Genomic DNA, 55995 nt, shown 5'->3' with positions numbered 1-55995 from the left:
GAGATACGTAAAAAAAGCGGGTTATATTGACCTCTAGGGGCCAACCGGTTCTGAGATGTATTTCGACGCGCTCATGTGCATGACTGTCTTACATTCTTCTGTTACCTCATCTGTTGCAGACATCAATCGCTCAAGTAACCGTCATCCTTCCTCTTTTGTCTTCATGGGCTTATAGTCACCGGACTACCTGTCCTTTGAAAAAGCCCTTCTTACTTTCCCGAAGGTCAGTGAGCAGCTTATCCTGTTGTTTTACATTGAAAACCAGCTAATCCCGCATCACTACACATTACATAAAACATAATTTTCACTACACTTTTTATTACGCAGATATCGACGCAGAAAGCAACGTATTTGACTACGTATTACACACGCATTAACCTACGTAATGATACCCACTTTAAAATTAATGAAAATGTAATTATGAAAGAACAGCTGACGGACAGAACAGAAAGAGCGTGCCGGTTTTATATCGAATACATGAAGAAAAACATCGAAGGATACCGGGAGCGCACTCCGCTAATCCTCATAACTGATTATAAAAATCAGGAGGTTATGGATATGATCCTGAGAGACCTTAATAATGAACTGAAAAACACTCATGAGTACAATAAGTTCGTACGGGAAATGAAAAATGGATTATTTTCCAGCATCATCCCTGAGACAAATTTTGAATGGATAAAGGACTATAGCTCCGCTTATTTTGCATGGAATATACTTTCAACCATGGGCCCTAAGGAAATTAATCCACTAGAGGTTGATTTTTACCGTGAACGGCCTCCGGTCATTCAGCATAACTTATTGCCTGTTATTCCGGAAACGTATAAGGATGCCCTTTCAGTACTCTACACCTGTTTTGATAGCTGGGATGTCGATTTATTCTTTAAGATCAAAACACTCTCATCATTAAAAAATATCTGGATTCAGCGAAATCGAGAGTTACCAGAACCATTTAAATGGATTGACCTTAAAAACCATAAACAATGTGCATGGGCTTTTAAATATGTTATGGAGCATATCAAACCCGATTACATGCCTTCATTTATGACTGAAATCAGACAACAACAAGTGATTACTTTTCTCACGGCAGTATTGTATTCCTGGCCTGCTCACCCTGACACTCGGCGTCTGATGATTCAACGGATGAAAAAAACATACAACCAGAATTTGTTCCGGGAAAACATTGCTGACAAAAAAGTAATTAACACTTATGTCCAGAAGGATATTAAAGAAAAGCTCGATATGCTGGCAAAGAAAAATGGTCGAAAAATTAACGAAGAACTGGAAGTTATCATTATGAATGCTTGGCACGATGCCAGATATGCAGAAGATAAATAGCATTCACTCCAAATAATTTCAGATAGATATTATCCTCGTGAATCCCCCGCATCCTTTACCGGATCGCGGGTCTTTTTATTTTTCGCGCTGAGATCTCCTTATGCAAAAATCTGACGGCCTTCTGGCCATTGAGAAGCCTCTGGCTTCACTGCCCCATACTCTTCGCAGTCTAATTCTTAAACGCCTTCGTAGTCTCACACAGTACGAGCCGGTTATTGGCATTATGGGCAAAAGTGGGGCAGGCAAATCGTCTCTCTGCAATGCCCTGTTCCAGGGAGAAGTCACGTCGGTCAGCGATGTGGAGGCCTGCACCCGCGATGTGCTGCGCTTCAGGCTCCGCAATGGCAATCACAGCCTAATGATTGTTGATTTACCTGGTGTGGGTGAAAGCGAGCAACGCGATGAAGAATACACTGCACTGTATCGCCGCATCCTACCCGAACTGGATTTAGTGTTATGGGTCATCAAGGCTGATGATCGGGCACTGTCAGTGGATGAACACTTCTATCGCAAGGTGATGCTGGCGTATCAGTACCGGGTTTTGTTCGTGGTTAATCAGGTAGACAAGGCCGAACCCTGTCATGAATGGTGTACCACCGATAGCACGCCTTCACCTGCTCAGCAGTTAACGATTGAGACTAAGAGAATCGCTATGCAGCAGTTGTTCCTGCCGCACCATCCTGTCTGTGTGGTGTCAGCCCGCACAGGGTGGGGCGTGGAAACCCTTGTCGATACTATGATGCATAGCCTGCCTGACCGGGCCACCAGTCCACTGACAACACAACTGCATGGAAGGCTCTGCACCGAGCCGGTAAAAAAGCAGGCACGTGAGCGCTTTGGTCATGCAGTTGATGAAATGATTGGCAATGTGGAGTCATCATCTTTTCTGCCAGCGCCTGTAAGGGCTGTGATTCGAACCGTGCGGGAAGCCGTGGTGACCGTTGCCCGTGCCGTCTGGGACTGGATTTTCTTCTGAAAAACCGCGTATAGCGGACACTTCCTGTCCTTTCTGCGCTCAATTAATGAGCGATTGATGCACCTTCAACGCGTAAAGGCGCATTACAGCTGTAATCCTCGCACTGAAAAAATACGCCTTCCCATGTCCATACCCTGTCCGACCCCTTCGTTACACTAATCACTTAATTTTCAGCCTGTTAACGGGATGGAGAAAATCTAATGTCCCAGACTGAGCGTCGCCATGAGCGGCTGGCGGTTCGGCTGTCCCTCATTATCAGCCGCCTTGTTGCTGGCGAAACACTGGATATGGGCCTTCTTGCCGCAGAGTTTGGTGTATCGCTCCGTACCCTCCGCCGGGATTTTCGTGAGCGACTGATGTACCTGGACCTGGAATATCGCGACGGCACCTGTCGTCTGCTTTCAGGTAGCCATCAGCGCGAACTGGCGGTGCTGACTTTTGCTCGTCAGTCAGGTGTGGAGGCCTTGTTTCCTGACATGGATAACCACATGGTCAGCTCACTGCTGAGTGGGCCCGGTGAGTCTCCGTGCCTCATATGGGCAGAATCGGAGTCATTGTCGCCGCCCAGGCCAGGCATATTTACACGCCTTGTCAGGGCTATATCAGAGCATCGTCGCGTGACGCTGCTGGCTGAAGGTTGTCGTTGCTCAGGGCTCGCACCATACCGCCTCGTACTCTGCGGAGGGCACTGGTATCTGACTGGCGAACATCATCATCGCGTGTCAGTGTTTCCGCTGAACGATATCCATGCGGTTACCTTGCACCCGGAACTGTTCGTGCCTGACCTTCAGATTCGCAACGTTCTCACCGAACCGGAATTCCTCAGAGCTCTTCCCCATTTTCACGTTTTTCACTCACTGCTCGCCAGAACCGGCGACGGTCTTTTACCTCATAAGGAATCATGATGAAGAAATTACTGACCACAACGGCGCTGGCCGTCAGTCTGTATGCTGGCGCTGTCTTTCCGGCGTCTGCCGAAACTGTCGTGGGTATCGTCAAATTCTGGCAGTACATGCAGGCGGATGGCTGGAAATCGGCCGATGGCATGGACGACGACACGCTGAACAATACGCTCTACCAGGCCAGTGTCATTGGCAATTACCCCTGGACTAAACAATTCCTGCTGCGTCAGCGTGGTGGTGGTGCTTATTTTCTCGCCGACAAGAAAACACATACCGTGCGCAAGCTAAATCTGAAACCTGCCAGCGGTTATTATTCCGACATGACATCGGTCTATCAGGGTGAAGACCAGGGGAAAGGGTGTTACTTCACTATAATCGACACCCAGTATCAGCTGGAGCTGGCTGACGAACCTCACTGCAACCAAGTACTTGCCGCATTCCCGGAAAACTGTGTCAACAAACAGCAGCAGGCTGCCCTGGCGGCGAAGCGTTCTGCCTCAGAGCAGAAACTGCAGCAGTGGGTAGCCCAACAGAGTCTGGCAGAGTTGTGCCGACGCACCGGCAATTGCTAAAGCAAAGGAACGGACGATTAATAAGGAATCTGCACCATGAAGAAATTGTATCGACCTGTTCTCACCGCTTTGTTGGTTATCGGTGCTATGGGGGTTTCTGGCTGCGACCGCAAGGAAGATGCGGGTGTGAAAACGATAGCCAGTTTTAAGGACCTGACTCCGCCACCGTTCAGCAAGGTTGTCTCACATAAATCCGATATTGCCCAGGAGTGGGTAAAAAAGGATGCCTTCGGTACACCGCAATATACGGTGATGAAAACCCGTCAGTCGCCGGAGGGCTGTGAGTCAGGTAATTATTACTATATTGCTGACATGCAGCAGAAAACGGTGCAGCCACTGATGGCAGCCCTGTGCCTTGCGGACAATATCACTCTGAGTTTCAGAATTGAAACCGACAGCTATACGGGTGAAAAATCGGTGGTGTATTCGCATGATGGCAAGGAAATGGGGAAACTCTATCTGCCGGAGAATCAGGAGAAAAATCCATGAAGAAGCTGAAAGGCGTTATCTCAGTTTTCGCTCTGAGCCTTTGTCTGCTGTCACCGGCTCAGGCCGAAGAACAGCGTTACATCAGTATCCGCAACACAGACATGGTCTGGGTGCCGGGTAATGTCTGCGTCTGGCAGTTTCGCCTGGACAACGGCGGAAGTGGCGAAGGGTTCGGGTCTTTGACACTCTCCCTGCGTCTGAAAGATAAAGGAGGGAACACGCTGGCGATGGGGAATATGGCGGTGGCTGCATTTGGCGACAGCGATGCCACTCGCTCCCAGGAAGCATCGCTGGAGCACGAATGCGTGGAAAACGTCAGCTCTGTCGAAATCATGAAGGCAACGGAAGAGCGTAATGGTTACCAGATTGACCTGCCACTGTCTGTTTTCGACCCGCAGTATTACCAACCGCTGCAAGTCACGGTTGTCGGAGGTAAGGCGTCTTAGCCAATTCTTTACCCGTTTGATTCAGCCTCTGTCGCTTATGCCACAGGGGCTTTTTGTTTTAAGGAGCCTATATGCCTGAACTCACTGAACTACCTGAGGGACCGTTTACACGCCAGCAGGCAGAGGCGGTTGCGTCTCAATATTCCAACGTTGCGATAGAGGATGACCAGGGGTCGCATTTCCGTCTGGTTATTCGTCATGAGCGTTGCATGGTCTGGCGAGCCTGGAACTTTGAGCAGGATGCCGGTTACTGGCTAAACAGGTATATCGCTCGTTATGGCATCCGCAAATTTTCTGCATAACCACCACCAGCACATCACCGATATAAACAAAGTCAGGCCACATCTCCTTCGGGAAGTGTGGCCTTTTGTCTTTTTACCCACTGCATAAGGAGTTACCCATGCGATTAGTCAGCCGCTTTGGCCGTATAAACCAGATACGCCGTGACCGTCCTCTGACCCATGAAGAGCTGATGAGTCATGTTCCCAGTGTATTCGGGAGTGACAAACATGAATCGCGTTCAGACCGTTACACCTACATTCCGACCATCACCATCCTCGAAAGCCTGCAGCGCGAGGGTTTTCAGCCGTTCTTTGCCTGCCAGACAAAGGTTCGGGACCAGAGCAAGCGGGAGCACACCAAACACATGCTTCGCCTGCGTCGCGCCGGGCAGCTAAACGGTCATCAGGTACCGGAAATCATTTTACTCAACAGCCATGATGGCTCATCAAGCTACCAGATGCTGCCGGGGCTGTTTCGTGGCGTCTGTACTAACGGTCTGGTCTGCGGTCAGTCATTCGGAGAGGTGCGGGTGCCACATAAAGGTAATGTCGTTGAGAAGGTGATTGAAGGGGCTTACGAAGTGCTCGGGGTATTTGACCGGGTGGATGAAAAGCGTGATGCCATGGCGTCACTTTTACTTCCGCTACCAGCACAGCACGCGCTGGCGAATGCCGCGCTGAAATATCGCTTTGGTGAAGACCATCAGCCGGTCACGGTATCGCAGTTGCTGACCCCACGTCGCCGGGAGGACTACAGCGATGACCTGTGGACCGTCTATCAGCGGGTACAGGAGAACCTGATGAAAGGGGGATTGTCAGGGCGAACCGCACAGGGGAAAAGCAACCGCACCCGTGCCGTTACAGGTATTAATGGCGATGTGAAGCTTAATCGCGCCCTGTGGGTTATGGCAGAAAACATGCTCGATTTTTTCGGGCGTTAAACAACAGTTCCGGCATAAGGAGATAGTTTAATGAATACACAAAATCATCAGTTTGCGGAGCATACCGCAATTACTGCCTCAGTGGTCCCGGACGAGTTACGCATCGGCTTCTGGCCGCAGCACTTTGGCTCCATCCCACAATGGATAACCCTTGAACCTCGCATTTTCGCCTGGATGGATCGGCTGTGTGCCGATTACCACGGTGGTATCTGGCGCTTTTCGACGCTCAGCAACGGCGGCGCTTTTATGGCTCCCGAGTCAGATCACGATGAGAAGTAGACATTGTTCAACAGCATGAACGGCAATGGCGCAGAGCTTACCAGTGAAGCTGCAGGGATGGTCGCCTGTCTGATGGCTTACAACCACCACGCCTGTCGCACCGAGTGTGACGCGATGACTGAGCACTATTATCACTTACGCGACTACGCGCTGAACCATCCAGAGTGCAGCGCCATTATGCATCTCATCGACTGAGGGATACCGAACATGAATACCGCATTATCCCCGCTGTCATCTCAGCCTGAACTCTTTCCACTGGCGATTATGGCCCAGCATGGTTGTTTGCTCCCCGCGACCTCCGGATTAACCCCCTATGCCCAACGCACCATTCGTCGTGCCATCAACCTGCTGGATAAATATCTGCGCCAGCCCGGTATATCCTTTACCTCCAGTACTGCTGCCCGTGACTGGCTTCGGTTACATCTGGCAGGACAAGAACGGGAAATGTTTATGGTGCTCTATCTCGATAACCAGCACCGTTTACTGGAGAGTGAAATGCTATTTGCCGGTTCGATTAACCATGTCCAGGTCCATCCTCGAGAGGTAGTGAAGTCAGCGCTTCGCTTCAATGCTGCAGCTGTCGTGCTAGCGCATAACCATCCGTCCGGCAATCCGGAGCCCAGCCAATGCGATCGCAACATTACGGGCAGGCTTAAAGAAGCGTTAGCACTGGTTGATGTGAAAACACTCGATCATCTGGTTATCGGCTCAGATGGCATTGTGTCATTCGCAGAGCGTGGCTGGATATGAGGGTACTTCAATGAAATCTACTGATTCAGAGAACGATTCATTTCTCCAGTGGGGGCTGAATCGTAATGTGACGCCTTGCTTTGGCGCTCGTCTGGTACAGGAGGGAAACCGGCTGCACTATCTGGTTGACCGGGCCAGCATTACCGGTGAATTCAGTAACGCAGAATCTTTGAAGTTGGATGAAGTATTCCCACATTTTATCAGCCAGATGGAGTCGATGTTGACTACTTGTGAAATGAATTCTCGCCAGGCCCACTGCCTCACCCTGTACCACAACGGTTTCACCCGCGAAGCCGATATACTTGGTTCACACGGTTACGTCTATATCGTCATTTATCCTGCACAACGTTAACTAACTCCACAAGAGCAAATATGAAAACTCTACTTGGAATAATCCTGAGGGGGCTCCTAGGTAATAAGAAACTGGAAAGTAAGCTTCAATATCTTGGCATTGAAGTCAATGGTTCGTTAGAGATCCCTGAGTTGATTGAAATCTAAGCTCGGCAGGGCTGCTGCTGCAGCCCTGCCGTAAATGGTCATTGCTGACTTGTCTGGAAACCAGAGATAATAGTGGTATTGGTAGACTCAGGCTTGTGTCAATGTGGAAAAAAGGGACTAGGTTAGTTTCAGAGTATTAGCAACAGTTCTGACTATAGCATTACTCTGTTAACCACCAGATGTATCATGAAAATGATTGTGCTGATATCTAGTAATTTCATTATGAGATGCTTAAAATCAAAAAGGATGAAGATATGAATTAATTCAGTTAAATGGTATATCATGAAATGAATTTCAAGTTGGTCTAAAATACAGTGCTTGTGGGATAAATTAGAGCTAAACAGGGTGTGAGATGATAAACAAAACTACCGTTAATAAACTTGTAACCTTTAACTCCATACTTGATACGTCTCAAAAAATAATAAGGAATCTTATTGTTGCAGTCGTCATTTGTTTTCTTCTAAATTTCCTAGGGTTAGACAGTTTGTGGAAGGGGTTCTTTATACTAACTTTGATTTACTGGAGCTTTTCGGTATTCCATAGTCTAATTATTATTTATAAAAAAGCATATGAAACAATATTGGGTAAATGGATCCTAATATTAGGAGGCACGCTATGTGTGAATTTTGCTCTATGTCTTTCAGGTGTGGTGATCAATGATATAACTTCAGTTTCACCAACAAACTTCCCTCACTCCTTGATATTTATTGCGGCTTCGATGATTCCTTTGATCGTGCCTCTTTGTATGATCTTGCTGTTCGCGGTTATTTTGGTGTCAGTACCTATATGGGGCTGGTTTTTTGTGTATGATGATAAGCTTAAGAAATTTTTAATGCCAGGATATGAACCTAATCAGCAGAGGTTTTTGCATAAAAGCACTTTAATAATCCAAGTTATATCTTTAATAATTTATTGTGCTTTTATTTTTCAATTTTCACGACTCATAGGTAATGATTATATATCCTATATCAATAATAAATCTCAAGGGATGATTTACACACTCGAGATGTTTGATAAAAGTCCATGTGCCAACATTAATAATGCTAAGGTTTCATTTTTAGGTGATGGCAATGTTCTGGTTGCGACTAGGAATAATGATAAATACTCATTCAAAGTCATGAAGTGTGAGATAAAATAGTAAAGGATGCTTTGTTATAGTTATAGCATGTTATTTTAATAGGGAGCTTTGCCATTGTCTTAGCTTCCTTTGTACCGTATATTTTATATTTTGGGATGTGATAGTATTAATTAAAGTATACCTATCATTATTAAACGCTTGTTTTTTTGCCAAAATAAAAAACTAAACTTCTCGCGACCCAAGGCTTACAGACAGCTGCCAGTTCTTAGAATTGGCCCTATTTATAATTTCTGGTATTGTTGCTACCAGCTTATCTCCCGTTATTTTGTTGTGTAGTACAACTATATGCCTATCGCCGAGAAGTTCTGATGCTATTATTTCGTTCTCAGTAATGGCAAAGAAGAAATTCCTGAAGTCAGGAGTGGTAACCCTTTTTTGATTGCAGGTTTTAAGTTCAATAAATGTTAATGATTTTAATATTCCAGCCAAGGAGCTAACGTCACTAAAGTCAACGCTTACATTTTCCGGGATAGAAATAAAATCAAAGCTTGATGCCTTTATTTCAATATCTTCAAACTGCTTCAGCGCAGCTAGCAGATTTTTCATGTCTTTCCCTTTAGGTCTTTTTATCCATAAAGCTTGCGAGTCAAGTAGGCTTCGTTCCCCTAATATTCCATTTTCTGAAGAATTTCTGGCGATATGTGCCCTCTTTGATTCAATCAATTCAAGTAGACTCACCGTAATTTCCTTTTAGCTTAATATTGCATACAGAAATTTATCACATTTCATTTTTAAGGCAATGTTAAACTGCTATTACTCTTCCGATTGCGGGAGCAAATGGAACTCATGAGGGGCCGATCCTCGCTCATTGAGACAACAAGTTCTTCGATACAGCCCGTCTTGTGCCAAAGGATGTCGATGTTAATATTTGGATGTATCGATGAATGGGCGAAAGTTATGAGGTAAGATGGTAACTAGGGAAAGTATGAAAAAATGGATCATCGAGTGTCTTCAGGAACGGGGTGGTAGCGCTTGGCCACGTGAAGTCTCAAAGTATGTATGGGACAGCTACGAGGCTGAGCTTAGGGATTCCGGCGATATGTTGTATACGTGGCAATATGACATTCGTTGGGCCGCTCAACAATTGAGAAACGAAGGTGCTCTTAAACCAGTAAATAGACGCAGAGATTTACCATGGGAGCTAGCATAGCAAAGCGAGGGTTAGCGTTCATTTCGCAGCCAAATCTGACTTTGTTCTGAGTGGATGAGAATTGACATCTCTGAAGAAAACTTTCCTGCCTGTCTGAATCTTGCTTTGATAGCCATATCGGTGTTCTACTGGTATGGCTTTATACCCACTTGCAATGTCTGTTTTGTGTACGGATTTTAACTTGTGGGTACAAGTACGGGTATAACTATTTATTCCTGTTTATAAATAATATTGATATCAGTCCATTAGGTGTTAAATTCGAGTCCGGCCTTCGCAACCAAAGGTACCTACATGGTAAAACTCCCCAATAGCCTCCCCCGCGAGACCATACTCGCCGCAGCCCAAGCCTACGATTCGAACCACCCCCACGCCTTCGCTGACTCCCGAGACTACGACGTCATCATCAATAACCGCCGTTATCCACCAAAGGCCATTGTCGGCATCGCTGCCGCTTCAACACTCACTGGCCTAACTTTCACACCAGCCGACTTCAGCGGCGGGATAAAATCAAAGTGCGTCAGGCTCCTCACCGATCAAGGCTTTCAGATCGTCCATAAAAGCGAACCCATCACACCAAACCTTTTCCCGGACGAGATCCAGCAGGAAGCCACCTACATCGAAGGAGCCGCCGTTCAGGTAACCGTCAACCGCTACGAACGCGACCGAAAGGCTCGCCAGGCCGCGCTAGATTGGCATGGTTATCAGTGCAAAGTATGCGGTCTCGACATGACAAAGGTGTACGGCGAAATCGCGAAAGGCTTTATTCATGTCCATCACCTTATCCCTTTGTCAGAGATAAAAGAGAACTACCAGGTTGACCCAAAAACCGATCTCATTCCTGTATGCCCCAACTGCCATGCAATGCTGCATCGGCAGGATCCGCCGCTTAAGCCAGAGGCACTAAAAAATCTAATAAGAAAATAAGAATATACGCATCAAGAAATATTGCTTTTTATGGTCTTTCTTGTAATTTATGCCACACAACGATTGTTCCAGCTATCCTTAAAGACAATATTCCCATCCACATACTTCCACTGAATTGACTCATATCTAATCTCGACATTCTCCAGATGAGTTCCCGTCATTGAGCCAGGATGAAGGTTAGGAGTAATGCCTGTTATCTTCACGTTCTCCATAAATATATTGAAGTATTCAGTTTCTAAGCCTGCATCAAGGATACGATACATCTTTAACTCTGCCGATTTTAGCGTGACTCCTAAGCTGATTGCACGGTAAAGGAAAGGGGTTATACGATCAAATTCTTTCTGAAAAATTATAGGTGTATGAACGCGGGTTGCTGTGAGCCTGCCTGTGTTGCTGTCCGCTGGAATACTCATGTGATGAGTAAGCGATTTAACCTCTATAGAGCCTTCTCTACCAAGTACAGAGCAGCTTCCGATAATGGGCGAGCCGTTTTCATCTGTTAACCATAAATATGCTGGATTTGACATATAATTTCCTTTAGTTAAGTGTCTTTTTTCTATAACTATCTAGTTTTCGTATGAATTTAGAAATGAAGTAAAAAGCTATAATCCATATTCCTGTGTAAACAAATTTCATGGGCCAGGGTTCAATAAGCATGATGCAAAGTATTATCCCTGAAACGAATAACGGTGACTCTATAACATCCCATATGTTCGTTAAGGTGTATATAAAGATGCTTGCGGCACCTTTGACCAAAGCCATCAAGTTTTTAATGCGAAACATGAAGTTTCTTTCCTACCGCAGATATTATCTCGTCGAAGCCAGGTTTACCCCGAGTTACGCCAACATGAATAGCATCAACAAATGGCTTTATCGCTGGCTCAAAAAGGAAATAGGTAAGATCGTAATCATGCGGACGTAGTAGTGAGTAAATTTCTGGATCTTCAGATAGAAGGGTTTCAGACCTCCTGATTGAGCGTTCACTCATCCCGCCGATAAGAAGAGTAAAAGCTACTTTTCCTATTATAGTTTTACTCTCTGCTGCGGCTATAAATGAAGTTCGTTCAATTATAGCTGCTGCGGTTGTTATAGCAATTTGCGTTGCTAATATTCTTCCGGTAATTGCAGAGATAACACCTCGATACGTATCATCTTGTTTTTCTTTAGATAAGTATTTATTGAATTATTTGAATATTATCTCAATAGCATCAACGATATGATCGTAGTTTAAGATGTCATGACGTATCGCTGTAAGCATGCGAATACGTTGGGTTTGGTGATCGTATCTTGAATCTGTATCAAAATAGCCTGGCGCCAGATATCCAAAATCGAGAGGAACCGTAAGTGCGCCGTTAATCATTCCTTTAATTGTATTAGGTGAGTCAATAATGTTAACTATCCTGTCTGCTATATCTTCTGCATTGCTTATGTCTGCCATGACCATTTCTCCGCTGAACTATGTCATGACTCTAAATCATTAAAAAGAGTATGGGTTAAGCGATTCGTTGCATTTTTAGCAGCCCTTGCCCCATAAACCTCCCCCAACCCCTTGCACATACCTCCCTAACGTGGACAATGTTTATCCATCGGCTGTTTTTATAACAGCGAAACCAACAATTTGCATGAAGCTACAGGACAGGCGATGGACAGTAACACTTCAGGGTTCGCTGCATACTGGCGTAACTCGCTGGCGGATGCGGAGTTCGGCAAGGGGACGTTTGAGCGTAAGGACGTTAGCGGTTTTACTCAGTGGATCGACAGGGATTCAGGACGTCTGAGCGAGGAGATGGTCACCGCACTCTTCGCGGGCGAGCGGGATGATGTCAAAACGGTAGAGGTCGTGCTGCGGCCTCATGTCTACTTCCGACTGCTACAGCATGGCAAGGAACGCACCGCAGGCGCGCCGGAGGTGATCACTCCGCTAGTGACCTCGGCGGTCGTGAACCGCGAAGGCTTTTTGTTCCCCACACCTGCAACCTCCATTCCCCGCGATCTGCTTGAGCCGCTGCCCAAAGGGTCGTTCTCTATCGGCGAAATCTCCCGCTACGACCGATACAAAACTACCCATCCCTCGGTCTCCGCCAGCGTCGATGAGTTCGACGCAGAATCTGAAACCGATGAAGAACGGGCGAAGCGTCACGAAGGCTACTATCAGACATGGCAGCACTACCGGAAAGATGCAGACAGGCTGTTGGAGGCCGTTGCCGGCTCCTCACTGGATGACCAAAAGCAGTACGAACTCGCCGACTATGGCTATCTGGTTAAGAAGACCCAGCCCGGCGGGGCCAGCTTCCATATCCTCGGCCTCTACGATCACCTGCTGGTCAGTAAAAAGGACGTGCCGCTCTTTAAGCGCTTCGCCTCGCTGGAGAACGTTCCGACCGAGCCGCTGCTGGCTCCAGGCGCGAAGTTCAGCGAGCGGCTGGGCCACTCGGGGGACAGGTTCCCGCTGGCGGAGGCCCAGCGCGATGCGATGAGTCATTTTCTGGATAGCAGGGATGGCGACATCCTGGCGGTTAACGGGCCTCCGGGCACGGGCAAAACCACGCTGCTGCTCTCCATCATCGCTACCCAGTGGGCGAGAGCCGCCCTGGAGCAGGGCGAGCCGCCGGTGATAGTGGCGACATCCACCAACAACCAGGCGGTCACCAATATCATCGAAGCCTTCGGGAAGGATTTTGCCACCGGAACCGGGCCGATGGCGGGGCGGTGGCTGCCGGAGATTAACAGCTTCGGGGCCTATTTCCCGTCACGCAGCAGAAGCGCCGAGGCCGCCAAAAAGTATCAAACTGAAGACTTCTTCAACCGCGTAGAGTCCAAAGAGTACGTTGAGGATGCGCAGGCGTTCTATCTCAGCAAAGCGCAGGCCGCCTTCCCCGATGAAGCGTGCACCTCTCCGGAAGCCGCTGTCGAGCTGCTCCATGGCCAGCTTCAGGCGCAGCTAAATAAACTTGAGGCGCTAAAGGCTGCGTGGCAGACGTTGAGCCTTGCCCGGGAGCAGAGAGCGGCAATTGCCGATGACATCGAACAGTATCTTGCTGATAAAACGCAGCAGCTCACCGGACAGGCGCGTGAAATTGAAACGTTCACCAGTGCCAGAGCGGCATGGCATGACTATCGCGCTAAAGAGTCGCTGATCTACTCCCTGTTCTCATGGATCCCGGCCATCCGCAGCAAGCGGTTCTATATGATCAAGCAGCATCTTGAACCTAAGCTTGAACGGTCGATGGAGGGGAGCGAGTGGGCCAGCCCGGAAGTAATCGATAGCACGATTAAGGCGCTGCTCGATGCGGCGGAAAGCGCGCATAGCCAGTATCAGCAGCAGATAGATACGGCTCAGGATGCTGTGCTTAAGGAGAGCAGGGCAGCGCAGGCGTGGCGGGATCGCATCCGCGAGCTGGGCTATACCGGTGATGCAGAGCTGAGTTTGGCCCAGACCGATGAGCTGGCGGATACGCAGATCCGCTTCCCGGTGTTCCTGCTGACGACCCATTACTGGGAAGGTCGCTGGCTGATGGATATGGCTAAAATTAGCGATCCGGTAGCGGAGAAGCGCAAGACCGGGGCGGGCACCGTTAAACCGCGCTGGCAGCGCAGGATGAAGTTAACCCCCTGCGTGGTGATGACCTGCTATATGCTGCCTGGCCATATGAAGGTATCGGAGCACAAAGGGCAGAAGGGATGGGAGGCGAACTATCTCTACAACTTCGTGGATCTGCTGATCGTCGATGAGGCGGGGCAGGTACTGCCGGAAGTGGCCGCCGCGTCATTTGCTTTAGCGAAGAAGGCGCTGGTGATCGGTGATACCAAACAGATCCCGCCTATCTGGAGTATTTTGCCGGCGATCGACGTGGGCAACATGCTGGCGGAGAAGCTTCTGCCGGGCGATACCCAGGAAGAGATAGCTGGCTCCTACGCCGCTATTGCTGAAGCAGGTAAGAGCGCCGCGTCTGGCAGCGTGATGAGGATCGCCCAGCTGGCCTCGCGCTATCAGTACGATCCTGAGCTGGAGCGCGGGATGTATCTGTATGAGCATCGGCGCTGCTTCGACGACATCATCGGCTACTGCAACGCGCTCTGCTATCACGGCAAGCTCCAGCCTAAAAGGGAAGACAAAAGCTCCCCGCTGCTTCCTGCCATGGGATATCTGCACATCGATGGCAAAGGCGAGCAGGCCAGCAGCGGCAGCCGCTACAACGTGCTGGAGGCCGATACTCTCGCCGCCTGGCTGATGGATAACCAGGAGCGCATTGAGAGCCACTACGGGAAGCCCATCCAGCAGGTGGTGGGGATCGTGACGCCGTTCAGCGCCCAGGTATCAACCATCAGGCAGGCTCTGGGTAACCATGGACTCTCCACCGGCAGCGGTGAAAATACCCTGACCGTCGGGACGGTGCACTCCCTGCAGGGGGCTGAACGGGCTATCGTGATCTTCTCCCCGGTCTACTCCAAGCATGAGGACGGCGGGTTTATCGATAGCGACAGCAGCATGCTGAACGTGGCGGTCTCCCGGGCAAAGGATAGCTTCCTGGTGTTTGGCGATATGGATCTGTTTGAGATACAGCCTGCTTCATCCCCGCGTGGGCTGCTGAAGAAGTATCTGTTTGCCGATGAGAACAACGCCCTCTATTTTGCTTACAAGAAGCGCAAAGATTTAGAGACCAGGGAGACGCGAGTCTACACCCTGCACGGCGTTGAGCAGCACGATAGCTTCCTCAACCAGACGCTGGATAAGACCGAGAAGCAGATCACCATTGTCTCGCCGTGGCTCACCTGGAAGAAACTGGAGGAGACGGGCTTTTTAGCGTCGATGCTCGAGGCTCGCGAGCGAGGCATTGAGGTTACCGTCGTCACGGATAAGAGCTATAACACCTCTGACAAAGACTATGCGAAACGCCAGGAGAAGAAGCAGAACCTGACTGCGGCGTTAGAGCAGTTAAACGCCGTTGGCATCGCTACCCGGCTGGTGGACCGCGTGCACAGCAAGATCGTTATTGGTGATGATGGCTTGTTGTGCGTCGGATCGTTCAACTGGTTTAGTGCGACGCGCGAGGCAAAATATGAAAAATATGATACCTCGATGGTCTACGACGGCGGTAATCTGAAGCGAGAGATAGAGGCGATTCAGAACAGCCTTGATAAACGTCAGGTGTAATTTTTAATTGAACAGGGAAGTTCGATCTCATGCTGAAAGTGACCGTGTTGCTGGAAAACCGAAAAGCAAAACATGCCGATGGATTGATCTGTCGGCCAGGGTTAAGCCTGTTAATTGACGATGGTGAAACAAGGATACTCTTCGATACCGGGCCAGATGCCTCGTTTATGCACAACGCTAAAAAAATGGGCGTGTCGTTTGATGATGTCGACTGGGTTGTTTTATCTCACGGGCACTACGATCACTGCGGTGGGCTGAAGCATCTTCATAAGCTACCTAAGGTGCTGTGTCACCCTGGCGTGTATGACCATAAATACGCAGGTTTCAAAATATTAAATCGTTTTATAGAAATCAAGAAGATATCTACTCAGCTACCCTCAGTAGAAAATAAGTTGTTTTTGACAAAAAAGCCTTACGCAATAAGTGACAGGTTTATATGGTCAGGTGAAATCGAATCAGTTAAATCTTATGGTTATATAAAAATGGCGAAAGTAGAGCCTGATACACTTAACGATGAAGGTGCTCTGATATATAAGTCTGAAAAAGGGTTGGTGATATTCAGCGGCTGCGGCCATAAAGGCCTGACAAATATTATCGAGCACTGTAAAAAGATTACTGGAGTAGGTACTATCTATGCAGTCGTAGGCGGGATGCATCTACGACACGCTATGCCGTGGAGTTTGATATCCCTACGGAATTATATCAAAGCCGTTAACCCGGAGCGGCTCCTTACCTGTCACTGTACTGGAAAATGGGGGAAGTTATGGATGCCAAAAGCGGAAGAGATCAATACTGGCGATGTTAAATATCTGCTATAACACGCTCAGGAGTATGTTTTTGTAGAATAGGGTGGTGATTATTTTTGTAAGTTTTTATTTCCTGATTTTTATTTATGCCTGTCTTGTTACTTAAGACAAATCTTAAAATCTTAATGATGCCTCAATACCGCAGCTGAATTTCAATCATGGGCTATCCTTATAACCTGCACGACGACTTTATATGAAAACTTAAGGGTTTCATATTTAAGCATTTATTTATTATCCATTCAGCGGTGGTGAAGCACGCTGAAAAATAAATAATCACTGGAGTGAGCCTATGTTCAGACATGTAAAGCAATTACAGTACACAGTACGCGTTGCCGAGCCAAATCCGGGGCTGGCAAACCTCCTGCTTGAGCAGTTTGGTGGACCACAGGGTGAACTGGCCGCAGCCTGCCGCTACTTTACTCAGGGGCTAGGGGATGACGATCCGGGCCGTAAAGATATGCTGATGGACATCGCTACTGAAGAGCTAAGCCACCTTGAAATTATCGGCTCTCTGGTAGGGATGCTCAACAAGGGCGCGAAAGGCGACCTGGCGGAAGGCACAGATCAGGAAGCTGAGCTTTATCGCAAAATCACCGGGAACGGCAATGACAGCCACCTGACCGCGCTGCTGTATGGCGGTGGCCCGTCGCTGACCAACTCTGCAGGCGTGCCGTGGACCGCAGCCTATATTGATACCATTGGTGAGGTTACCGCTGACCTGCGCTCTAACATTGCCGCTGAAGCACGTGCAAAAATCATTTACGAGCGTCTGATCAACATGACTGACGATCCGGGCGTAAAAGATGCGTTGGGCTTCCTGATGACCCGAGAAGTAGCGCACCAGATCTCTTTCGAGAAAGCGCTCTATTCGATCCGCAATAACTTCCCGGCAGGTAAGCTGCCGCCGATCGAACAGTACGCTAATACCTACTTCAACATGTCTGAAGGGGGTGAAGTGCGCGGTAGCTGGAACTCGGACGAGAACTTCCAGTATGTGGCCGATCCGTCTCCGGCCGTTGATGGTGGCGATGGCTTAGCCAGCGTCGTACTGCCGGGGCCGCAGCAGGCGAACCTGGACGCTATGAAGCTGCGTACCGCATCTGACCCGTCGGTTAACCCAGTAACCGGTACCGACCTCGGTTCGGTTCCGCCGATTGAAAATGATGCCGCTAAAAAAGCGCCGTAATCATCGGTAAGAGACAAAAAACCCGGAAGATATCTTCCGGGTTTTTTTATGGCGTTACGCGCCCGTCCCGCGTCGGCTGACGCTGTTTTTTACCTTCTCAGCGGCATTTTTCCCGGCAATAAACGCATGATCGGAGTTGTAGTACTCCCACTCGCTGTAGCGACCCGCGAGTACGATGTCCTGGGTCAGCAACCACTGGCGCACCGTCTCGACGTTTTTCGACCGCTCGTGATCGTAAACCACGTAGGCATAGGGAATATCCAGCTGGTTGGCCACCAGCACCTCGTCTTCTGCCGTAAAGATGCCGATCTCAATGCACTCGGCAATACAGCGATCGATCAGCGCCTGGCCATCAACTGGCAGCGGCTTATGCTCGGAGTAGGTGATCTCACAAGTCAGGCCGCAGCCGCCCGGCGGATTACACTCCGGGCTGGTGTTACCCTGCACAAAGATACGGTGAAAAACGGTGTCGCCAGCAAAGTAGATCCAGTGTTTATCGGTGAGGTCTGCCCGGCCAATGCCAAGATTTACGCAGCGCACCGAGACATGGTGCAGCCCATTCGCCGCCGCGATCACCTCGTCCGGGGCCTCATCGCCAATGATGCGAATCAACTCCGGCAGGGGCATGGTGCTAATCAGCTGCTCATAGTGGAACTGCCTGCCGTCAGCGAGAACCGCGATATGCTGATTCGCCAGAATATGAGTAATCTCGCTGTTGGTCTCCACCACCCCTTTAATATGCGGTAAAAAGGCTGACATCAGCGCCTGGAAGCCACCCTTCAACGGATAGCCAAAGCGGGCGTTTGGTCCCATCGGCTTACCGACCGGCTCTACTGCGCCTTCAACAATCTGGGCCAGATCCGGCAGCGGCACGCGGCCGCCAAGCCATGATGTCTCCATCTCTGAGAGCGGCACGGTCCACAGCTTCTGGTTATAGGGGATAGCAAAATGCCTGGCGATACCGGCGCCCCAGACCTGGTAGATAAAGCGTTCGAAATTCTCCGGTGGCTCCTGGGCCGTATTGCTGTACTTGGCCTCAATCGCGCCGAGAATGCACTCTTTGATGGTCTCGGTCGGCAGGCCATACAGCGCCCCCTGGAACGGATAGCGGGTGTATACGCCGTCGGTGTAGATCCAGGCTTCACGCATCTGCCAGTGCAGGTTGTCACCCAGCAGCATGTCATACAACTCCAGCACATAGGGATCGTTCGAGAACATGATGTGCCCGGCGTAGTCAAAGGTAAAGCCGCCGTCCTCAATCGATCGGCACCAGCCGCCGACGCTCTCGTTGCGCTCGAGCAGTACCGCCTGCGAGCCGTAGTGATACGCCGCGCTCAGGCCAGTGGGGCCGCCGCCGAGGATCAGGCAGCGGGCAGGGATGGCGTTTTCGCTGCGTGAGGGTTTTAGCTTCAGCGCCGTGCTTTTGCGTGCCGTGTCGTTTGCCGCCTGTACAGCAGGCGTTGCGACCCGTTGCAGGGCCGATTTTGCCAGCTCTTTCTCAATCAGGCCGTGCATGGCCTGCGCTGTGACGTCCCAGGAGGTGCTGTCAACGATCCGCTTCATCTCACGCTGCATTGTCTGCCTGGCTTCAGGCGTCAGGGCGAGCATCTTTTCGCAGGCGCGTACAAAGCCCGCACGATCGTAGCCGATGGCCACCACGTGCTTATAAGGCTCGACGACGTCGGTAATCGCCGTGCTGACCACCGGCAGCAGCGCGGCCATGTATTCGAGTACCTTGGTCGGGCTGATAAAACGCGTGGAGGCGTTGAGGGCAAAGGGCATCAGACAGACATCCCACCCGGCGAGAAAATGGGGCAGGGCCTGGTAAGGCTGCATGCCGAGATAGTGAATATTGGGCCGCTGGGGCAGGCTTGCCGGATCGATTTTGACCACCGGGCCGACCATAATGACCTGCCACTCCGGGTGCGCATCGGCAATGGCCGCCAGCAGATCGAGGTCCATTCGCTCATCGATGACGCCGCAATACCCGAGACGCGGGTGCGGCAGATCTTCAATCAGCGGATGATAGTTATTGCGGTCAAGGGCCTGCTCAAAGTGGATGGCGTCTACGCTGCTGGTGAAGCAGTGGATATTTTCATGCCGCCCTGATTTTGCTTTATAGAGGCTGGGACCGCCGGTAAAGACCAGATCGGCCCGGTTAAGCAGGGCGGATTCGCGTTGCAGAAGCTGCCTGGGCGCATTTTCAAACGCGGCCAGCTCATCCATGCAGTCGTAGATCACCAGCGAAGGGTTAAAGACCGCCAGCAGCGGCAGCGCCATCGGCGTGTAGAACCAGACCAGCGGCGTCTCATTTTCATCGACAATCTCTGCCAGCAGCGGCTGAAGATACGCTATCTGGCTATCGTGAAAACCATGAACCTGTAAGGGCGTATGCGGCCTGATTACTGTCACATTAGGCGCAGGGTGCGACAGACTTAAGCTGGCGGGTGGAGGCGCGAACGTTGGCTCTTCAATAAAGTAGATCTGGTAGTGTTTCGCCAGCCGGGTCAGGAGGTGCTGCGGGCGCTGAAAGACAAAGTCCCAGCGCAGATGACTAAAGATATACAGTTTTTTCATAGGGTCGCTACTATTCTTAGCGTCATTCAGATCGCATAATCGGGATTGGAACAGACCCAGTGTGTGCTGCGCCTTTTGCAAAGCGGCGGCATAAACAGGATCAAGTATGCGTGCCAGTGGGTCCGTGCCCTGATGGTCAAGTTCCCATAGTCCGCTGCGATGCCAACGGCTCAAATCCTCCCAGTCGGGCCGATCGATGGCGGGATAAAGACATACCCCATGTAGCTCGACGCCTGCTAGCTGCGCCCTGGCTACCTCTGCCGCTATCTGGCTTATCCATGCCCCGCGTCCGCTACCAACGTGGCTGGTCTCAGCCAGCAGGATTGGGCGCTCATAGCGACGGTAAAGCGTTGTTAACATGTAGCTAAGCGGAACCCGCCGGGGATCGCCAAGATGCCACCACAGGCGTGCGTTGCTGCCGCTCTCCCACTGGTTGTCGTGGTAATAGTTCGCACCAATGAGATCGAGGTAACGGGGCGCCCCGCCCAGCTCCGGTTCTATTCTCCCCGAGAGCATGTCCCAGGTCTGATACTGTGAATTGTAATGGCCCGCCGTAGCGGCCAGCGATTCCGGACTCTCGTCCGGGGCGGCCAGATGAATAATCGGGTCGCAGTGTAAAATGCGTGCACGGGGATCGGCAGCCCAGATAGCGTCACAGGCTGCAATCGTTGCGCGTACTAACTGGCGCTTGCTCTCTTCACCGGTCGCAATGCCCGGCAGCGCAGAGCAGCGGAAAAACCCTACCGAGAGGCCCCAGCTGGTAAACGAGATCTCATTGACCGGCGAGTAGACAGGCGAAGAGACGTACCAGGGGGCTAAAAAGCGGGCCAGCGCTCCGCAGAGCCGCGCAAAGCGAGGCACAAAATCGGGTGAAAAAACATCGGTATCGTCCGGCCAGCCGTAGTGACAGATCGTCCAACAGATTTGTACTCCGGCTTCGTTTGCGGCCTGCATCTTTTCGGCAACGGATGAAAAATCATACCCGTCAGGCTGCTCAACGAGACGCCACCCTACGCTCTCGCGTACCGTTGAAATATTTAGCTTCTTTAATGAAATATAATCGCTTAGCACTCTGGCATTGTGCCCGGTAATGTCGTTCATTGAGAGCGGCATACCTTGACCGTTACGGTGATCGGCCCCCTCGTACCCCCCCTGCCAGAAGCTGTCAAATATAGGCATCCCGCTCTCTCCTGCGTTTTTATTTTTTTGTGATCCGTAACAAAACAATATTCATTTTTATAACGGATAGCGCTATTTACCGAAGCGGCAGAGGTTAAAACTTTAAGAAATTTAAGCGTATATCCAAGGGGTTGTATTTTCCCTCATGCTTTTGCATGAGCAATTTTTAATAGAAACAGAGATATAGATATATTTTGTTAATTTGGGTTAAGTATAGTGCTGGCAATCCCTTTTTCCAGTTGAGTATTGCTAAAGAGTGATAAAAAATCATTAGAATTGTTTATATATGTGGCGCGCCATCAATAAAAGGTATGGTTTTTATAGTGAGTAAATACTCAATTAAAAAAAATAATTATAGATTTCAACGTCGCTGCCGTTAATGATTACGTCTTTAATGTCTTTTGAGACGCGATCTTCCGGGATGTGGAACAATGAAGGATAACGGCAGTACAAAATACGACCTGCTTATTGAACGTCTGTGCGAAACCTTTGGTGCGCTCTATCAGGGCGTCACTATCGATAAAAACTGGCTTTGCGAGCGGTTTGGCATTGCGGAGCGAACGGCTTACCGGGATCTTGCCAGGCTTGCGCATGTGCTGGATGAAGTGTCGAACGGACGGTTTAAGCTGACGGCGAACCTGCTGCCTTCTCTCCATATGGGCCATCTGGCCGAGTTCGCGAACTTTGCTGGCGTTGCGCACCTTTTCCCACATCATGATGGACAGTCTCTACGTAAGCGTATGAACAACGCCGACAATATTGCTATTCACGGCGCCAGCAGCCGGGAAAATCAGCAGTACGGGGATCTGATGAATAGCCTCGATAAGGCGATGACCGATCGTACCGAAGTCACCTGCTTTTATCGTGGCAAATCCCGCCGCCTGCAGCCGTATAGGCTGATTAACCACTACGGCCTCTGGTATCTGGCGGCGGTAGAGCAGGGCCGCCTGAAGTCGTTCGAGCTGGCACGTATTGCACAGTTTGCCGCCACGCAGATCGCTTTCGAGCCTGATGCCAGCATCATCGAAGAGCTGGATACTACTTCCGGCATCCGCTTTGGTAAGAGAACCGACGTAACGCTGCACGTCTCTGCTCATGCGGCCACGTTCGTGACGCGCCGACCGCTCTTTCCCGCGCAGCGCCTGCTGAAGGAGCATGAGGATGGTAGCATTACCATTGCCACGGCGATTAGCGACCAGAACACCCTGTTTCGCTGGCTACGCTACTGGTTGCCCGACATCCGTATTGTGGCCCCGGCGACGCTGAGCACCGCTTTCATGAAGGATCTGCAGGCGCGCTGTGAACCCACTACCAGCGAACAGCCGCAAGACGCCTAATTTACCCGTTTCTTCGCTGCGACCAGGTCGATGTAGTCCTGCACCTGGCGCTGTTTCCGGGCAGAAAGCTTGCTGATTTTCCGCACCGAGCGAACCAGCTCCTCTTCAACGGGCTTAGCGATCAGCACAATACAGCCGTTCAGCACCCGCACGTCCATCTCTGTTCCCGTTGTGAAACCGGCCTCCTCCAGCCACTGGCCCTTTATGGCAATGGCTGGCACATGAGCATGGTCGTGAAAGCGTGTCGCATAGCTGACGGTTAAACGGCGCTGCGTGATGGGATCTACCAAACAATTTTCATCTGCCATGATAACGGCTCCTTAGCGAGACAGAGGCGGTACGTCGAGAGAGAATGCCTGTTATTATATACAGTGCTCTTCTGCTGACTATTTAGAAAAACTCAAAGAATTATTTAGAGAGAGTGGGTTCGCCAGACTCTTGACCCATGACAAGGCGGCAAGGGTAACGACCTCCTTATAATCAGGGCCGTTTGTCCTCTCACTGGTGTGAACCTATGGCTTACCAACTCGATCTGAACTGGCCGAAATTTCTCGAGAAATACTGGCAAAAACAACCGGTTGTTTTAAAAAATGCGCTGCACAACTTCGTTGATCCCATTACTCCCGACGAGCTGGCAGGGCTGGCGATGGAGCCGGAGGTGGACAGCCGCCTGGTCAGCTATCACAACGGGCAATGGCAGGCCAGCAACGGGCCGTTTGAGCACTTTGATAACCTGGGTGAAACGGGCTGGTCGCTGCTGGCCCAGGCCGTTAACCACTGGCACATGCCCGCCGCCGAGCTTGTGCGCCCGTTTCGCGTGCTGCCGGACTGGCGTCTGGACGATCTGATGATCTCCTTCTCCGTTCCCGGTGGCGGCGTGGGTCCGCATATCGATCAGTACGATGTCTTTATTATCCAGGGGATGGGCAGCCGTCGCTGGCGGGTGGGTGACAAGCTGCCAATGCGCCAGTTCTGTCCGCATCCGGCGCTGCTGCACGTCGATCCCTTTACGCCGATTATCGATGAAGATCTTGAGCCGGGCGATATTCTCTACATTCCGCCGGGCTTCCCGCACGATGGCATTACCCATGTTACGGCGCTGAACTACTCCGTCGGCTTCCGGGGACCCAACGGCAGGGATCTGCTCAGCAGTTTTGCTGATTACGCCCTGGAAAACGATCTCGGCAGCGAGCACTACAGCGATCCCGATTTGACCTGCCGCGATCATCCGGGCCGGGTGGAAGGGTACGAACTTGATCGTCTGCGTACGATGATGATCGAGATGATCCAGCAGCCAGAGACTTTTAAGCAGTGGTTCGGCAGCTTTGTGACGACACCGCGCCACGAGCTGGATATTGCGCCCGCCGAACCGCCCTATGAGCAGGATGAAGTGCGTGATGCCCTGATGGGGGGCGAGCGTCTGACCCGCCTGAGCGGCCTGCGGGTGCTGAACGTCGACGACAGCGTGTTTATCAACAGCGAACCGCTGGAGATGTCCGACCCCACAGCGGCAGATGCGCTCTGTCGCTACACCACTCTCGGTAAGGACGAGCTGGGTGCAGCCCTGGATAACCCGACATGCGTAGCAGAGCTGACCGCGCTGATTAACCAGGGCTACTGGTACTTCGACGAGTAGAGGTGTGCGAAGATAGCTCAATATGCCCGGCGGCTCAGGCTTGCCGGGCTGACAGTAGCCGCAGCCTTTCGCATTCCATGCTCTTTACCTGTTCATTTCTTGATAGTTCCCCTGAGAAGCATTAGCTTACCCCGCTTTTGTTAACAGACGCCGCTGGCACGCCTGCCTGCGACGCTGCATCGCCTGCACTAACACCGTAAGACATAATAATCATGATGACGCCTGAACAAAAATTCGCCCGCTGGGTAAGGGTCAGTATTGCCTCTTTCCTGCTGATGTTTATCTATTTTATCGTTGCGGATATCTGGATCCCGCTAACGCCGGACTCCACCGTGATGCGCGTGGTCTCACCCGTTTCCGCCCGCGTTTCGGGCTATGTTGCCCAGGTCTATGTGCACAATAATAGCCAGGTGAAGAAGGGCGATCTGCTGTTTGAGCTGGATCGTACGCCGTTTATCAACCGCGTCGAGGCGGCGCAGATCGCGCTGCGGCAGGCGCATCTGACCAACCAGCAGCTGGATGCGCAGATCGCCGCCTCGCAGGCGAGCCTGACCAGCGCCCAGCTTACCGCCCACAACGACAAAGCCACCTTCGATCGCTATCAGCGCCTGAGCACCACCCAAAACGTCTCCCAGCAGGATCTCGATAAGGTCCGCACCGCGTGGCAGTCCAGCGAGCAGTCGGTCAGCAACCTACAGGCAAACATCCGTGCACTGAACATTCAGCGCGGGGACCGGGACGATAGCCGAAACGTCACCCTGCAGAAGTATCAGAACGCGCTGGAAGAGGCGCAGCTTAATCTCGGCTGGACGCAAATCCGTGCCGAAGCCGACGGCACCATCAGTAACCTGCAGCTTAGCCCCGGCTGGTACGCCTCTGCTGGATCGGCAGCGCTGGCGCTGGTGAGTAACAACACCGATATCGTGGCCGACTTCCGTGAGAAGAGCCTGCGCCACACGAAACCGGGAACGGATGCGGCGGTGGTCTTTGACGCGCTGCCGGGCCAGGTGTTCCACGCCCGGGTTACCTCCCGCGATGCCGGGATCCTGGCGGGCCAGGAGGCGGTAAACGGCGAGCTATCCCAGCCGGAGACCTCTAACCGCTGGGTGCGCGATGCCCAGCGAATGCGCATTCACGTGGTGCTGGACGAACCGCTGGCGCAGCCGCTGCCAACCGGGGCGCGCGCCACCGTTCAGCTCTATAACAGCGAAGGCCCGTTTGCTCATTTCTTCTCGGGCCTGCAAATCCATCTGGTTAGCCTGCTGCATTATGTCTATTAGTACGCTGGCTCGCGTTTTCTCGCCTCACGACAAGGTCGTCTACTCGGCTAACGATTTCCGCCAGACGCTGCGCATTGCCCTGGCGGGGACGCTGGCCTTGAGTATTTCGAGCTTCTATAACGTCCAGTACGGCGTCTTTTTTGTGGTCTACCCGCTGATGCTCATGTCGCTGGTGCCGGTCTTTAACGGCCACGTGGCGAGGCAGTTTATCTTCAGTTCGGTCATCAACTGCATTGAAATGGTGCTGATCATCGGCTTTCTGTCGCAATGGCCGGTGATCATGACGCTGGTGGTTTTTGCTCTGTATGTGGTGCGCTTTCGCTTTATGAGCCAGGGGCCGCTGTTTCTCTTTGGCTCGATGGGCGTGGTATGCCAGAGCACGATGCTCAACTTTATGAGCTATCCCACCAACGACTGGCACGTGCTGTTCTTCTCGAATATTGAGGCCTGCGTGATGGCGGTCTGCCTGAGCGCCCTGCTGCACTACCTGATCCCGGACGTCGAGCCGCGTATGCGCCCGCCGGTTATCGAGAAAGACGCGGCCCGCGTTCGCCATGAGTCGCTGCTCTCCGGCACCGTGGCAACGGTGATCTTTATCGTTTTTCAGGTGTGTAACCTCAGCGACTCGCTGTCAGCGCTGATGGCGGGCGTGCTCAGCCTCTTCCCGATGAGCTACCGTGGCGCGGTGCTCAGCTCAATATGGCGAATCGCGGGCGTGGTGCTGGGCTGCTTCTATATTCTTCTGATCCAGCTGGTGCTCTACGATCACAGCAGCCATATGCTGCTGATGATGCCGCTGATCTGTCTCGGGCTAGGGATTGGTGCGCGGCTGCATACCATGGAGAAGGTAGGGGCGGGCGTGGGCTTCGCCAGCATCACCACCCTTGGGATCATGTTCGGCCAGAATATGCACCCTAATCAGGATCTGGTATTCAGCGATCTCTACCGTATCGTCTCGGTTACCGTGTCGCTGTTCATCACCCTGACGCTGGTGTTCCTGGTACATCTGCTGCTCAACCGCTTTGCGGCAACACGCTACGTGATACCGCCGCCGGCCTGATCAGCCGGCAAACAGCCCCGGCAGCTGCGACAGGAGCCATAGAATCAATCCAATGGTCCCGCCAACCAGCGTGCCGTTGACGCGGATAAACTGCAAATCTTTGCCGATGTTCAGCTCGATCTGCTGCGACATCTCTTTTGCATCCCAGCTCTTGACCGTATCGCTGATATGGCGGGTCAGGAACTGGGCAAACTCCGGGGCGACGCTGCGGGCGGCCTGCTCAAGGTGCTGATTAAACGAAGCGCGCAGGGCACTATCCGCCACCAGCGTCTCGCCAAACCACTGTCCCGCTTCGGCAATGCGCAGCTGCACTTTTGAGTTCTCACCCTCCATGTCGGCCTTCAGCCAGTTGCGCAGATCCCCCCACAGCTCGCCCAAATAGCGGTTAAAGGCTTCGTCCTCTTTCAGGTAGGTTTTGGTGCTCTCAGCGCGGGCGGCCATCTCCGGATCGTTCTTCAGCCGGTCGATAAGTTTCAGGGTCGCTTTGTCAAAGGCCTGACGGATCTGGTGGCCCTGATCGTGGCTGATGTCATCCAGCAGGGAGTTCACTGCGCTGGAGACCATCTCCGCGCTCTGCTCCCCCAGCCATTCAGTGGGCAGCAGCATCGCCTTACGGGGATGCTCGGTCTTCAACCAGCGCACAATGTGGTGGGCGATAAAGTCGCGGGTGCTCTGGCGCTGGATAAGCGTCAGCAACTGGGCGATCAGCGAGTCCAGCAGTACCTGGTGACGGTTGTTTTTGGTCAGGCTCTCCAGCACCATCGCGGTGGTGCCGGAGAGATCGACCTTATCGATCGCCTTGTGCACGGCGCGCTTGAGCAGGTTCTGAATGCGGGCATCATCGGTCAGATCGAGAAAGCCACTCATCACCTGCAACAGATGCTGACCCACGCGACGGGCGTTATCGGGTTGGCTGAACCAGGTACCGATCATTAGCGCCGGCTCATGGCGGCGGATCAGCGCAATCAGCGACTGGGTATCAAGAAACTTCTCCTGCACAAAGATGCCGAGATTGTCGCCGATCCGCTCCTGATTGCGGGGAATGATCGCCGTATGGCGGGAAATGAAGGGTAGCGGCACGCGGCGAAACAGCGCCACCACCGCAAACCAGTCGGCCAGTGCGCCCACCATTGCCGCTTCGGCTACCGCCTTCACTGCGCCTACCAGACGGGTGGGCGGCAGAAAAAGCGTGGTAACAAAGGTTGCCGCAGCGATCAGCAGCAGCGACAGGGCCAGGCGCTTGGCGCGTTTAAGTTCGGCTAATTTATCCATCTGTTCATCATAGATCCCTGACGATTAAATAGAAATCCGAATCAGGGTTTCCAGCGCCGCGAAGCGGTCTCTTTTTCATAAGGCATCGGCGAAGGACGAGAGATAAATTCAATGATGCCACCCCAGGGCGTGCTGCCGTAGCAGAACTGATTGCCGTCGCCGTACTCGGTGGGGAAGGTGAGCGGCTTAGGCTCGGTAAACATCTTCCCCCCGGCCTCTTCGAAGCGTTGCGTCGCCTGCTCAATGTTATCGGTGTAGACCGCAAAATGCTGTAAGCCATAGTCGCTGGCCCGTGGGGGGCGATCCTGATCCGGCCCCTGCATCTCAAAAAGCTCGATGCCCGGACCGTTGTGCAGCTTCAGCATCCTGACCGCTTTTACCTGAGTACCCGGGGCAAGGCGCAGCGTATGCTGCTGGGCGTCCTGGTCAATCTCCTGGCCGGGCGAGACGGACTCATAAAGCAGCTCCGCGCCCAGAGCCGCGCATAGAAAAGTGGTGGCCTGTTTGATGTCCGGAACGGTAATGCCGATATGGTCCATACCGCGAATGGTCTCTTCACTCATGGTCTCTCCCGATGCATAGTCGATGATGTGTAGTCAGTGGTTTTATCCATGCGTTTAAGCGTAGAAGGTGAACGCCGCATCGCGCAAATGCTGGGCTACTCTTCACTATTCCGATGATTCAGAACCGTCCGTTTATGCCGGATAATCCATGCATCATCACCTGTTTCAACTACCCTTATTAACCTTATCAGCATCTTTTACTGCTAACCAGGAGGTATTTGAGATGGCCTATCAGACAGTGAATCCATTTACAAATCAGCTTGTTAAAGAGTATCCGTCCCATAGTGACGCGGATGTCGAGGCGGCGCTGCAAAAAGCGGATACGCTATACCACTCCTCATGGTCGAAGGGCGATATTCAACAGCGTCTGCCCGTTCTGCTTAAGCTTGCCAATCTGCTGGAGGAGCGCAGCGAGGAGCTGGCGAAAATCGCCACCCAGGAGATGGGCAAACTGATTGAGCAGAGCCGTGGCGAAGTAAAACTGTGCGCCGACATTGCGCGCTATTACGCTGATAATGCTGATACTTTCCTTGCACCGGTAAAATACGTTTCCGATCTGGGCGACGCCTGGGTTGAGCATCACCCCATCGGTGTGCTGATGGCGGTAGAGCCGTGGAACTTCCCCTATTATCAGCTGATGCGCGTCCTGGCCCCGAACCTGGCCGCCGGTAACCCGATTATCGTTAAGCACGCCAGCATCGTGCCGCACTGTGCGGAAATCTTCGAGCAGCTGGTACGGGAAGCGGGCGCGCCAGAGGGGGCGTACACAAACCTGTTTATCTCTTCAGATCAGGTCTCCACTATTATTGCCGACGATCGCGTGCAGGGTGTGGCCCTGACCGGGTCTGAAACGGCGGGCAGCGCGGTTGCGGCGCAGGCGGCTAAAAAACTGAAGAAAGCGACTCTTGAGCTGGGCGGTAACGACGTCTTTGTGGTGCTGGACGACAGCGACCTGGAGAAAGCCGTTGAGGTGGGCGTCACTGCACGTCTGCAAAACGCCGGGCAGGTCTGTACTGCCGCGAAGCGCTTTATCGTGCAGGAGGCGGTTGCCGATAAGTTCCTGGAGAAATATACCGAAGCCTTCCGTCAGGTGAAGATTGGCGACCCGATGGATGAGTCCACCACTCTGGGGCCGCTGTCGTCAAAAGACGCGCTGGAGACCCTGACCAAACAGGTTGACGAGGCGGTGAAAAACGGTGCGAAGCTGCACCTTGGCGGTAAGCCCGTCGAGCGCGAGGGTAACTTCTTCGAGCCGACCATTCTGACCCACATTACCCGCGACAATCCAGCCTATTTCGAAGAGTTCTTCGGCCCGGTAGCGCAGATCTACGTGGTCAAAGATGATGACGACGTGGTAAAGCTGGCGAACGACTCAAACTACGGTCTGGGTGGCTCTATCTTTAGCCAGAATATCGAGCGGGCAAAAGCGCTGGCATCGCGGATTGAGACCGGTATGGTCTACATCAACTCCCTGACCGATACCGCGCCGGAGCTGCCGTTTGGCGGCGTCAAGCGCTCCGGCTTTGGTCGTGAGCTGTCGGATCTGGGGATCAAAGAGTTTGTGAACCAGAAGCTGGTGGTTGTGAGTAAATAAATGGTTGTCCCCCTCCTGCCAGGGAGGGGGCTATTCCATCGCCACTTTTACCGCATTGCCCAGCTTTTCCATCACCGCCTGATGCTTCTCGTTTGGCGGCAACGCACAGTTAATTCGCACGCAGTTGCGATACTTTCCTGACGCCGAAAACAGCGATCCCGGTGCAACCTGGATTTTCAGCCGGCACAGCTGTTGCGCCACGCAGACCATGTCGACCTGTTCGGGCAGCTCGACCCACAGCATGAATCCGCCTTTCGGTCGGGTGATGCAGATCCCTTCCGGAAAATACTCCCGTACCCAGCAGGAATAGATCGCCATATTGCTTTGGTAAAGATGGCGCATCCGCCTGATATGTCGGTGGTAATGCCCCTCTTTGATAAAGCTAGCCGCTGCCAGCTGAGTCACTGGTACATTGCTACCCAGCACGGCGTACTTCATCTGCAAAAAGCGATCGTGGTAGCGGCCGGGCACAATCCAGCCAACGCGCAGGCCCGGCGCAACGGTTTTGGTAAACGAGCTGCACAGCATGACCCGACCATCGATATCCCAGGAGTGGATCGTGCGTGGGCGCGGGTAGTCCGTTGCCAGTTCGCCATAGACATCGTCTTCAAAAATCACGATGTCATGGCTCTGGGCAAGGGCAAGAAGTGCGCGTTTGCGCGCGTCCGGCATAATAAACCCGAGAGGGTTATTGCAGTTCGGTACGGTAATAATCCCCTTAATCGGCCACTGGGCAAGGGCCAGCTCCAGCGCCTCCACGCTTATACCCGTTTCCGAATCGGTGGGGATCTCGATGACCTTTAAACCCAGGCTGCGCAGAAGCTGCATGGTGCCGTAATAGGTGGGAGACTCAATGGCGACGATATCGCCAGGTTGGCATACGGTTAAGAGTGCAAGCGACAGCCCACTCTGGCTGCCGCTGGTGACGATAATATCCTCCGCGCTCACCACCGAGCCGCCGTCTAACATCAAACGGGCGATCTGCTCCCGCAGCTCCTGACGCCCGGTCAGAGAGTCATAGCCAAGAACCTCGTCGAGATTATGCTGCACCAGGCGTTTAAGCTCGCGCCAGAGCGGTTGCAGGCTGGGCTGCTGGATATCGGGCGCGCCGCTGCTGAAGGGAATGATCTCTTTATCCCTGTGACCTTTCAACATGTCGATCACCTGATCCCACTGGGTGATCTCCACCGGGCGCTGTACCGGCCGCGACATAGGCGGTACCGGTGGCTGAACCTTGCGCGGCGCAACAAAGTAGCCGGATCGCGGCTGCGGGGTAATAAGCTGCCGCGTTTCGAGGGTCTGGTAGGCCTGTTGAACGGTGCTGATACTCACCCCGTGCTCCTGACTCAGGCTACGTACCGACGGGAGTTTTTCTCCATGACGATACAGGCCTTGCTCAATACGCTCGGCTAAGAGATCCGCCAGAAGTTGGTAACGTGGCATGCTGTATCCTTATTTCTAGCCATACAGATTATAAAAGCAGTACAGATCCGCACAGATGGCGCTGTTCAGATACCGTTTTAGCGCATCTGTATGGAAAACAAAATCGTTTTTTGAATCTGTATTGTTTATGCCTCTCTCGCTAAAAATAGTGCTTCAGTCAACGCGAGGAGGTAGAGAATGGAATTTCATGAAAACAGAGCAAAACGGCCCTTTATCGGCTTTGTCCTGCTCTGGCGAGCTATCAAAAAATGGCATCTCCGCAGGCAAGCGCAGCGTACCCTACAAAAAATGAGTAACGAGCAGCTAAAAGATATCGGCCTGCGGCGGGGAGAGGTGGAGTAAGCGGAGCTAAAACGGTGCATCGACTTCACTTGTCGCTAAAGGCATCCCGCAGCAGTCGCCACATATGGTGCGCCGCCGGGGTAAATCGACGATCCGAATTACGCAGCAGGTGACACTGGGCGCTGCTGGCGATGGGGTGATCGAGAGGCACCGCTTTCAGCAAGCCCTGGCTTATCAGCCCGGCGGCGGCGTATTCGGTCATAAATGAGATCCCCAGCCCCGCCTGGCTTAGGCTCATGGCGGTGGAGAAGAGGTTGCAGCGGTAGGCCGGGTGGAACTGCAGCCCCTCGCTTTTGAACATCGCGTTCATATGGCGCTGAAGACCGAAGTTCTCTGTCAAGGCGATCAGCCGGTATTCGGTCAGCTCCTGAATCGTTATAGAGGTACGTGTAGCAATAGGATGAGCGGGAGAGACGACTGCGCAGATTGGTCCCCACTGAAAGCTATGGCGCTTCAGCTCCGGCGTGCCGATAGGGCCGAACGCCAGCGCCATATCGGCGTCGCCGCTGGCAATCTCGTTGAGCATCTCCTGCATGCTGCCGACGGTGATATCCACAAACACGTGCGGATAAGAGCGCGCAAAGCTGCACATCACCTCGTCAATAAAGGTTGTGATCAACCCGCCGCCAATCTTTACCGAGACGCTGCCGCCGCGCATATGGCGCAGATCCTTCAGGTGGCTCTCCAGCTTCTCCCGTCGCTGACGGCTCTCGAAGTAGTCTGCCGCCAGCAGGCGTCCCGCCTCGGTCAGCACCACCGAACGCCCGCGCCGCTCAAGCAGGGGGAGCTGGAGCGCACGTTCCAGCTGGGCTATCTGGCGGCTGACGACGGAGGGGTTGATGCCTAGCATATCTGCCGCCCGACGGATGCCGCCCTGAATGCTCACCTCGTAGAGATAGCCTACCTGCCGTTCATGAAACATTGCGTCTGGCTCCTGTTTGTTGACCTGAGAGCAACAATAACATTCATCACCAGGCATTTATAATCCCCAATGTTTATAGATAATCGAATTTCAGGATATTTTTAGCTGTAAAGAAATTCAGAAAATATACGCACCATAAAAAGACAGATGCACCGGATTGGTGCCCTGCATAGGTGAGAGAAGTTAATTTACTTATCTCTTAACCGTCACCATTAAAATAAATTATTTTTTCGCTGCCGATTATTGAGGCATGGTTTCTGTTTAATTGTAAACGCACAGAAAATTAAACCTGTTTTTTGTTATGGGAGGGGGAGTGATGAGCGAATCAAAAACGCTGGAGCGTCCAGCAGAGGAAGAAGCAAATGAGTGGCATGTCGGGCCTGGAGCCTGGATCGCTCTGATTATTGTTCTGCTGGTCTTTTCCGGCTTCTTTTTTAAAGTCGAGGGGATGGCGTGGCTGGGGGCGTTTGACTTCACTACACTCGGCGGGGCATTCGGCACCATGAAGTCGCCGGAGACTAACACCTTCATCGGCAGCGGCGGCATCAGCGCTAAAGCGGGCTTCCTCTTCGCTCTGTCGCTGGTGCCGACGGTAATGCTGGCACTCGGGCTGCTGGAAATCTTCACCCACTACGGCGCGATCCGCGCGGCCCATAAGCTGCTGACGCCGCTGCTGCGTCCGTTGCTCGGCATTCCTGGCTATACCGGCCTGGCGCTGATCACCGATCTTCAGAGTACCGATGCGGGGGCAGCACTCACCAAAGAGCTGTACGACAGCAATAAAATTAGCCGAAAGGACGTGGTGATTATGGGCGCGTGGCAATATTCCGGTGCCGGCCTGATCAATAATTATTTCTCTATTGGTTCGGCGATGTTCGCCTCGCTCACCATCCCTATAATTATTCCGCTGGTATTAATGTTTGTCCTGAAATTTGTCGGTGCCGCCGTGGTTCGTCTGGCATTAAATACGCTGTATAAGAAGGATTTCACCCATGAGTAATCACGCTAAAGTCTCCGGCAACCCGTTTGATATATTCGTGGTTGGCGCACGCAAAGGGTTTAATATCGCCATCAATAATTTGATGCCGAACGTGCTGATGGCCTACGTCATTGCTGAGATGCTCAACCTGCTGGGGGTAATGCAGATTATCGGCAAGGTTTGCGCGCCGCTGATGGGGCTGTTTGGCCTGCCGGGAGAGGCGATCACCGTGCTGCTGACGGCCTGGCTCTCCTCCTCGGCGGGAACCGGCGTGGCGGTGAGCCTGCTGACCAAAGGCACGCTGGATATCACGGCGATCACCATTCTGGCTCCGGCCATCTTTTTAATGGGCTCTCAGCTACAGTACATGGGACGCCTGCTCGGCGTCGCTGACGTGCCGAAGAAATACTGGCCGCTGCTGATGGGCGTCAGCATTCTCAACGCCGTTATTGCCATGCTGGTAATGCGCGTTATTGCCTGAAAAAACCAATAATTCATCTGCCTGGCAGTCAAGGAGTCAGCCGTGTCGCAAACCTTAGAGCACTTTAACTATCTGCATCATATTCCCGAGCTGGGTTTTGAGGAGTTCAAAACCTCGGCCTATATCGCCGATAAGCTGGAGGCCGCAGGGTTCCAGGTAACCCGCAATATTAACGGCACCACCGGCATTGTTGCCGTACTGGAGAGCGGCCTTCCGGGGCCGGTACTGGCCCTGCGCGCCGATATGGACGCCCTCGGGCATATCATCGATGGGCAGCATGTTGCACGCCACACCTGCGGTCACGATGGCCACTCTTCGGTGGTGTTAACCACCGCCCAGGAGATCCTTGCCGAAGGCGGCATTAAGCAGGGGAAGCTGAAGATCCTCTTCCAGCCTGCGGAAGAGCTGGGCACTGGCGCGATCGCCATGACCGAAGGCGGCGCGATCGACGATGTGGATATGCTGCTCGGCTTCCACCTGCGCCCGCTGGAGGAGTGTCCGATGGGGCAGGCGGTTCCGGCCATGTACTACTCTGCATCCGCCACGGTGGAAGCGGTTTTCCACGGCAAGGCGGCCCATGGTGCCCGTCCGCACCTGGGGGTCAACGCCCTCGACGCCGGGGCGCATGCGGTGCAGGCGGTTAACGGCATTCACCTGTCGCCGTCCCTTACGTGGAGCGCGAAAGCGACCCGCTTCCTCTGCGACGCGGGGGTGACTAACTCGATCCCTTCCGAGGCGACGGTGGTCTGGGATCTACGATCGGCAGAGAACGAAGGGATGACGGATCTCAAGGCGCGCGTGCTGCGGGCAGTTGAGAGCAGCGCCCAGGCCTACGGCGCGAGCGTTGATATCCGTATTCTGAAAGAGATGCCAGCGGCGATTATTGACGAGGACGCCACCGGCGTGATCGCCAGCGCCATTCGCGAGGTGCTTGGCGACGCCGGGTTAACCGAGCCGAAAAGCACGCCGGGCAGCGAAGATTTCTTCCACTACCTGCGCCTGCGCCCGCAGATCAAAGGCGGCTTCTGGGGGCTGGGAGCCAACCTGACGCCAGGCCTGCACCACCCGGAGATGCACTTCGACCGGGACGCGCTGGCCCTCGGCGTGAAGGTCTTTAAGTCCTGCGTACGACGCGTGCTGGGGTAGCCCGCTGTTAAACTGCCCGGCGGACCACCTGCCGGGCCTATGCCAGGGCAAAAAACCATACTGCCAAAATCCATAATCCAAACCCCATCAGCACTGCGCCGGCGATCCGCTCGATAATCACTACCGCGGTCGAGAGGCGTCTTTGCACCGGCGACAAACCGATTAGCATCACTACCAGCAGATCCCATACCAGTACCACGCTCACCATCCAGATACCGCTTATCGACTGCTGGAGCAGGGTGACGTTAGCCCCCAGCAGCGAGGTCATTAGCGCCAGGTAGAACAGGGCATTTTTTGGGTTAAGCAACGCCGAAGCCAGGCCCATCAGCAGCTGCTTTACCAACGACGGGCGGCCACTATCGACCCCCTGTAGCGCCAGGTTGCCCGGTCTGCTGCGAATAAGATGGCTGCCGATCCACAGCAGGTATGCCGCGCCCGCCAGTTCGATAATTGAAAACAGCACCGGCGAGCGCCGCAGCTCGCTCCAGCCAATAATCGCCAGCGCAATATAGACGGCGTTGCCTGCGGCGATCCCGATGCAGAGACCCATGCTGCCGCGCAGGCGGTAGCGGATGGCGTAGCCCGTCAGTAAAAAGAAGTCTGGGCCGGGGCTAAGCAGAGCGACAAAGTGCGATAGCGCCAGCATGGCAAACGCGGCGGGAAACAGGGTGTGTAGTAGATCCATAGCGACCTCAGAAAAGAAAACTGAGGCCATCCTACGGCGCACGAGACGTTAATTATTGTCGGATATTGATCGGCCCGTGGCGTACTGGCGCGGCGTGGCGGCGGTGTAGCTAACAAAGGTTCTATGGAAGTGACTCTGGTCGGCAAAGCCGCTCTGGTAGCCGACGTCGGCGAGATCCGCCCCTGCACGCAGGCGCATTTTGGCAAACTCAATGCGGGCGTTGTTCAGAAAGGTAACGGGCGTCAGGCCGGTATCCTGTTTAAAGGTGCGGATCAGCGTCTCTTTGCGTAGCGAAAACCGGTGGGCCAGCGCATCCAGCGAAGGCGGGGCCACCAGGTTTTCAAGGAACGTTTCCTGGAGCTGCTGGCTGGTAGGGCGCAGCGTAACAGACTGCACTGACCCTGCGGGAAGCGCGGCTAGCAGCGTCTCGACGACGTGAGGAGAGAGATCTTCAATGGCTTGCAGATAGTGACGAAACAGAGATTCGCTCCGCACAATCTGGGGCGCGGGCTGAAAATCCGTTTCAATGTAGAGCATATGGTAACTGCGAGGCTGCCCGTCCACCGGATTGCAGCTGTGCGGGGCATGCGCGGGAATGATGATCAGATCTCCCGGCGAGAGCAGATACGTTTCGCCATTACAGACGCAGCGGGTTTGCCCCTCGACGATAGCACCGATCGACAGCTGGGCGTGGCTGTGCGTTTTATATGCCTGGCGGCTCTGCCAGGTGGAGCGCAGCTCCACCCAGGGCAGCAGCGGCGAGCGCCAGAAGGTCTGCGGGATATCGCGAGTCACCGGGTTTTCAGCTCCGCAAACGCCGCCCGGATCTCATCCTCCGGCAGCTGAACGCCGATAAACACCAGCGTGCTGTGCGGCGGCTCGTCGCCCCAGGGGCGATCCCAGTCGGCGCTGTAGAGACGCTGCACGCCCTGAAACAGCAGGCGGTTCGGTTCGCCGTCGATCCACAGCATTCCCTTATAGCGCAGCAGCCTCTCGGCAAAGCTGAGCAGCAGGTTCTCCATCACCCGGGAGACCGCGCCAATCTCTACCGGGTAGTCCAGCTCCACCACAATCGACGAGATATCGTTCTGCTTGTCCGCCATAAAGTGGAAGCGCGGCTTCGCAGGCACCACGTTCTCCTCCAGCATAAAGCCGTTGGTGTCAAACAGCAGCGCCAGGTCGATGTCGCCGTGGGTCACGGTGTAGATCGGCGCGCGGGCGTTGATGCGCTGGAGCCTCTCGCGCAGGGCCTCGGCGCTGCCCGCCACATCGGTTTTGGTCAGCAGAATGCGGTCGGCGTAGCCCACCTGCGACTGGGCGAGGGTGAACTGGTTCATCTGCCCGTCGGCATGCACTGCATCCACCAGGGCAATAACGCCGTCCAGCAGGTAGCGCTGGCAGAGGATCTCGTGGGAGAAGAAGGTTTGAATAATCGGGCCGGGATCGGCCATGCCGGTGCACTCGATCACCAGCCGGTCAAAGGCGATATCGCCCCGGTCGAGGCCGTCGAGCAGATCCAGCAGGGCGCTCTCCAGCTCGTTGGAGCGGGAGCAGCAGATGCAGCCGTTGGTCAGGGTTTTGATCTGCGTAGCGCGATCGCCAATCAGCTGGTCATCGACGGAGACTTCGCCAAACTCGTTCTCAATGACCGCAATTTTGTAGCCGTGCTGCTCGTTGAGGATGTGGCGCAGCAGGGTGGTTTTGCCCGCGCCAAGAAAACCGGTAAGAAGCGTTACTGCAATGGGTGTCATAGTGTCTCCTAACAGCAGCTGCTTCCGCCGCTGCCATAGCGTGCTTCCTGTCGCTCGCGGAAGAACTCGTTATAGGTCATGTAAGGCTTGTCCGGATGATTGGTCTTCATATGCTCGACATAATTATCGTAGTCAGGAATACCAATCAGCATTTTCGCGGCCTGGCCGAGATACTTTTTTGCTTCGCCTAAGTTACCAAACATAATGCCATCCAGAAATTGAAAAAGCCCGGCAGCGTTGCCGGGCCTGTAAATAACCCAGAGCGGGTAATTAGTGGTGTGAAGAGGTCTTCACGCCGCCTTCCGGCACCGGTACGTACGGCGTCTCTTTATCCGTGCGCACCGTACTGCTGCGGGTCTTCATCCAGGTTTTGAAGCCGTAGAAGATGATGCTGTACACCACTACCAGGAACAGGATGCTCAGCCCGGCGTTGGTATAGTTGTTGACCACGATGTGGTTCATGTTCGCCACCTCCTGGGCAGTCAGCTCGCCACCGGCGGCAATACGCGCTTTGTACTGGTTGGCCATGTAGAAGAAGCCTTCCATCTGCGGGTTGTCACTGAACAGCTTCAGCCCCAGTGCCCAGGTGGTGCAGATCAGCAGCCAGACGGCCGGAACCACGGTCACCCAGATGTATTTTGTACGCTGCATCTTAATCAGCACTACGGTACCCAGCACCAGCGCCACGGCGGCCAGCATCTGGTTAGAGATGCCGAACAGCGGCCACAGGCTTTTCACGCCGCCCAGCGGATCGACCACGCCCTGATAGAGCAGGTAGCCCCAGAGGCCGACGCAGCCTGCGGTACCGATAATACCCGCCACCAGAGAGTCAGTTTTCTTCAGGAATGGCACGAAGTTACCCAGCAGATCCTGAAGCATAAAGCGGCCGGAGCGGGTCCCGGCATCCAGCGCGGTCAGGATAAACAGCGCTTCGAACAGAATACCAAAGTGGTACCAGAAGCCCATGTCCGCCCACGGCAGGATTTTGTGGAATACGTGGGCGATACCTACCGCCAGCGTCGGCGCACCACCGGCACGGTTCAGCACGGACGGCTCACCGATATCCTTCGCGGTTTGCAGGATCTGTTCAGGGGTGATGACAAAGCCCCAGGAGCTGACGGTGGCCGCTGCATGGGCGGTGACGTCCTGCAACTGCGCCATGATCGCCGGGGCGTTCGCGCCGCCCAGCTCGTGCAGGTTCGGCATCACGATGCCCAGACCGGCAGGCGGGGTGTTCATGGCAAAGTAGAGGCCCGGCTCGATAATCGAGGCCGCCACCAGCGCCATAATCGCCACGAAGGACTCCATCAGCATCGCGCCGTAACCGATAAAGCGGGCATCGGTTTCACAGGCCAGCAGCTTCGGCGTGGTGCCGGAGGCGATCAGCGCATGGAAGCCGGATACTGCACCACAGGCGATGGTAATAAACAGGAACGGGAACAGCGCGCCTTTCCACAGCGGACCGGTACCGTCAATGTACTGGGTCATGGCCGGCATCTTCAACTCTGGGTTGAGGATCACGATGCCAATCGCCAGGCCAACGATGACGCCGATCTTCAGGAAGGTGGCCAGGTAGTCACGCGGGGCGAGGATCAGCCACACCGGCAGCAGCGCGGAGACAAATGCATAGCCAATCAGCGTAAAGGTGATGGTGGTGTCTTTAAAGGTCAGCGCCGGACCCCAGTACGGATCGGCCGCAATCACGCCGCCGAAGTAGATGGAGGCGACCAGCAGCACGATACCAATTACCGACACTTCGCCCACGCGGCCCGGGCGCAGGAATCGCATGTAGATCCCCATAAACAGCGCGATCGGCACGGTAGAACAGACGGTAAACACGCCCCACGGGCTTTCCGCCAGCGCCTTAACGACGATCAGCGCCAGCACGGCGAGGATGATAATCATGATCAGGAAGCAACCGAAAAGGGCGATCGTGCCCGGTACCGGACCCATCTCTTCTTTGATCATCTCCCCGAGGGAGGCACCGTTACGGCGGGAGGAGATAAACAGCACCATAAAGTCCTGCACCGCACCGGCCAGAACCACGCCCGCCAGCAGCCACAGCGTGCCGGGCAGGTAGCCCATCTGCGCGGCCAGCACCGGACCAACCAGCGGGCCTGCCCCGGCGATAGCGGCAAAGTGATGGCCAAACAGCACGTTACGGTTGGTTGGCACGTAGTTCAGACCGTCATTATTAATGACCGCCGGGGTGGCGCGGGTTGGGTCGAGCTTCATGACCTTCTGCGCGATGTAGAGGCTGTAGTAGCGGTAGGCGACGAGGTAAACGGAGACCGACGCGACGACGATCCACAGGGCGCTTACGCTTTCACCCCGCCGTAAGGCGACAACCGCCAGACAGAAAGCACCGATGATCCCGAGGATCATCCAGGGTACGTGCTTGAGTAGCTTTTTATTATCCATATCAGACCTGGCTATATGACAAAGATTACAGGAACAGGAGGCGTTAAATTGATAAATTTTCCCTGAGGATCATGGCAAACGGCGGGCAAAAAACGGGCAATAAGTAGCTGAGCGGTTGAATGTGAGGGGTAAGCGGTCGCAGGAGCGTGATAAGCGGTTTTAACCGGGCGAGAAGGGGAAAAAGAGTGTGATATGGATCACTGGCCAGGCGCTAAGCCAGCAGGCCAGACCACGTCGCAACGCACAACTATTCGGTAAAGTTTTCCTGTTCCAGGCCGAAAAACTGTTATCCCTCTAAAGGAATGAGAAAACATGTTGAACCGTATCAAAATTGTGACCAGTCTACTTCTGGTCCTTGCACTATTTGGCCTGTTACAAATCACCTCCGGCGGTCTGTTCTTCAACGCGCTGAAACACGACAAAGACAACTTCACCGTTCTGCAAACCATCCGTGAGCAGCAGTCTACGCTCAACGGCAGCTGGGTTGCCCTGTTGCAGACCCGTAACACGCTTAACCGTGCCGGTATCCGTTACATGATGGATCAGAACAATATCGGCAGCGGCACCACCGTCGCCGAGCTGATGCAGACCGCCAGCGCCTCCCTGAAGCAGGCGGAGCTGCACTGGAATGAGTATCAGACGCTGCCGCACGATCCGCGTCAGAACGAAGCTGTAACTCAGGAGATCAAGCGTCAGTACGATATCTATCACGGCGCGCTGGCTGAGCTTATCCAGCTGCTGGGCGCAGGCAAAATCAACGAGTTCTTTGACCAGCCGACCCAGGGCTATCAGGATGCGTTCGAGAAACAGTACGTTGAGTTCCTGCAGCAGAATGACCAGCTGTATGACCTCGCCGTCGCGGACAACAACAGCTCCTACAGCATGGCTATCTGGATCATTGTTGGCGTGCTGCTGGCAGTGCTGGCGGTGATCGTTGCCGTCTGGTTCGGTATCAAAAATGTGCTGATCTCCCCGCTTAACCGTCTGGTAGAGAGTATCCGCCATATCGCCGGTGGCGATCTAGTGCAGAAGATTGACGTGCACGGCGCTAACGAAATGGGCCAGCTGGCAGAGAGCCTGCGCCACATGCAGGGTGAGCTGATGCGTACCGTGGGTACTGTGCGTACCGGTGCGAACGAGATCTATAGCGGCGCGAGCGAAATCGCGATGGGTAACAATGATCTCTCCTCCCGTACCGAGCAGCAGGCTGCCTCTCTGGAAGAGACCGCTGCCAGCATGGAAGAGCTGACCGCGACCGTGAAGCAGAACGCCGAAAACGCCCGTCAGGCGAGCCATCTGGCGCTCAGCGCCTCTGAGACCGCGCAGAAGGGCGGTAAAGTGGTGGATAACGTGGTGCAGACCATGCGCGACATCGCTGGCAGCTCGCAGAAAATCGCTGACATCATCAGCGTGATCGACGGCATCGCTTTCCAGACCAACATCCTGGCGCTGAACGCGGCGGTAGAAGCGGCGCGTGCCGGTGAGCAGGGTCGCGGCTTTGCGGTGGTAGCAGGGGAAGTGCGTAACCTGGCCCAGCGTAGCGCCCAGGCTGCTCGCGAAATCAAGAGCCTGATTGAAGACTCCGTAGGCCGCGTAGAGCTTGGCTCAACGCTGGTCGAGAGCGCCGGTGAGACCATGGACGAGATCGTTAATGCGGTCACCCGCGTTACGGACATCATGGGTGAAATCGCCTCCGCTTCCGACGAGCAGAGCCGCGGTATTGATCAGGTAGGCCTGGCGGTTGCCGAGATGGATCGCGTTACCCAGCAGAACGCCTCGCTGGTGCAGGAGTCTGCCGCGGCGGCGGCGGCGCTGGAAGAGCAGGCGAGCCGTCTGACTCAGGCCGTAGCGGTGTTCCGTATTATGCAGGATCAGCGTAAAGAGGCCCGCGAGCAGGCTATCGTGGCAAAAGCCACCGCGCCGCTGGCGACCCGCAAACCAGCAACTGCTGAAGCGGGCGATAACTGGGAAACCTTCTAAATTACAATAATGCCGGGTGACGATACGCTTACCCGGCCTACCCAACCGGGGGCATCTAGCCCTCGGTTTTCACTACCTTAATCTCCACCATCCCAATCCCCAATTTGCGCGGCGAGTGGCCGAGAATATTCCCTTCGTTAGTGGACTGCGGCTCCGGCGGCACAATCGTCAGCGTATTGCTGTGGGACGGGTTATGGAACCGCAGCGTGGTGGTAGAGACCTCGTTGCCTAAAGTTAGTGTTTGCTCACTATCACCTACCCGCACCGGGATCGGCTTATTGGCGTTCGGGCCATAGGCTTTAGCAGTAATAACCAGATCGAAGCTCTCCGGCAGCGGTGCGTTGTACTCGATCTTCACTTCTTCACCCAGCTGCGCGTTGGACCAGCGTCCCCAGCTCTCCGGGCGAGAGATGCCGCTAAACTGTTTTACCTCTTCCGGCGCACCCGCCACGTTGAAGATAAAGCTGTCCGCCTTGTAGCGAACGTCATTATCCACCACCTTGAGCATATCAACGTTACGCTGATAGCGTGCGGTATCGATAACCGTATCCTTAAATGCAGTTTTGCTTTTCCACTGGTCGCTATCAACGTGCTGCACCCTTTGCTCGCCTCCCAGCTGCCCCTGGGAAACGCACCAGTCGGTGGAGAGCGCCAGCTGCTGCGCCCACATCTGCGCCATCTTGTAGCAGCGGTCTACCCAGACAAAGTTATCTCGCGGGGCAAAGTCGGCGAGCTGGAAGCGCAGCGGCGCGGAGTACTCGCTCTCCGGCAGCGGCTCTACGCGCTGGTCTGAGACGCGGATCAGCAGCGGCAGACGGAAACGGCTGCCGGAAAAGGCGATCGTCTCTTTGTCGCTATCAACGGTAAACTCCTTCATCTCTTTGGGGAAGTTCCACAGGCGGATGATATCCGGCTTCCACGCCAGCACCTTCTCCTTCATGTTGAGGAACGACTGGGAGAGGGACTGGCCGGAGAGGCTGCTGCGCCCGAGGCCGAGGAAGTTATCCCCGCCGAGGATATCCAGCACGGTGGCACCGTTATCCATGGTGTTGCGTTTCAGCCCGATGACGTCCTGCGCAGGCTGGTCGCCGCGCAATACAAAGAAGAGGTTGTTGCGATCCTGCTTGCTGAGGTACTTCCACGCGGTGTTGTTCATCGCCAGATGATCGGAGGAGACGACGATCACCGTATCCTTAAACCACGGTGAGGCTTTGATCTTGTTAATCAGCGCGGCGATATGCTGCTGGCTGCAGGTGACCGCGCTAAAGGACTGGTTCGCTTTCCCGTCGATGGCGTAGCTTTTCCGCTCGCAGGTGCGGGAGACAAAGCCGTCCGGGTGATGGGTATCAACGGTCAGGGCAAAGAGCGAGAAGCGCTTGCCGCTCTGGGAGAGCTGCTGATACTGCTGCCACACCTCGTCCAGCACGGTGTCGTCGTAGAAGCCCCAGTCGTTGCGGTAGGTTGGATCGGCCACCCGGCCCTTCAGCTCTTCCGCCCCAATCAGGTGGTCAAAGCCGTGGGATTTTAAAAAGACATCTTTCCCGGCAAAGCGCAGGTTCGCCCCCTGCACGAAGTGGTTCTCATACCCGGAGTTTTTCAGGATATCGCCGAGGCAGAGATTATGCGGGAAGAAACTCGACATCGAGGCCGAGGCGTTGCCCTCGAAGGGGGCAAAAAGCGGAATGCCGCACTGGGAGGCGACCATCCCGGCAATGGTGTAGTCGGTGCCCGGCAGTTGCGCGGTATGGCTAAAATCCAGCCCCTCATCTTTCAACGCACCCAGCTCCGGCGTCAGGCCTGGAAAGGCGTCGCTGTCAAAGTAGGTTCGCTCCAGGCTCTCACCGTAGATGTAGACCAGGTTAAGAGCCGGCTGCGGAATGCTTTTTGCTGGCTCTTTATACCAGACCGCAAAATCCGGATCCCCCGCCCGGGACTGGGATTTGACCAGCTCGGTGATCTGCCGGAAGGCCGGGCTGGCATCTACCGATCCCAGAGCTAATAGCAGCGCCAGCAGACTATAGCCGACGTGCAGCGGATGATGGCGGCGACGGCGCAGGATCCAGCCGAGGGCAAAAAAGAGCGCCAGCAGGCCGATCGCCAGTGCCGCGCCGGGCAGAATATACTTGCTGACGCCCGCGCCGGTCAGGCTATTGGTAATGGTATAGAGCACCGCATCGTTAATACCGTCGCCGGTAAAGTAGTCGCTGGCGTAGAGGGCGATATTAAGGACAACAAACAGGCCCAGCACGGCAAGCATGGCGGTAAACCACCAGGTATTACGGCCTGCCTTCAGAGAATAAATAGCTATCGAGGCAATAAACAGCACGAGAGAGAGAAATTCAGACAACGGTCGATCCTCAATAGCAGCAAGCCGGAATGTTGCAGGAATAACACTTTAATGGGGAATTCACATAGCTGCAATTCTAGCGTCACAACGCCTGGATTCTATTAAGAAAAGGTTTAGAGAGGGGCGTTTTATGAGCAATGTCTCATTTATAAGCGGCAGGCGCGCCTGCTCTGTATCGTGGCAGGCGCGGCAAGGTGAGAGGCGATCAGGAGAGGAAGTTCATGCCCTGCTGCAGAACCAGGTCGCAGGCTTTGGTTTTCACCTTCTGCGCCAGCGGCGTGCTACCGATATTGTTCAGGTTCAGCTGTTCGCCATCTTTGGTGTTTAGCATCCCCTGTAAGCCTTCCAGGAAGTTGGTATCTTCCTTCTGCTCCGGCGCACTCAGGCCCAGTTTCTCCAGCACCTGGCTCTTGATATTCTCTGCGCTGGTGACCGAGGCCAGCTTGTTTTTAGCGCAGTACTCCAGGATGCCGGCGGCGTTATTCATGGTGTCGGCGCTCAACGCCTGGTTACCGCCGTTCAGCAGGCCGCCAAGGGCGGAGAGCGAGGTGCCGCTCTGCTGGGTGGACGTGGCGGAACCCGAGTTCTGGCTCAGCTGGTTAGCCGCGCTGGTCAACTGCTCCTGCCAGGTTGCGGCGTGAGAGAGGGAAGAGAGCAGGGCGCTGGCGATCGCGACGCTGCACAGTAAACGTTTAGCTGATTTCATGTGGCATAACCTGTTGTGATGAATCGCGTCAGTATATAACGGGAGACCCGGCAGGCCGCGCCAGGAAAGCTCTTAATACTCTTTGCCGGTCACGCGGCTGCGGTAGCTATCCCAGTTAAAATTGACCCACAGGCTATTGCCGAGACGCATACGATCCATGACCCGCTCGCCGAGCAAATCGGTCATTTCTTTAGTACCTAAGTTGGTTAGCATTCCTGTAGGACGCTTTGAGGAAGAACGGCGATCAACGATCTGGTTAATGATCACCTTCTCATAGCGGGACTCCGACTGCATACCTATCTCATCAATGACCAGCAGATCGACCATGCTGAGATCGTTAAGCAGCTGCTCTTCGCTGGTTTCCCGGCTACTGAATGTCTCTTTCATAGCGGACATGATATCGGCCACGGTAATGATCAGCACCGACTTTCCGCGCAGCAGCAGCTCATTACAGATAGCCGCCGCAAGGTGGTTTTTGCCGGTGCCCGGCTTGCCGGAAAAAACGAAGCTGGCAATGTTGCCATCAAACGCTTCAACGTACTGCCTTGCTCTATTTAAAGCATTCATCTGCCCCTCGTTTTCGACCTTATAGTTATCGAAAGAGCAGTTCTGATGCAGAGGACGAATGCCGGAGCGGTTGAAGGTGCGCTGCATCTTCATGGCCCGGTTTTCGCGGGCGATGGCCGCCGAACGCAGCTCACCTTGCTCTTTTTGCCAGGCCAGCAGCTCTTCGCCGGTGGTAAACGCCGGTTTCACATGGGCAGGCATCATCTTTTGTAAACGCTTCATCATTTCGCCGACGTCTTTCATGATTAACCTCTGAAGCCTGGGGGAATCTGGTTATCCGGTTCGGGAATGGCATTTACATCACGCTCGCGCTTAGCGGCACCGTTCAGGCTACCACGGCCGATCTGTACGCTGCGGGCCAGCTTCTGCTGCCACTGCATATGGTGAAACACCTTGCCCTCGGCCTGCCAGTAGGTGACAAACGAGGCCAGCTCCTCATGGGTAACGGGCTGGCTCAGGCCGATGCCCCATAGAGCCGCCAGGCGTTGAAAATCGGCGTCCGGCTGCCAGCCTGCATACATGGGAAATTTGCCCATCGGTACGCTGGGCGGCGCGTCGGTCGGTTCATCATAAAACTGCTGATCGAGCGCGATATCGCTGGCCGGGCGCTGCAGTCGGGCTTCCAGTTCCAGCAGCTGCGCCAGCCGCGCAGGCGTCAGGGCATAAAACGCTGGCGCGTTATCAGCAAAAACGGCCACCGTCCCTTCACGGGACTGGGTCAGGACGCGAGCGTGATCGTGCATAAACGCGTCGATACCGATGACATTGGTGGAGAGGATTCTGGAAGACATAGCGCAATCTCAAGCTAAAAACAGAGCGGGAAGATCCGCGGGTGATATGTGCTCATAGTAGCACAGAGAGGGGGTGCTTTTATAGGCCGGGCAGGCGTCGCGCCGCCCGGCCTTGTGAACGTCTTACGCGATAATGTTCAGCGTCACGTCGATGTTGTTACGCGTGGCGTTGGAGTAAGGGCAGACGATATGCGCGGCATCAACCAGCTTCTGCGCCTCAGCCGCGTCCATACCCGGCAGGTGAATATTCAGCTTAGCTTCGATACCAAAACCAGTTGGCAGCGGTCCGATACCCACTTCACCTTCAACAAAGGCCTCTTTCGGCATGGCGATCTTGTCGCGGCCAGCAACAAACTTCATTGCGCCGAGGAAGCAGGCGGAGTAGCCGGCAGCAAACAGCTGCTCCGGGTTAGTAACGTTACCGCCCAGGCCGCCCATCTCTTTCGGTACGCCCAGCTGAACGTCCAGCACGCCGTCAGAGGAGGTCGCACGGCCGTCACGGCCACCGGTTGCTTTGGCTTTTGCGGTGTAAACTACTTTTTCTAAAGACATGGCAGGTTCCTTATTCTCGCTGTTATCGATTTATGTGCTATAAAATAGCGCGCTATTTATATGTTAAGCCCAGGGCCGTCAGGGACGGTAAAACCTAAGCCTTATGAAGCTGATGGCGCAGCGTCTCCAGCTCGTGCTGAAGCGCGGCCAGTGAATCCGTATCGCACGCGGCGGCGCAGCGTACTGATTCCGGGATCGTTAGTGCCTGCTGCTGCAACGCCCGTCCCGATTCGGTCAGGGTTACGGCAACCTGGCGCTCGTCCTGACGCGAGCGCTGGCGAACAAGCAGCCCGGCGCTCTCCAGACGCTTAAGCAGTGGCGTCAGGGTGGCAGAGTCCAGAAACAGCTGCTCGCCAATCTCTGACACGGTGACGTCGTCCCGCTCCCACAGCACCAGCATCACCAGATACTGTGGATAGGTGAGACCTAACGGGGCCAGCAGCTGCCGATAGAGTTTATTCAGCGCCAGGTTTGCGGAGTAGAGCGCAAAGCAGAGCTGATTATTCAGGGCCAGAGGCGCATTCGCCGGGGCTGTCGATTTCGTCTTCATGTTTTGAATATAGGTAGTGTGCGATTTAATTGCAAGTTATATTTTTGTACAGAAGAAAACTCATCAAGGACAGACATAGCGCAGCACCACCTGCACCGCCATGGCACGGTAGTGTGCCTGCTGGGCCTGGCTATCCGCCCCCTCCTCGAACAGCAGAGTAAAGGTGTAGCTGTTCGCCACGTAATGGAAGCTGAAGCTGCTCATCAGGCGGTGCACGTCGCGAGCGTTGACGCTGCGGCTGAAAAGCTGCTTCTGCTGGCCACGCGCAAGGATATCTTCCAGCAGGGTCAGCGCGCTGCGATTAACCTTGCGCAGATATTCCGACTGCTGCATATAGCGTCCGCGCTGCATGTTCTCCATGCAGATAATGCGAATGAAATCGGGATGCGCAGCGTGAAAGTCGAAGGTACTCTCTACCAGCTCTACCATCGCTTCTACCGGCGGCAGGTTTGTCAGATTAAGCCGCGTTTCGCTGGCACGGATCTCGGTATACACATACTCAAGCACCTGCAGATAGAGGCTCTCTTTCGTTTTATAGTGATAAACCACCATCCGTTTAGTCGTACCCGCCTTCTCGGCGATCTGCTCCATACGGGCACCGTTCAGGCCATACTCGGCAAACAGCTCAATGGCACTGATGAAAATTTTGTCCTTCAGGCTGGACTCGTCCAGTTTCTCCGGTAAATACACGCCGTCGTGCTTCACATCCGCCTCTTTGTGGCCGCAACAGGAACAGGGATTATTACCACGGTGCAGGCAGAACACAAATCTCAAACGCGGGGGCGCTTACGGTAGATCCACAATCCGGGCACCGACAGGCCAATTGAGAGGGCCGCTACAATCGACGTGGCCTTCAAAAAGTTGGTCAGCAGCAGGATCATCATCGCTTCGCTATAGCCAAAGTGACCTATTTTTACCGCAGAGATCATCGCCGTATAGGCCGAAATGCCGGGAAACATCGGGATCACCGCCGCGACGGTAAAGACCTTGGGATGGGCAAGATACCAGCGGGACCAGCGGATACCGATGCAGCCAACGAGCATAGCGGCAACAAAGGTAGACCATTCGGCATTGATGCCGCCGGTCATCATCACCATCCGCGCGCCGTGGCCGATGGCACCCAGCAGCCCGCACCAGGGCAGGGCGCGCTGCGGCACATTGAAAACCATGGCAAAGCCAACGGCAGGAATAGCAGCGAGGAGCATATCCTGCGCCAGCGCCAGCAGAAAATCGACTATACCCATCCGCGTAGCCCCCACAGCGTCATGGCCATCACCACGCCGATACAGGTGGCGAGCGTCAGCAGGCTGGCGATAGCCCAGCGCGCCAGCCCGGTATTAATATGCCCTTTAAACATGTCGGCGACGGCGTTGATGAGCGGGAAGCCGGGAACCAGCAGCAGGACGCTGGCCGCCATCGCGACCGTTGGCGTCAGGGTGAAGGCGGGCAGAGTGAGTAGCAGTCCTGAGACGGTTGTGGCGACAAAGGCCGTCAGGCAAAAGTTGATCTGCGGATGCAGATGCCGCTGGGCCAGCGTCAGACGGACATACATCGCCACGCTGCTGGCACAGAAGGTTACAACGGTGCCATCCCAGCCGCCATTGTTCAGCTTGCAGAAGCAGGCGCAGGAGAGGCCCACCACCAGCGTTACCAGCCAGCGCGGGTAGCGCAGGGGTTTTATCTGGCCGAAGCGCTTTTCCACATCTCTCGCATCCAGCAGATGATGTTCGGCCATAATGACGATGTGCTGTACCTGGGTGACAACGTGCATATTGATCCCCCGGTCGCTGTTTTTACGCGTGGAGGTCATGCACTGCCCGTTCTGAAGCGTGGTAAGCACGATAGCGTTTGCCGAGATGGCGCTCTCAACGCTATCCATTCCCAGCGCCCGCCCGAGGCGGGTGGATAGCTCTTCTACCAGGGCGCTCTCCGCCCCGTGCTGTAACAGGAGAAGGCCGCACTGAATACACAGGCGCGTTACGACCCGCTGTTGATCCCGATCTGCTTGCATGAGTTGCCCTGGTAGAGTAGCCATATGCCGACGTGGCGAAACAGAAAACGTACTTTTAACACAACGTGCTACCTGCCCGGCGCTGTGATAGATCAATATTTAGCTAATAAATTGATTTTATCGCCTCAGACCGTTTCCTTGCCGTGATATCACCGCATTGCGCGATACAGAATTTTTTAATCATTCAGAGGGTTTATATATTTAGAGATACTTCCTCAGTAACGTATTTTTTTTGCCGTGGCACCCATTATTTTTTTAACAGAGATATGCGATATTACACCAGGAATAAATGAGTAATACTGCAGTCGGCCGCCGTGAGTCTGATGATGTAAGCGTGACGAATAAAGATAATGACATGCTGTGTTAACAGTTGTGATGTTGAGTAGCGCTTTTGTTCTGGCATTTATTTATTCATGAACGTTATCGTGATGAATTAACACACTTGGTTCTCGAATGTAAGCGGAGGAGATATGCTATCAGAAAAGTACAGGTGCGCAGTGGTAATAAGCAGGGCACCCATAATACAGTTTGGACTTGGCGCTATTATGGCGCAATCATTTTGTGAGTATGAAACTATTTACTGTGCGACGCCAGAGGAGATAACGCTCTCTCTGCTGCAGCACGCGAACGTCGTTATTGTCGATCTGACTAACGATTTAAGACAGGCCCGCAGCGCCTGTAAAACATACTACTCAATGATGATTCAATGTGTTGATATTCATTGGGTTTTTATCGTTCCCTTACCTATCTATCCGCTGGCGGTAGAGCTACTGCTGCGTTCAGAAAGCACGCTGCTCTCCAGTATGGAGCCGGTCGAGGGCATTATTAATGCGGTCCGTAGCGGCAACCGTCGTGCAGAAATTATCGGGCGGTCGCTTTTGTCAGATCATGATTATGATGATGACGATGTGAATCAACCCGCACTGTCATTAACCTATTCAGAAAGGCAGGTATTACGGCTTCTTGGTAAAGGATGGGGTATTAATCAGATCGCGTCCATGCTTAAAAAAAGCAATAAGACGGTAAGCGCACAGAAAAATAGCGCTATGCGTCGGCTCTCATTACGTAGCAATGCCGAGTTGTATGCATGGATTAATAGCGGCTATGGGTCTGAGGTATTAAATTTAAATCCAATGAATGGCGAGAGTAAACAATGGAAAAAAGTGGAGCAAGAAGAAACGTTGCCATTATTGAACGATGCGCCATGAGCGAAGCCGGACTTCGGCACCTATTACCGGGCGCAGGGAATTATCAGTTTTATTTCTTTAAAGATTACGCCGATTTTATGAATGCGCTGCCGTGGACGCCCTTTTTTGCAGTGATCTATTCGCTCTCCGCTATCAGAGCGCAGCGGCTGGAGTGCCTTAAGGTAATGTGCGAGATGGCGAAAAACCGCCCCGGCCAGCAACGCATTGTGCTGGCGGGCAATGACATGGAGGCGCGGCTGGTAAGCCGTTTTTCACCCGTCGCGCTGCATGGCATCATCAGCAAAACGGCCCCGCTGGAGCGGGTACGCCAGCAGCTACGGAAATGGCTTAGCGATAAACAGCGGGTGAATGAGACTATCCTCAACCTCTGGTATTACAGCTATGAGCGGGTACTGAATCAGACCGAGCGGGAGATCCTTCACTATACCGCCCTGGGCTATCCGATTGCTAATATTGCCATTCGACTTCAGCGCAACTGCAAGAGCATTCGCGCGCATAAGCTTAGTCTGATGACGAAGCTGGGCGTTGATACCGATGCAGGTTTATTCTACGCGGCAGATATCCTTGTGCAGATGCAGCAGGCGTTCCTTGAGATCCCTCACTCCCGACGACAGATACCGGCCTGACTGTGAGGTGAATCTTATTTATTCACAGCGGGATAGGCCGATTATCGATCCTCTTCACAATCGCGGAAACCGGTTACAGTAACCGGTTGCACAGTGCAGATCGCAGACTGATACTCATTTTTGCCATTCCTTTTTTCGCCTGACCGGAGAGCCAAAATGTCTGCCAACCACGCTGCGTTTAACCTGATCTTCCGTTTTGTTGAAAATTATGTCAGCCCCATCGCCGGACGCATCTCTGCCCAGCGTCATGTGATGGCGATTCGCGATGGTTTTATCTCGGCAATGCCCTTTATGATTGTCGGCTCCTTTCTGCTTATTTTTGCCTATCCGCCGTTCTCACCGGATACCACCTGGGGCTTTGCTCGCGGCTGGCTCGATCTGGCAAAGCAGTATGAGGGGCGGATCCTTACCCCGTTCGATATGACCATGGGGATCATGTCGATCTACATCTGTGCCGCCATCGCCTATAACCTTGGCAAGCACTACGTGAAGTCGCACCAGCTCGATCCCTTTATGTGTGCCATGCTCGCGCTGATGGCGTTTCTGCTGGTCGCCGCGCCAAAAACCGATAGCGCGCTGCCGGTGCATAGCCTGGGCGGCACCGGGATCTTTACCGCTATCCTGGTGGCCATCTACTGTGTGGAGATGATGCGCTTTTTAAAAGCGCATAACATCGGCATCCGCCTGCCGGATCAGGTTCCGCCGATGATCAAAAACTCGTTCGATCTGCTGATCCCCGTGCTGGTGGTCGTGCTCACGCTCTACCCGCTGAGCCTGTTTATCCAGTCAGAGTTCTCGGTGCTGATCCCGCAGGCTATCATGGCCCTGTTTAAGCCGCTGGTGGCCGCCGCTGACTCGCTGCCTGCTATTCTGCTGGCGGTGCTGGTTGGCCATCTGCTGTGGTTCGCCGGCATCCACGGGGCGGCTATCGTCTCCGGTATGCTGCAGATGTTCTGGTTAACCAACCTGGGGATGAACCAGACCGCGCTGGCACAGGGCGCGCCGCTGCCACACATCTTTATGGAGGCGTTCTGGACATTCTTCATTGTGGTAGGGGGGTCTGGAGCGACGATGGGACTGGTGATCTGCTATCTGCGTAGCCGATCCGTGCACCTGCGCTCTATCGGGCGGCTCAGCATTGTGCCCAGCTTCTTTAATATCAACGAGCCAGTGATCTTCGGCACGCCTATTGTAATGAACCCGGTCTTTTTTATCCCCTTCCTGCTCGCACCGCTGATCAACTCGGTGATCGCCTGGGGCGCAATGAAAATGGATCTGATTGGTCGGGTGATTGCCGTTGTTCCCTGGACCGCACCGGCACCGATCGGCGCGGCCTGGGCACTGGGCTGGGACTACCGGGCGGCGATCCTCGTCGTGTTGCTGGCCGTGGTCTCCGCCGTGATCTACTACCCGTTCTTTAAGGTCTACGAGAAACAGCTCCTGGAGCAGGAGGCGCAGGAGTCACAGCGTGCAGAGGGGGAGAGCCAGCAGGTCGCGTAAGATTATTTAAGCGTACAGTCGCCGCACTGCTGGACATCCGGCAGGCGGTAGCGCTGACAGCAGGTACGGCGCACCAGCACGCCCTCACGCAGGACGACGGTGCGCCAGAGTGGGTTATCCATGCCGTTTGCCAGGGTCTTGTCGAAAAAGCAGAGCTGGCGCAGCGCACTAACCCGCGCATCGCCCAGAAGCGGCTTCATCTCGTTCAGATACCAGTTGATGAGATAGCCCGTATTGCTCCAGATAAGCTTGCCGTTGATCTCACCGGTAGCCTCCAGCGCCTGAACGACCGGCATCATTGCCGAGACGATCAGCTTTTCAATGCGTCCGCGATCGTCTAACAGCGTGGTATAGCGATCGGCATGCACGTCGGCCCAGAAACAGGCGGCGCGGCCTGTCTCATGAAATTCAACGTGAAAATGCTCCGGGGAGAGATCCAGCGCGGTGTCGTGCGCCAGCAGGGCCAGCATCAGCGGTGGAACCAGCAGGCCCAGATACCACTGCGCCCACAGCGAGATAAGCGGTTTCCCCTCGCGCGGCAGTTGCGGCTGGTTGCGGTAGATATGATCGCCGTAGTCGGCCAGCAGCGTGCGCAGGGCGGCGGGGCGCTGCCACTGCGCCAGGGTCATGGCCCGGTGCGGCGGTGGCTCATCAAGGCGGATAACCTCCAGCATGTGCGGACGCTGGCTGGACATCGTTTCGCGCAGGGCATCAGCAAGCGTTGGCGCTGCGGTGTGCAGCGGGGCTCGCCAGATAAGATCGTTTGCCAGCAGTTCGGAACGTTGAGCCATAAGAGGTTAGACCGGAATCTAAATGATAATGATTGCTAATCCTAACCATAGGCAGGAACAAGCGCAACATTTTTGTCGCGAAATGCCTGCCGGGTTCCGTTTAAGCCATCTGCAGGTCACCGCTAACCAAAATATGGTTGCGCCCTAAATGCTTCGCTTCATACAGCGCTTTATCCGCTTTGCTCAGCGCATCCTCAATATCCTCGTCCAGCAGAGGAGCAATGCCGATGCTTACCGTAACGTTGGTTGCCACACTCTCGTTAAACATATGTGGGATCTTAAGATCGAAGACCTGCTGGCGAATGCGCTCGGCGGTCATGCGAGCGTGTTCCAGATCGACATGACTCAACAGGATCATAAACTCCTCGCCACCAAAGCGGGCGACAATATCCCGGGAGCGCACCGCGTCGCGGATAGCGGCAGAGACACGAATAAGCGCCTGATCGCCCATCATATGACCGTAGTGGTCGTTATAGGCTTTAAAGTGATCGATATCCAACAGCAGTACGAACTGTTTGCCGTCATCGTGCGCCAGCAGGTTATCAATCTTATTTTGCAGGCCGCGGCGGTTGTAAAGCCCGGTCAATGGATCGAGCATGCTCAAATCTTTTAGCATCTTGCGTTCATCTAACAGCTTGTCCATCAGCTCCTGGGCAAAGCTATCGTTACGCCGCTGGATCACGTGCTGGATGGTAATACCTACCACCGGCAGGGCAAAGCAGTAGAGCACCCTTAGCCAGGCGCTGCCGTCGGTCAGCCACAGGCAGCTCAGGCTTACCGGCAGTGAGTGCAGCATAAACGCGCTGATATTGTTAGAGAAAGCGATAGTGCCAATAAATAATACGCTTAACAGCGCAATTAAAAGATATGCCGGATCCGGATGACCAATAGCGGAATATTTCATGCTGACATGCCACGCCCACAGGCAGCCAAATAAAAGTGAAATGAGAGGAATATTTATTTTCTTTTCTGATTGCCACTTGTGCCAGAGCAGCAGCGCAACGCTGGCTGTAAAGAGCAGCCCGAGCGGCGGAGTCACGCTCATCACGCTGTTTAGCGGCAGCAGAAATGAAAAGAGGGCCGAAACGGCATTGAGAAACAAAAATAACCGCAGGGATAGCTGATATTTCTTGTTACAAAGGTTATGCCAGGATTGTGCTGTCATCTGTAATGTCGTTATTAATCTGCGATATATAAAACGTTATGGTTGGCAAAATGAGAAATAACGCGTCAATAAAATTTCGCGAAAAAGAGTAAGAAATTGTTATGTATTTTCCGAGGCGCACAATTTATCACCTTCATGAATGCCTGTCATTAACAGATGTAGAAAGATCGCGCAGCGTCACAACCGCATGCTGACAAATGAGAAAACATATCATATGATATTAGTTATCATTATCACTGTGGGGGCAGAGGCATGTTGCAGCGCGTGCTGGAAAGTGGATGGGGATTCGTATTATCGGGCATCGTTGCGCTCGGGCTGGCCTGTGCCGATCTCTCTGATGACGCCTGGCGTGCGATTATCGTGCCTGGTCTACTGTTAACGCCTGCCATGCTCTATCACAAGCGTCTGCGTCACTTTGTGCTGCTGCCGTCGGGTATTGCGTTAATTGGCGGAATGATGCTGGTAATAATGAATTTGAAAATGGGATGAAGCGGGAGAGGTCGTACTGGAAGAGAGCAAGATAAGTGGTGCGAGGGGGGGGACTCGAACCCCCACATCCTAAGGACACTAACACCTGAAGCTAGCGCGTCTACCAATTCCGCCACCTTCGCACATCTATCTTACTATTTTGCTTTTTGATACTGCCTCGTTGGTGCGAGGGGGGGGACTCGAACCCCCACATCCGTAAGGACACTAACACCTGAA

The 55995-nt window shown here is 53.9% G+C and carries 53 protein-coding genes, 1 tRNA gene and 2 pseudogenes; 30 read left to right on the top strand and 26 right to left on the bottom strand.

All coding sequences use genetic code 11. The annotated features are described in order from the left end of the window. The first annotated feature begins 420 nt into the window (after nucleotides 1-420). The 12 genes and pseudogenes from RTN40_RS16620 (at nucleotide 421) to RTN40_RS16565 (ending at nucleotide 8607) form a co-directional block, all read left to right on the top strand. Entirely contained in the window at nucleotides 421-1335 is a 915-nt protein-coding gene (locus RTN40_RS16620) for a hypothetical protein (protein WP_228303401.1), read from the top strand. A 100-nt stretch (nucleotides 1336-1435) separates the two neighbouring features. After that, nucleotides 1436-2311: a GTPase family protein gene (locus RTN40_RS16615; protein WP_014226756.1), complete on the top strand. Its 876-nt coding sequence runs from the start codon at nucleotides 1436-1438 to the stop codon at nucleotides 2309-2311. A gap of 200 nt (nucleotides 2312-2511) precedes the next feature. Beyond that, nucleotides 2512-3216, top strand: coding sequence for a WYL domain-containing protein (locus tag RTN40_RS16610; RefSeq protein ID WP_312229439.1), 705 nt, complete (start codon nucleotides 2512-2514; stop codon nucleotides 3214-3216). Further along, entirely contained in the window at nucleotides 3216-3785 is a 570-nt protein-coding gene (locus tag RTN40_RS16605; RefSeq protein WP_312229438.1) for a hypothetical protein, read from the top strand. Before RTN40_RS16610 ends, RTN40_RS16605 begins: the two co-directional genes overlap by 1 nt. A 36-nt stretch (nucleotides 3786-3821) precedes the next feature. Continuing rightward, complete coding sequence (locus RTN40_RS16600) at nucleotides 3822-4274, top strand: YfjS/YafY family lipoprotein (protein WP_312229437.1); 453 nt, start codon at nucleotides 3822-3824, stop codon at nucleotides 4272-4274. Further along, nucleotides 4271-4720, top strand: a complete 450-nt coding sequence (locus RTN40_RS16595) for an IrmA family protein (RefSeq protein ID WP_312229436.1) — start codon at nucleotides 4271-4273, stop codon at nucleotides 4718-4720. The genes RTN40_RS16600 and RTN40_RS16595 overlap by 4 nt, the downstream gene beginning before the upstream one ends. Before the next feature lie 71 nt (nucleotides 4721-4791). Next, the gene (locus tag RTN40_RS16590; protein WP_312229435.1) at nucleotides 4792-5022 is read left to right on the top strand and encodes a DUF905 domain-containing protein; all 231 of its coding nucleotides are present in this window, start codon (nucleotides 4792-4794) and stop codon (nucleotides 5020-5022) included. Between the two features lie 98 nt (nucleotides 5023-5120). Beyond that, on the top strand, nucleotides 5121-5942 hold the full coding sequence (locus RTN40_RS16585) for a DUF932 domain-containing protein (protein WP_312229434.1): 822 nt from the start codon (nucleotides 5121-5123) through the stop codon (nucleotides 5940-5942). A 30-nt stretch (nucleotides 5943-5972) separates the two neighbouring features. Continuing rightward, a pseudogene (locus tag RTN40_RS16580) lies at nucleotides 5973-6416 on the top strand (antirestriction protein). 12 nt (nucleotides 6417-6428) lie between these two features. Continuing rightward, complete coding sequence (gene radC / locus RTN40_RS16575; protein ID WP_312229433.1) at nucleotides 6429-6971, top strand: RadC family protein; 543 nt, start codon at nucleotides 6429-6431, stop codon at nucleotides 6969-6971. A gap of 10 nt (nucleotides 6972-6981) precedes the next feature. Continuing rightward, nucleotides 6982-7323, top strand: coding sequence for a type IV toxin-antitoxin system YeeU family antitoxin (locus tag RTN40_RS16570; RefSeq protein WP_312229432.1), 342 nt, complete (start codon nucleotides 6982-6984; stop codon nucleotides 7321-7323). A gap of 498 nt (nucleotides 7324-7821) precedes the next feature. Beyond that, nucleotides 7822-8607 (top strand): hypothetical protein, encoded by a 786-nt coding sequence (locus tag RTN40_RS16565; protein WP_312229431.1) that lies wholly within the window; start codon nucleotides 7822-7824, stop codon nucleotides 8605-8607. 162 nt (nucleotides 8608-8769) lie between these two features. Here the strand turns inward: RTN40_RS16565 and RTN40_RS16560 are convergent, their stop codons facing one another. Further along, a complete protein-coding gene (locus RTN40_RS16560; RefSeq protein ID WP_312229430.1) occupies nucleotides 8770-9285 on the bottom strand; it encodes a hypothetical protein in 516 nt (171 codons plus the stop codon). A 763-nt stretch (nucleotides 9286-10048) separates the two neighbouring features. Between RTN40_RS16560 and RTN40_RS16555 the strand changes: the two genes are divergently transcribed. After that, nucleotides 10049-10681, top strand: a complete 633-nt coding sequence (locus RTN40_RS16555; RefSeq protein ID WP_312229429.1) for an HNH endonuclease — start codon at nucleotides 10049-10051, stop codon at nucleotides 10679-10681. A gap of 47 nt (nucleotides 10682-10728) precedes the next feature. Here the strand turns inward: RTN40_RS16555 and RTN40_RS16550 are convergent, their stop codons facing one another. Then, nucleotides 10729-11208 carry a type VI secretion system tube protein TssD gene (locus RTN40_RS16550; RefSeq protein WP_312229428.1) on the bottom strand — a complete coding sequence of 160 codons (480 nt, stop codon included), beginning with the start codon at nucleotides 11206-11208 and terminating at the stop codon, nucleotides 10729-10731. A 242-nt stretch (nucleotides 11209-11450) separates the two neighbouring features. Then, a pseudogene (locus tag RTN40_RS16545) lies at nucleotides 11451-12119 on the bottom strand (hypothetical protein). Between the two features lie 204 nt (nucleotides 12120-12323). On the opposite strand from RTN40_RS16545, the gene RTN40_RS16540 reads away from it, so the two are divergent. The 3 genes from RTN40_RS16540 to RTN40_RS16530 all read left to right on the top strand — a co-directional run bounded on the left by RTN40_RS16540 (nucleotide 12324) and on the right by RTN40_RS16530 (nucleotide 17828). Then, nucleotides 12324-15836 carry an AAA domain-containing protein gene (locus RTN40_RS16540; protein WP_312229427.1) on the top strand — a complete coding sequence of 1171 codons (3513 nt, stop codon included), beginning with the start codon at nucleotides 12324-12326 and terminating at the stop codon, nucleotides 15834-15836. A gap of 29 nt (nucleotides 15837-15865) precedes the next feature. Then, the gene (locus RTN40_RS16535) at nucleotides 15866-16654 is read left to right on the top strand and encodes an MBL fold metallo-hydrolase (protein WP_312229426.1); all 789 of its coding nucleotides are present in this window, start codon (nucleotides 15866-15868) and stop codon (nucleotides 16652-16654) included. A gap of 277 nt (nucleotides 16655-16931) precedes the next feature. Beyond that, entirely contained in the window at nucleotides 16932-17828 is an 897-nt protein-coding gene (locus RTN40_RS16530; RefSeq protein WP_312229425.1) for a manganese catalase family protein, read from the top strand. 54 nt (nucleotides 17829-17882) lie between these two features. Here RTN40_RS16530 and RTN40_RS16525 read toward each other — a convergent pair whose 3' ends face one another. Beyond that, on the bottom strand, nucleotides 17883-21584 hold the full coding sequence (locus tag RTN40_RS16525; protein WP_312229424.1) for an NAD(P)-binding protein: 3702 nt from the start codon (nucleotides 21582-21584) through the stop codon (nucleotides 17883-17885). A 431-nt stretch (nucleotides 21585-22015) separates the two neighbouring features. On the opposite strand from RTN40_RS16525, the gene RTN40_RS16520 reads away from it, so the two are divergent. Beyond that, nucleotides 22016-22921: a WYL domain-containing protein gene (locus tag RTN40_RS16520; RefSeq protein ID WP_312229423.1), complete on the top strand. Its 906-nt coding sequence runs from the start codon at nucleotides 22016-22018 to the stop codon at nucleotides 22919-22921. On the opposite strand, the gene symE is transcribed toward RTN40_RS16520, so the two are convergent. Beyond that, nucleotides 22918-23229, bottom strand: a complete 312-nt coding sequence (gene symE, locus RTN40_RS16515; RefSeq protein WP_312229422.1) for an endoribonuclease SymE — start codon at nucleotides 23227-23229, stop codon at nucleotides 22918-22920. The genes RTN40_RS16520 and symE overlap by 4 nt on opposite strands. A gap of 206 nt (nucleotides 23230-23435) precedes the next feature. Between symE and RTN40_RS16510 the strand changes: the two genes are divergently transcribed. The 3 genes from RTN40_RS16510 to RTN40_RS16500 all read left to right on the top strand — a co-directional run bounded on the left by RTN40_RS16510 (nucleotide 23436) and on the right by RTN40_RS16500 (nucleotide 26897). Continuing rightward, entirely contained in the window at nucleotides 23436-24557 is a 1122-nt protein-coding gene (locus RTN40_RS16510; RefSeq protein ID WP_312229421.1) for a cupin domain-containing protein, read from the top strand. A gap of 212 nt (nucleotides 24558-24769) precedes the next feature. Then, nucleotides 24770-25837 (top strand): HlyD family secretion protein, encoded by a 1068-nt coding sequence (locus RTN40_RS16505; protein ID WP_312229420.1) that lies wholly within the window; start codon nucleotides 24770-24772, stop codon nucleotides 25835-25837. Continuing rightward, entirely contained in the window at nucleotides 25827-26897 is a 1071-nt protein-coding gene (locus RTN40_RS16500; protein ID WP_312229419.1) for a DUF2955 domain-containing protein, read from the top strand. Before RTN40_RS16505 ends, RTN40_RS16500 begins: the two co-directional genes overlap by 11 nt. Here the strand turns inward: RTN40_RS16500 and RTN40_RS16495 are convergent, their stop codons facing one another. Next, nucleotides 26898-28169, bottom strand: coding sequence for a DUF445 domain-containing protein (locus RTN40_RS16495; RefSeq protein ID WP_312229418.1), 1272 nt, complete (start codon nucleotides 28167-28169; stop codon nucleotides 26898-26900). 41 nt (nucleotides 28170-28210) lie between these two features. Beyond that, nucleotides 28211-28732, bottom strand: coding sequence for a VOC family protein (locus RTN40_RS16490; RefSeq protein WP_312229417.1), 522 nt, complete (start codon nucleotides 28730-28732; stop codon nucleotides 28211-28213). 223 nt (nucleotides 28733-28955) lie between these two features. Here RTN40_RS16490 and RTN40_RS16485 point away from each other — a divergent pair, with 223 nt between their 5' ends. After that, nucleotides 28956-30326: an NAD-dependent succinate-semialdehyde dehydrogenase gene (locus tag RTN40_RS16485; RefSeq protein WP_312229416.1), complete on the top strand. Its 1371-nt coding sequence runs from the start codon at nucleotides 28956-28958 to the stop codon at nucleotides 30324-30326. A gap of 30 nt (nucleotides 30327-30356) precedes the next feature. Here RTN40_RS16485 and RTN40_RS16480 read toward each other — a convergent pair whose 3' ends face one another. Next, nucleotides 30357-31769: a PLP-dependent aminotransferase family protein gene (locus RTN40_RS16480; RefSeq protein WP_312229415.1), complete on the bottom strand. Its 1413-nt coding sequence runs from the start codon at nucleotides 31767-31769 to the stop codon at nucleotides 30357-30359. A gap of 177 nt (nucleotides 31770-31946) precedes the next feature. On the opposite strand from RTN40_RS16480, the gene RTN40_RS16475 reads away from it, so the two are divergent. Further along, a complete protein-coding gene (locus RTN40_RS16475; protein ID WP_312229414.1) occupies nucleotides 31947-32111 on the top strand; it encodes a DUF1127 domain-containing protein in 165 nt (54 codons plus the stop codon). Nucleotides 32112-32136: 25 nt separating this feature from the next. On the opposite strand, the gene RTN40_RS16470 is transcribed toward RTN40_RS16475, so the two are convergent. Beyond that, nucleotides 32137-33033 carry a LysR family transcriptional regulator gene (locus tag RTN40_RS16470; RefSeq protein WP_312229413.1) on the bottom strand — a complete coding sequence of 299 codons (897 nt, stop codon included), beginning with the start codon at nucleotides 33031-33033 and terminating at the stop codon, nucleotides 32137-32139. Nucleotides 33034-33349: 316 nt separating this feature from the next. Between RTN40_RS16470 and RTN40_RS16465 the strand changes: the two genes are divergently transcribed. From RTN40_RS16465 to RTN40_RS16455, 3 genes are read left to right on the top strand one after another with little or no spacing between them, the layout of a single operon-like run. Then, complete coding sequence (locus RTN40_RS16465; protein WP_312229412.1) at nucleotides 33350-34033, top strand: nucleoside recognition domain-containing protein; 684 nt, start codon at nucleotides 33350-33352, stop codon at nucleotides 34031-34033. Beyond that, nucleotides 34026-34493, top strand: a complete 468-nt coding sequence (locus RTN40_RS16460; RefSeq protein ID WP_312229411.1) for a YjiG family protein — start codon at nucleotides 34026-34028, stop codon at nucleotides 34491-34493. The genes RTN40_RS16465 and RTN40_RS16460 overlap by 8 nt, the downstream gene beginning before the upstream one ends. 42 nt (nucleotides 34494-34535) lie before the next feature. Beyond that, nucleotides 34536-35639 carry a M20 peptidase aminoacylase family protein gene (locus RTN40_RS16455; protein ID WP_312229410.1) on the top strand — a complete coding sequence of 368 codons (1104 nt, stop codon included), beginning with the start codon at nucleotides 34536-34538 and terminating at the stop codon, nucleotides 35637-35639. A gap of 37 nt (nucleotides 35640-35676) precedes the next feature. On the opposite strand, the gene RTN40_RS16450 is transcribed toward RTN40_RS16455, so the two are convergent. From RTN40_RS16450 to RTN40_RS16430, 5 genes are all read right to left on the bottom strand, one after another. Further along, nucleotides 35677-36324 carry a LysE family translocator gene (locus RTN40_RS16450; RefSeq protein ID WP_312229409.1) on the bottom strand — a complete coding sequence of 216 codons (648 nt, stop codon included), beginning with the start codon at nucleotides 36322-36324 and terminating at the stop codon, nucleotides 35677-35679. 48 nt (nucleotides 36325-36372) lie between these two features. Beyond that, nucleotides 36373-37119, bottom strand: coding sequence for an AraC family transcriptional regulator (locus tag RTN40_RS16445; protein WP_312229408.1), 747 nt, complete (start codon nucleotides 37117-37119; stop codon nucleotides 36373-36375). Then, entirely contained in the window at nucleotides 37116-38075 is a 960-nt protein-coding gene (gene yjiA, locus RTN40_RS16440; RefSeq protein WP_312229407.1) for a GTPase, read from the bottom strand. Before yjiA ends, RTN40_RS16445 begins: the two co-directional genes overlap by 4 nt. A gap of 8 nt (nucleotides 38076-38083) precedes the next feature. Beyond that, a complete protein-coding gene (locus RTN40_RS16435) occupies nucleotides 38084-38278 on the bottom strand; it encodes a YbdD/YjiX family protein (protein ID WP_042388298.1) in 195 nt (64 codons plus the stop codon). 67 nt (nucleotides 38279-38345) lie between these two features. After that, entirely contained in the window at nucleotides 38346-40496 is a 2151-nt protein-coding gene (locus RTN40_RS16430) for a carbon starvation CstA family protein (RefSeq protein WP_312229406.1), read from the bottom strand. 312 nt (nucleotides 40497-40808) lie between these two features. Between RTN40_RS16430 and tsr the strand changes: the two genes are divergently transcribed. Next, entirely contained in the window at nucleotides 40809-42476 is a 1668-nt protein-coding gene (gene tsr / locus RTN40_RS16425; protein ID WP_312229405.1) for a methyl-accepting chemotaxis protein, read from the top strand. A gap of 55 nt (nucleotides 42477-42531) precedes the next feature. Here the strand turns inward: tsr and opgB are convergent, their stop codons facing one another. The 9 genes from opgB to RTN40_RS16380 all read right to left on the bottom strand — a co-directional run bounded on the left by opgB (nucleotide 42532) and on the right by RTN40_RS16380 (nucleotide 50000). After that, nucleotides 42532-44823: a phosphatidylglycerol--membrane-oligosaccharide glycerophosphotransferase gene (gene opgB / locus RTN40_RS16420; RefSeq protein ID WP_312229404.1), complete on the bottom strand. Its 2292-nt coding sequence runs from the start codon at nucleotides 44821-44823 to the stop codon at nucleotides 42532-42534. Nucleotides 44824-45028: 205 nt separating this feature from the next. Further along, nucleotides 45029-45529 (bottom strand): DUF2501 domain-containing protein, encoded by a 501-nt coding sequence (locus RTN40_RS16415; RefSeq protein WP_312229403.1) that lies wholly within the window; start codon nucleotides 45527-45529, stop codon nucleotides 45029-45031. 72 nt (nucleotides 45530-45601) lie between these two features. Beyond that, entirely contained in the window at nucleotides 45602-46339 is a 738-nt protein-coding gene (gene dnaC / locus RTN40_RS16410; protein ID WP_312229402.1) for a DNA replication protein DnaC, read from the bottom strand. A 2-nt stretch (nucleotides 46340-46341) separates the two neighbouring features. Continuing rightward, nucleotides 46342-46887, bottom strand: coding sequence for a primosomal protein DnaT (gene dnaT, locus RTN40_RS16405; protein WP_312229401.1), 546 nt, complete (start codon nucleotides 46885-46887; stop codon nucleotides 46342-46344). 123 nt (nucleotides 46888-47010) lie between these two features. Next, on the bottom strand, nucleotides 47011-47439 hold the full coding sequence (locus tag RTN40_RS16400) for an organic hydroperoxide resistance protein (RefSeq protein ID WP_312229400.1): 429 nt from the start codon (nucleotides 47437-47439) through the stop codon (nucleotides 47011-47013). 94 nt (nucleotides 47440-47533) lie between these two features. Beyond that, complete coding sequence (locus RTN40_RS16395) at nucleotides 47534-47989, bottom strand: MarR family transcriptional regulator (protein ID WP_312229399.1); 456 nt, start codon at nucleotides 47987-47989, stop codon at nucleotides 47534-47536. A 63-nt stretch (nucleotides 47990-48052) separates the two neighbouring features. Continuing rightward, a complete protein-coding gene (locus RTN40_RS16390) occupies nucleotides 48053-48694 on the bottom strand; it encodes a TetR family transcriptional regulator (protein WP_312229398.1) in 642 nt (213 codons plus the stop codon). A gap of 65 nt (nucleotides 48695-48759) precedes the next feature. After that, a complete protein-coding gene (locus RTN40_RS16385) occupies nucleotides 48760-49233 on the bottom strand; it encodes a threonine/serine exporter (RefSeq protein WP_312229397.1) in 474 nt (157 codons plus the stop codon). After that, entirely contained in the window at nucleotides 49224-50000 is a 777-nt protein-coding gene (locus RTN40_RS16380; protein ID WP_312229396.1) for a threonine/serine exporter ThrE family protein, read from the bottom strand. Before RTN40_RS16380 ends, RTN40_RS16385 begins: the two co-directional genes overlap by 10 nt. A 470-nt stretch (nucleotides 50001-50470) precedes the next feature. Here RTN40_RS16380 and RTN40_RS16375 point away from each other — a divergent pair, with 470 nt between their 5' ends. The 3 genes from RTN40_RS16375 (at nucleotide 50471) to RTN40_RS16365 (ending at nucleotide 53334) form a co-directional block, all read left to right on the top strand. Continuing rightward, nucleotides 50471-51208, top strand: coding sequence for a LuxR C-terminal-related transcriptional regulator (locus RTN40_RS16375; protein ID WP_312229395.1), 738 nt, complete (start codon nucleotides 50471-50473; stop codon nucleotides 51206-51208). Beyond that, nucleotides 51205-51834, top strand: coding sequence for a DNA-binding transcriptional activator BglJ (gene bglJ / locus RTN40_RS16370; protein ID WP_312229394.1), 630 nt, complete (start codon nucleotides 51205-51207; stop codon nucleotides 51832-51834). The genes RTN40_RS16375 and bglJ overlap by 4 nt, the downstream gene beginning before the upstream one ends. A 156-nt stretch (nucleotides 51835-51990) precedes the next feature. Then, complete coding sequence (locus RTN40_RS16365; protein ID WP_312229393.1) at nucleotides 51991-53334, top strand: PTS sugar transporter subunit IIC; 1344 nt, start codon at nucleotides 51991-51993, stop codon at nucleotides 53332-53334. Between the two features lie 2 nt (nucleotides 53335-53336). On the opposite strand, the gene fhuF is transcribed toward RTN40_RS16365, so the two are convergent. Both fhuF and RTN40_RS16355 read right to left on the bottom strand, forming a co-directional pair. Beyond that, on the bottom strand, nucleotides 53337-54125 hold the full coding sequence (fhuF, locus tag RTN40_RS16360) for a siderophore-iron reductase FhuF (protein ID WP_312229392.1): 789 nt from the start codon (nucleotides 54123-54125) through the stop codon (nucleotides 53337-53339). A gap of 100 nt (nucleotides 54126-54225) precedes the next feature. After that, nucleotides 54226-55290, bottom strand: a complete 1065-nt coding sequence (locus RTN40_RS16355) for a GGDEF domain-containing protein (RefSeq protein ID WP_312229391.1) — start codon at nucleotides 55288-55290, stop codon at nucleotides 54226-54228. Nucleotides 55291-55542: 252 nt separating this feature from the next. Between RTN40_RS16355 and RTN40_RS16350 the strand changes: the two genes are divergently transcribed. Further along, a complete protein-coding gene (locus tag RTN40_RS16350) occupies nucleotides 55543-55779 on the top strand; it encodes a DUF1435 domain-containing protein (RefSeq protein WP_312229390.1) in 237 nt (78 codons plus the stop codon). A gap of 36 nt (nucleotides 55780-55815) precedes the next feature. Here RTN40_RS16350 and RTN40_RS16345 read toward each other — a convergent pair. Continuing rightward, nucleotides 55816-55901, bottom strand: a tRNA-Leu gene (locus tag RTN40_RS16345). Nucleotides 55902-55995 lie beyond the last annotated feature (94 nt).

The organism is Pseudescherichia sp. (genome assembly GCF_031987975.1).
Classification (GTDB): Bacteria; Pseudomonadota; Gammaproteobacteria; order Enterobacterales; family Enterobacteriaceae; genus Pseudescherichia.
The sequence above is the reverse complement of the archived record's forward strand: the minus strand, read 5'-3'. Positions and strand labels throughout refer to the sequence as shown.

What these genes read in the sequence shown, in the direction of transcription:
- RTN40_RS16430 (WP_312229406.1), bottom strand. Translation starts at nt 40,496, where the DNA reads ATGGATAATAAAAAGCTACTCAAGCACGTACCCTGGATGATCCTCGGG.
- RTN40_RS16460 (WP_312229411.1), top strand. Translation starts at nt 34,026, where the DNA reads ATGAGTAATCACGCTAAAGTCTCCGGCAACCCGTTTGATATATTCGTG.
- RTN40_RS16500 (WP_312229419.1), top strand. Translation starts at nt 25,827, where the DNA reads ATGTCTATTAGTACGCTGGCTCGCGTTTTCTCGCCTCACGACAAGGTC.
- dnaC (WP_312229402.1), bottom strand. Translation starts at nt 46,339, where the DNA reads ATGAAAGACGTCGGCGAAATGATGAAGCGTTTACAAAAGATGATGCCT.
- tsr (WP_312229405.1), top strand. Translation starts at nt 40,809, where the DNA reads ATGTTGAACCGTATCAAAATTGTGACCAGTCTACTTCTGGTCCTTGCA.
- RTN40_RS16615 (WP_014226756.1), top strand. Translation starts at nt 1,436, where the DNA reads ATGCAAAAATCTGACGGCCTTCTGGCCATTGAGAAGCCTCTGGCTTCA.
- fhuF (WP_312229392.1), bottom strand. Translation starts at nt 54,125, where the DNA reads ATGGCTCAACGTTCCGAACTGCTGGCAAACGATCTTATCTGGCGAGCC.
- RTN40_RS16415 (WP_312229403.1), bottom strand. Translation starts at nt 45,529, where the DNA reads ATGAAATCAGCTAAACGTTTACTGTGCAGCGTCGCGATCGCCAGCGCC.
- RTN40_RS16470 (WP_312229413.1), bottom strand. Translation starts at nt 33,033, where the DNA reads ATGTTTCATGAACGGCAGGTAGGCTATCTCTACGAGGTGAGCATTCAG.
- RTN40_RS16600 (WP_312229437.1), top strand. Translation starts at nt 3,822, where the DNA reads ATGAAGAAATTGTATCGACCTGTTCTCACCGCTTTGTTGGTTATCGGT.
- RTN40_RS16610 (WP_312229439.1), top strand. Translation starts at nt 2,512, where the DNA reads ATGTCCCAGACTGAGCGTCGCCATGAGCGGCTGGCGGTTCGGCTGTCC.
- RTN40_RS16505 (WP_312229420.1), top strand. Translation starts at nt 24,770, where the DNA reads ATGATGACGCCTGAACAAAAATTCGCCCGCTGGGTAAGGGTCAGTATT.
- RTN40_RS16385 (WP_312229397.1), bottom strand. Translation starts at nt 49,233, where the DNA reads ATGGGTATAGTCGATTTTCTGCTGGCGCTGGCGCAGGATATGCTCCTC.
- RTN40_RS16380 (WP_312229396.1), bottom strand. Translation starts at nt 50,000, where the DNA reads ATGCAAGCAGATCGGGATCAACAGCGGGTCGTAACGCGCCTGTGTATT.
- RTN40_RS16565 (WP_312229431.1), top strand. Translation starts at nt 7,822, where the DNA reads ATGATAAACAAAACTACCGTTAATAAACTTGTAACCTTTAACTCCATA.
- RTN40_RS16510 (WP_312229421.1), top strand. Translation starts at nt 23,436, where the DNA reads ATGGCTTACCAACTCGATCTGAACTGGCCGAAATTTCTCGAGAAATAC.
- RTN40_RS16605 (WP_312229438.1), top strand. Translation starts at nt 3,216, where the DNA reads ATGAAGAAATTACTGACCACAACGGCGCTGGCCGTCAGTCTGTATGCT.
- RTN40_RS16450 (WP_312229409.1), bottom strand. Translation starts at nt 36,324, where the DNA reads ATGGATCTACTACACACCCTGTTTCCCGCCGCGTTTGCCATGCTGGCG.
- RTN40_RS16485 (WP_312229416.1), top strand. Translation starts at nt 28,956, where the DNA reads ATGGCCTATCAGACAGTGAATCCATTTACAAATCAGCTTGTTAAAGAG.
- bglJ (WP_312229394.1), top strand. Translation starts at nt 51,205, where the DNA reads ATGAGCGAAGCCGGACTTCGGCACCTATTACCGGGCGCAGGGAATTAT.
- RTN40_RS16550 (WP_312229428.1), bottom strand. Translation starts at nt 11,208, where the DNA reads ATGTCAAATCCAGCATATTTATGGTTAACAGATGAAAACGGCTCGCCC.
- RTN40_RS16395 (WP_312229399.1), bottom strand. Translation starts at nt 47,989, where the DNA reads ATGAAGACGAAATCGACAGCCCCGGCGAATGCGCCTCTGGCCCTGAAT.
- RTN40_RS16540 (WP_312229427.1), top strand. Translation starts at nt 12,324, where the DNA reads ATGGACAGTAACACTTCAGGGTTCGCTGCATACTGGCGTAACTCGCTG.
- dnaT (WP_312229401.1), bottom strand. Translation starts at nt 46,887, where the DNA reads ATGTCTTCCAGAATCCTCTCCACCAATGTCATCGGTATCGACGCGTTT.
- RTN40_RS16535 (WP_312229426.1), top strand. Translation starts at nt 15,866, where the DNA reads ATGCTGAAAGTGACCGTGTTGCTGGAAAACCGAAAAGCAAAACATGCC.
- RTN40_RS16465 (WP_312229412.1), top strand. Translation starts at nt 33,350, where the DNA reads ATGAGCGAATCAAAAACGCTGGAGCGTCCAGCAGAGGAAGAAGCAAAT.
- symE (WP_312229422.1), bottom strand. Translation starts at nt 23,229, where the DNA reads ATGGCAGATGAAAATTGTTTGGTAGATCCCATCACGCAGCGCCGTTTA.
- RTN40_RS16570 (WP_312229432.1), top strand. Translation starts at nt 6,982, where the DNA reads ATGAAATCTACTGATTCAGAGAACGATTCATTTCTCCAGTGGGGGCTG.
- RTN40_RS16365 (WP_312229393.1), top strand. Translation starts at nt 51,991, where the DNA reads ATGTCTGCCAACCACGCTGCGTTTAACCTGATCTTCCGTTTTGTTGAA.
- RTN40_RS16490 (WP_312229417.1), bottom strand. Translation starts at nt 28,732, where the DNA reads ATGAGTGAAGAGACCATTCGCGGTATGGACCATATCGGCATTACCGTT.
- RTN40_RS16400 (WP_312229400.1), bottom strand. Translation starts at nt 47,439, where the DNA reads ATGTCTTTAGAAAAAGTAGTTTACACCGCAAAAGCCAAAGCAACCGGT.
- RTN40_RS16435 (WP_042388298.1), bottom strand. Translation starts at nt 38,278, where the DNA reads ATGTTTGGTAACTTAGGCGAAGCAAAAAAGTATCTCGGCCAGGCCGCG.
- RTN40_RS16590 (WP_312229435.1), top strand. Translation starts at nt 4,792, where the DNA reads ATGCCTGAACTCACTGAACTACCTGAGGGACCGTTTACACGCCAGCAG.
- radC (WP_312229433.1), top strand. Translation starts at nt 6,429, where the DNA reads ATGAATACCGCATTATCCCCGCTGTCATCTCAGCCTGAACTCTTTCCA.
- RTN40_RS16520 (WP_312229423.1), top strand. Translation starts at nt 22,016, where the DNA reads ATGAAGGATAACGGCAGTACAAAATACGACCTGCTTATTGAACGTCTG.
- RTN40_RS16555 (WP_312229429.1), top strand. Translation starts at nt 10,049, where the DNA reads ATGGTAAAACTCCCCAATAGCCTCCCCCGCGAGACCATACTCGCCGCA.
- RTN40_RS16525 (WP_312229424.1), bottom strand. Translation starts at nt 21,584, where the DNA reads ATGCCTATATTTGACAGCTTCTGGCAGGGGGGGTACGAGGGGGCCGAT.
- RTN40_RS16620 (WP_228303401.1), top strand. Translation starts at nt 421, where the DNA reads ATGAAAGAACAGCTGACGGACAGAACAGAAAGAGCGTGCCGGTTTTAT.
- RTN40_RS16475 (WP_312229414.1), top strand. Translation starts at nt 31,947, where the DNA reads ATGGAATTTCATGAAAACAGAGCAAAACGGCCCTTTATCGGCTTTGTC.
- RTN40_RS16350 (WP_312229390.1), top strand. Translation starts at nt 55,543, where the DNA reads ATGTTGCAGCGCGTGCTGGAAAGTGGATGGGGATTCGTATTATCGGGC.
- RTN40_RS16480 (WP_312229415.1), bottom strand. Translation starts at nt 31,769, where the DNA reads ATGCCACGTTACCAACTTCTGGCGGATCTCTTAGCCGAGCGTATTGAG.
- RTN40_RS16355 (WP_312229391.1), bottom strand. Translation starts at nt 55,290, where the DNA reads ATGACAGCACAATCCTGGCATAACCTTTGTAACAAGAAATATCAGCTA.
- RTN40_RS16495 (WP_312229418.1), bottom strand. Translation starts at nt 28,169, where the DNA reads ATGGATAAATTAGCCGAACTTAAACGCGCCAAGCGCCTGGCCCTGTCG.
- yjiA (WP_312229407.1), bottom strand. Translation starts at nt 38,075, where the DNA reads ATGACACCCATTGCAGTAACGCTTCTTACCGGTTTTCTTGGCGCGGGC.
- RTN40_RS16595 (WP_312229436.1), top strand. Translation starts at nt 4,271, where the DNA reads ATGAAGAAGCTGAAAGGCGTTATCTCAGTTTTCGCTCTGAGCCTTTGT.
- RTN40_RS16375 (WP_312229395.1), top strand. Translation starts at nt 50,471, where the DNA reads ATGCTATCAGAAAAGTACAGGTGCGCAGTGGTAATAAGCAGGGCACCC.
- RTN40_RS16530 (WP_312229425.1), top strand. Translation starts at nt 16,932, where the DNA reads ATGTTCAGACATGTAAAGCAATTACAGTACACAGTACGCGTTGCCGAG.
- RTN40_RS16585 (WP_312229434.1), top strand. Translation starts at nt 5,121, where the DNA reads ATGCGATTAGTCAGCCGCTTTGGCCGTATAAACCAGATACGCCGTGAC.